Genomic DNA, 57153 nt, shown 5'->3' on the forward strand with positions numbered 1-57153 from the left:
GGCTGGCCGCGTTTGCGGCTGACAAGTCCTTCAGCACCAGAAACTCGGTAACGATTGATAAGTCGTTGCGCCTGACGTTCTGAAATGCCAAGCTGTGATGCTGCATCACGACGGCGTAGACGCTTTTCACAAACTGCCTGTATCACCGGTAGGCGGTGGATCTCTTTATCTGACATGGTCACCAACATGCGTTGAGCCCCTTAGAATTGCATTCAGTTTAGCTTACTCTAAGGTGACGTTTCTATCTGGATAAAAAGTGACATTACTAAATGGTTCTAACAACTTAAGTGCGCATAATCAGGATTATGTAAGATCAGCGTTAAGTAGTCGATTTATTTGAAAGTGACGTCGTCTTTAAGTTAAAATCACCTATAATCAATACCTACTGGAGCAGCTCATGGCTGACACCTACCTCCCCCCGGGCTTTAAAAAATGCAAATCATGTCAGCAAGTTAAACCCTTTGAACAGTTTGGAAAAGAGCTCAAGGGCAAGTTTGGCCTCAAGAGTAAATGCCGAGCGTGTATTAGCGAGAAAAACAAAACGTACGCAGCAGGCCCAGGGGCCGAAGTAAAGACGCAAAATAATAGGACCTACCAGGCAGAAAACAAGACTGAGCTCGCGGAGAAAATGCGCGTTAAGCGTGCGAAAGAAAAATTTGGTGATCGCTATAATTCCTACCTCGCTTCTTTAGAGTCCATGAAAAAACTCAAATAATGTAATCGCCAACGGAGGAATAATGAATGTACATCTGAAATATGATACGATAAAGCACTATCACTTTGATTGGCTAACGCCTGCTGGCGACTATCCTAATTCAGCGGTTATGCTCGTAGGTTTCCGTGATGGGCGCTGGATTATTGTTCAAGAGTTCGGAAATGATTATAGCTGCTTCGAGGGCGTTCTGAAGAATGGTGATGATCTTAATACGGAGCCTAAATTCTATTCCGACTTAGAAAGCGTAGCGGTTGCTGCTTTTGGCATGATGAAGCAGATATATCCCCAGTACCAAGATAGCACGTTAGAAGAATTCCTCGCTGGATAAAATATTCTAGAAACCAAACTCGCCTTATTCGAAGGAAACTGACTATGTATAGAAAGGTTTTAGCTCTTTCAGCCTTACTGATTTCTGCTTGTTCCACCGATAATCCTCATAAACAAAGTATGCACCACAATGATTTTGAGCTTTCGGACTCAGCTGTAAAAATTCAAATCAAGTCTGGAAATAAGACAATCTCCGGCTCAGGTACTTGGATCGATGAACAACATATTCTTACAGCTTCACATTTATGGCTTGATGCAAGCAAGGATTATAGTCTAAGTATAATAACAAGGAATGGGAGCCAACCAGCAACAGTTATCAATATTGATGATCCTAAGAACCGGGACCTCGCTCTTTTAAAAGTAGAAAAAAATACTATTGTCAAAGCCCCACCTAATTGGAAGCTTCCAGTATGTGATAATGTTCTAGCTCCAGGTGAGTCTGTTTGGGTTCTATCGGGAATGTATAATACGCTTTCAAATACGTATGCTTCCCCCGACTCAACCTACTATTATAAAGGAATAGTTGGTTCTGATGGTTTGACTGCTTTTTATCAAAATGGAGTTAGTGGAAGCGCTGTGTTAAACCAATCTAAGAGTTGCTTATATGGTGTTGTGAGTCAACAAGACATTAAAAAGATCAATGTCTATCAGATATATATTACGAAGATTACTACAAATGAAATTATACGCGGATTCATAGGTTATAAAAATAATTAAATGAGCGTAATCTTACAACAGGCAATTCCGACGTTATCTGCGTTGGTCTACCTATCTGAACCTTTAAAAGGAACGTCTATCATGTATAAACTTTTACCCGCAATACTAGTCTTTCTTTCGGTGTTCCTTGGACTAATCGCTCTACTCAGTGCTATCAAAAATGGTTCTGATGAATTGGCGGTATTCCTCATTACACTTTCGGCGTGGTTCGCTGCTTTAAGTAAGTTTTATTCACTTAAACTGTATAAAAATAGTTAGCCTGTGAATCCAAATACAGTTGACAAGTATCCAGCACTGCCCCCGTGATTTATTCAGGTTAGAAGCATTCCCGGAGTGCAGGCTGGGATTAGAAAAGTTACTTTTCTTACGATGTACCAACCAATAGGGCACGACTTATCGTAATGCCTAATTACATATTACCTGTTTAAGTCGATCTAATAATTTCATTGGAGCAGACATGTCCCCGGAATTGGTATCAGGCATTGCACGAGTGGCGCATGAAAAGCTACTTTCAGTTTTGACGGAGTGCGGCACAAAGAAGACGAAAGGCACATGCCTTTTTGCAAGCTATCTTGTATGTTATTTAGCAAAAACTAAAGGTCTAGATGCTGTTGTTCGTGGGGGTAACGGTGCAGATGATGGCGGTATATTTACAGAGAGTGGTGGCTTTGGCCATTATTGGTGTGAATTGAACTTCGAAGAAGTGCAATATTATATTGACATCACTTCCGAGCAGTTTGGGTTTCATCCATACATAGTGAAACGCGTCAACGATATAACAGGATGGCCACGATATATTCCTGGTGATCAGGAAACGGTCGATAGTCATTTAGAACAATTATTACGCGACGGCTATACAGAATAGGCTGCGTATACACTATCGCAGCCTTTCAGGCTCTTAACCCTTGTGACCAGTTAACGGAACCACTCAGGATGACGCTGCCGATCAACGTTGATAACCTGCGAATTAAATTCAACGACATCCGCTGGAGTAAGCATTAATTCATCAGGATTTACAATAAATGGTCTTAAAACCACTTCGCCACCGTCTTCTTTTGCACCGTAGATATTAATAAGAAAGTGCAGTCGTTGATTTCCGTCAGCATTGCGTTGCCATTCTCTAAAAGTCAAAGTCTGTTTAATATAGTTTGTTAAAAGAAATGCGAATTCAGATTCTTCCGTTTGTGAGATACCGTTTTTGTTAGACATTTTTTTTAGTATCTTTCCGAGCATGGATACACAGGCATCTAGGGAAGGTGCGAATAAGCAGGTCATTTCTTCCCAAGCTGACTCGCTGATTAAAATTTCGCGGATCTGGGCCGATTTTTTTCCCGCAAACACATCGAATCAGCCTATTTAGGCTATTTTTTCCACCATTTCTGGCGTTATTTCCGGTTTTTACTGAGATCTCTCCCACTGACGTATCATTTGGTCCACCCGAAACAGGTTGGCCAGGGTGAATAACATTGCCAGTTGGTTATCGTTTTTCAGCAGCCCCTTGTATCTGGCTTTCACGAAGCCGAACTGCCGCTTGATGATGCGAAACGGGTGCTCCACCCTGGCACGGATGCTGGCTTTCATGTATTCGATGTTGATGGCCGTTTTGTTCTTGCGCGGATGCTGCTTCAAGGTTTTTACCCTGCCGGGACGCTCGGCGATCAGCCAGTCCACATCCACCTCGGCCAGCTCCTCGCGCTGTGGCGCTCCTTGGTAGCCGGCATCGGCTGAGACAAATTGCTCCTCTCCATGAAGCAGATTACCCAGCTGATTGAGGTCATGCTCGTTGGCCGCGGTGGTGACCAGGCTGTGGGTCAGGCCACTCTTGGCATCGACACCAATGTGGGCCTTCATGCCAAAGTGCCACTGATTGCCTTTCTTGGTCTGATGCATCTCCGGATCGCGTTGCTGCTCTTTGTTCTTGGTAGAGCTGGGTGCCTCAATGATGGTGGCATCCACCAAAGTGCCTTGGGTCATCATGACGCCTGCTTCGGCCAGCCAGCGATTGATGGTCTTGAACAATTGACGGGCCAGTTGATGCTGCTCGAGCAGGTGGCGGAAATTCATGATGGTGGTGCGATCCGGCAGGGCGCTATCCAGGGATAATCGGGCAAACAGGCGCATGGAGGCGATTTCGTACAGGGCATCTTCCATGGCACCGTCGCTCAGGTTGTACCAATGCTGCATGCAGTGAATACGCAGCATGGTCTCCAGCGGATAGGGCCGTCGGCCATTGCCCGCCTTGGGATAAAACGGCTCGATGACAGCGGTCATATTCTGCCATGGCAGAATCTGCTCCATGCGGGAGAGGAAAATCTCTTTTCGGGTCTGACGGCGCTTAGTGCTGAATTCACTATCGGCGAAGGTGAGTTAATGGCTCATGATGTCCCTCTGGGATGCGCTCCGGATGAATATGATGATCTCATATCAGGAACTTGTTCGCACCTTCCCTAGACTTAACGATGTTAAAATTTTGGTTGTATTAAAATCCTCCTGCGAAAGTGAAATCATCCATGTATTATCTTTATGATAGTCGGTGATATAAATAAAATGAGATGTAAAAGGCGTTGAGTGATTGAACTCTCCTAAGTTCCATCCATACTGTCTCACTGTATTTGAGCTAAGTTCTTTGTCGGTAATGTTCATAATTCATACCTTTCGATAAAGTCTGTAATGATAATTAGCTATCTCAAAGGCCCAGAACAACTCTTGAAATAACCTCACTCGAAGAATTTATCATATTGAACACCCCTACCTAATAACCTTGCCGACTTAATAAATCACAATAGCCCTCCCCTGTCATTTTAAAACGCTACTTGAATTTTTGATAGCTTATAGTTGTTTTACGTTCTTTGTGATACTCATATGTCATCTTCTCTTTCCAGTACCAATCTTGTAAATCCTGCAAGTCTAGCCCATTTTTCTCACGTATGCTTTCGTGTAATTCGCTAAGCGCGAGTTTATCATTAGGTTTATAAATGGCTAATTTTTCTTCAAATAAATCCAGCCAACGTTTCCCCATCTTTCGACGCAAAACAAACACCATCGTGATAATTGTACTGAAATGCACAGCAATTAGTTCCAACTTATGCGATTGCTGACCAGATAAAATTACTATTGTAACAACAGGGATGGCCGTATATAAAGCAATCAAAGCGACCATAAGTTGATATGGTTTTTCCCGTATTACCATGTCCATGGGTAAACCAGAGGACGCTACTGCTTGCCAAAATCTTAAATACCTTCCGATGGACTTAAACCTTTTCCCGTTTTTATGCATAAACCTGTTTTTATTTACTATCATGTTAGACCTCTATTTTTCTGTAATTCTAGAAGAATGTTACCTTAACCCTTAACAGGGATAACACCGCATGTATTATCTCCATAATCAAAGCGCAGGGCCGGTAATAAAAAGTACCATACCATCGATGTGTAGTTCGTTCAGTGCATCCCTGTCCGTGGATAGCTTTCTAATGTTGTCAGGAGTTGCATCAATCGGGTATAAATCTTGCGTCAGTTTGACGAGATTCTTCTCAGTGCAGGTAAGACCGCCTTCAGCGAGAGTGCGCAGGTAATCACTAAACACGACTTCTTTTTCATCAGAGGTAAGTCGCTCGAAGTACCCCATATGTTCGGACGTGAAATTCTCATCTGCAATACTTCTCACTACTGAGATGATATCCGACCTTATGACCAACTCCCGCACCGCAGCATAAAAAATCCTGCCGTAATGTCCTGACACGTTTTCCTTTGCGAGCCACCAGCGCTCATCCGTGGTAACGGGTACTGTGGTCGGGGATGCCAGTAGCAGAACGGGGCTTAAACCGGATCGCGATAACCCTTCAGCAAAAGCTTCTTCAGGAAGACTGCTAACAGGCTTGCCTTGATAACGTGCTTCTACCATCTATGCTTCTCCTTTCTGATGTAGGCATGACTGCCTTCTATTTAAGCAATCAGTAAACCGGATTGAGCTGAGCAACGTTATCCTTCTCCCATCATTGCTTGCCACTTTTACCATAAGCGCCAAACAATTAGCCCCATTATTCCGGTTGTAAACTGAACCTTAACACTAACCAGTATGAATCGGTCATCTGGGGCAAAGTGTCCACCGGGTTGAAGTAGCCAGGTTGTTAGCGGCGGATGGAAAGCCAGTACGAATCCGTAAACTATAAAAGCCAAGCTCAGTAAAAGAAGGAGCATGCGCCCAATACGTTTGAGTTGATAAGATAAACTCGCGCTAGTTTTTCGTGGGGGTACGATATGGTCTTTCAACACTGTCTCCTTGCCAGCAAATGCCGAAGCGCTGGCATAAAGATTAAACAATTTTTATGCCAGTTACTCCGGCGAGATGGGTGATAATCCTCGTTGCCATCATAAAGCCTTATCTCTTTCAAATTTGAGCGATAAGGGGTCTTTGAGCCTGTAATGGCTTTTTGTTTGATGTTTTGATGGCACCTGCCCCCGCGTTTTACCATGACCGAAGTACATAGCGGCTCACACCTTCTGCTGGCTGTTGCCACTCGCTATTCTCCGTTGACGGTCTGAGGCGCGTCGAGCCCCGGGAGATGTTTTTCATCGCCTGCTCAAGAGTGTCCATCCTGTAGGTTTTGATGTTCACCCCTTCTTCAGAAATAGGCCCCAGCAGTTCCGTAACCTCACGCTCACCCTGATAAATATCGACCCACTGTGTAATATTCACCTTATCACCATTCGCATCAATGCCACGTCGGTTAAAGTGGTCAATTTCAAACTCACACACGGTTACCGGTACCAGCCCCTCCGGGCGCGGATACCCGAGTATTTCATCAAAACCAGGTTCCCCTTCATCAGTGACCAGATCAGGCGTCAAATAGAGTTTTCCGTTACGGGAAAAATGCGCAACATGGCAGGACCACTGGTCATTTAACATCGTTGGCATGCTTGTGAACATTCCTGAATACCACCGTCTGGCATTATCAACTGATTTGGTGACGAGGATTTCATCTGGTACTTCCCCGTTGTCCATGGTGTAAAAACTGAGAGACAGAGCGGTATTTCTGCGTGAAAGTAGCTTTTCTTTATTGACCTCTTTATTTTCAAATTTGGACAGGTATTCCTCAAGGAACAGCGCCTGCAACTCGGGTGTCGGCGCTTTCTGATAAAACCAGTCGGCCAGGTCTTTAGTGCCAATATAGATGAGGCTGGCTTTACCTTTTTCGCTCTTGACCGCAACAGGAGCCATTAGGCTTACTTGCTGTACGTACTCACTGGTTTCATTGATACTTTCATAGGCCTCAATCCACTGGCCAAGCAGATTGGTGTAAATCACCGGATCGTTCAGCTTTAAAAACTGCTTAAGAGCCTGAGCGCCACGGGAGCATGTATCAAAATAACGCTGCTTCTCTTCGAAGCTTTTGAAAGCAGTCTTTTTGCCCGACCATGTGGCCACCAGCTGTTCATCTTCGAACAGGGTGTTTTCAGCTGGTAAGAAGTGTTTCATTTTCGCAAAACGTTGATGAGTGACGTTTAAGACATTTCGGGATGTAGCAAGTACCATTCGATGAACCCAGGCATGCCCTTCCATCCGGTTGTCGCATTCAAAATTTGCTGGTGCGGCATATGCAACAAGTTTCCCTGAAGCATTTACCGATAACCTGACCAGCTCATAGCCTTTGCTGCTAATAAAATTACGAACCCCGGGAAGATGTTTGAGCCCCACATCAGCGAGCATATAGAGCTGGTTCAGGAGCTCTTTGGAGCCCTTCTCTGTACTCATGGCAGCTTCCAGCGTCGCCCCCCTGTTATCAGCTCGCCAGGCTACAATGCATCGATCTATCAACTCTGATCTCAGATTAGGCTGGCCAATATTTCCATCGGCCAGAGCCTGGCTCAGCATCTGCCGGTAAGGTTCTTCTGCCTCACGCTCGGCACGAATATAATTTAAAGCCATCTTGAAGAAGCGAATGTAAAACAGGTGATTAGACCTGAATTTACGTCTGTGAATGTACCATTCGAGCTCCTCCGCTTTAATGGTATCCATGCACAGGAAACCCAGTTCAGCATCATTCCTGCTGGACTCCTTAAATAAAGACAAATTCACCTTACAATTGAAATCTCGATCCGTTGAGTATCTGTTTACTGTTGCGTTGACACAGATATCGTCTCCCTGACGGAATGCAATAACCGGCTCATAGTTTTTATGGGTTCTCCCAAGCCATTTATAGCCAGAGTAGCTGTTGTCTTCCTGAACTGCTCCTGGTGCTGTCACTGGGTTCATCAACGAATCCCAGTTGCACATTACCCGGGATCCGGACTGAAGGCATGAGTTTGCCTGTTCAAGATAACTTTGCAGAGACGGCCGTGTCTCAGCCATACCCAAAAGGCCAGAACCGTCTTTGTCGTGCAGAAATTGGAAGTACCGTTCCTGGAACTCAAGGCTCAGAAAACTGTAAGGGGTATTGGTATCATAGAAATCACCAAATAGTTTGAGCCGGTGATCGAGGCCGCAGATAAGGATCAGGAAACGACGGTAGTGAAGTGCCATAAGATCATGCTGCTTCAGTCGGTCGGTATAACTGACGTCCTCAAACTTTATGGTGCTGCCATCAATCCCCTGGAAATGTGCTTCCTGTTCGCTGGCGGAAGGGAATAGCTGCGAAGCCCCAAGATGGCTTTCTACCGAAGAGTAAACCTGATGAATATTTTGACCGTCCCGGACCAGAAGGAATACAACCCGGTTCCTGTCATTGCGGACATGATTTTCCCAGGGATCGCGGTAATCGATATAACGTCGTGTTGTGGCCATACATACGATGGAACGTTCGGACGGAAAAATCTGCTCCACCAGCCCGGGGCTGGTTCGTAAAGTTTCATGAAATTTTTCCATATCAGAGAAGTCGAACCAGCTATCGAGATCGCACCATACGGCCAGCTCTTCATCCACCATCAGCTTTGCCTGAACGACCTGGAGCGGGAGGTGTGATGGAGCGGATTCACCCTTCACGATATTCACTACCTCAACGTCTTTGCCGGTATACAGTTCCAGACTGCCAACGCCATCGTGGATTTTCTTCACATATTCCATGGCTTCTTCTGTAGTGGCCAGACTTGCCGCTGCAACTTCCTCGAAATAGGGCAGCATTCTTTTGCTGGCATTAGCGATTGCCTGCGTTCGTTGTGTGATGATTTTGCTGATGGCTGTGCTGATCTGCCCTTCTTTTAAGGCCGCTTCTCTGATTTGTTCAATGCGGGTATCTGAAATACCAGAGGACAGAGCATTTTGAACTGATCCAATCGCCAGTGAGGTTACCGCCTGCTGCTCTTGTGGGGGCACTAACGCAACGCTAAGGCCCGTCACAGGGTTTTCACGGTCATCTGTACCTAATTGCTCAATCGCAAGGTCACGGAGCCCCTGAGCATCGCTCACGAGGGCTGTAAGCGATGCCTGTAGGCTATTCACTTCTTCCTGAGCTTGTCTGAGTTCAGCATCCCGGATTACCTTATGGTCGGGTTCAAATACAAAACTGGACAGAAAATCCTTAACCAGGAAGCGATGCTCTCGCATTTCTTTGCCACGTTCCCTACGGTTGCCGCTGCTGTCTTCAGTGACAATAGCTACAGTCTGACCGTAAACGCGGGGATGGGCGCGTAGAATCACTGTGTGCAGCTTATCTTCAACGTAACGCAAAGACGTAATGAGCAGCGTATCCCCTGCCACAATACCCTCTTCAGGGATGCTGTCAGTGGACGTCCAGTACTGACCCGCCAGCAAAGAATGAAATCGCTCTAAACGGTCAATGTTATTTTTGCTGACCAGGTCACCCATATACCTTTCCTTCCAGATTCGTATGTTAGGTGAATCATACCAGATTGCACTTACCGTCTAATAACTCAAAAAACACCAACTTCGGCATTCACTAGAAATGAATCCGTCCACTATTATTCATTAATTAAATAGATTCTTAGATATGAATAGCGCATTGCTTTTAAAGCAGGTTTCGCAAAGGGTTAAAAAAGGCTTCTTAAGTGAAGCCTTTAATAATAAATGCTACTTATCTTCAGAGGGATACATTTCCCAGTATTTATTACGTACATTAACAAGGCAATGGTCTGCTGTTTCTGAAGCGCCTTTGTCGCGGTTTACAAAGGCTTCTGCAACTTCATCCAACTTATCCGGTACCGTATTTAATGGTAATGCCTGCTTCAGGTTGGTGGTTACCAGTTCCTTTGCTTTATCATGATTAAGTTCAGTTCGGATGCTTGCATCTTTACAAATATCATCAACCTTACCATCAAGAATAATGTTTGGGATAGGTTCGTTTTCAACTTTATGTGTAGTATTAGCAGAGGAGCCAAAAGCGACTGACATCATCGCACACAGCAGAATATTTTTTAATTTCATAGTTCACTCCATTATGACTATTGATATCTACTTATGAAGTATTAGTTATATCATGTTTGCCGTCAAAACATAGAACCCACTGTTTTGACTTTAAACATATCATGCTACAACGTTTTTTTGCACGTGACTTTAGTAGGCATGATTTATGAGGTTTCAGCAGGACGTCAGATTGTTGTCGATCCAGTATTGATGCAAGCCTACCGTCCATTTCTTCGATAAGGCCGAAAGTAAAAGCGCTAAACCACAGCAGTTACCAGGAGTAAAAATTCGTATGGGATCTGGAGAACCGACTTTAACACTCATAATGAACTCCAGAATGTTGCCATGGCATAGACTATTTCTAAGCCTGACGATATCTGCTTCAGGTTTTTTACCAGCGTCTATCTTTGCCAACATATTCTTCTCGGCTGGAAATGACAGTAATTCTATCGGCATCCCTTCCTGCTTAGCCTTTCGCATTAAAGCGTTACTCATTACTGACGTACCATCTAAGTCCACCAGTACAGGAACTGACTGCTGAACGTTAACAGTTGATTTCAACTTCAGCGTAACCCTGAGTGATGTTTCGATCCCATTCAGAAAGCTCGTACAGGCCGGTAACCATAGACCATGATGCAGCGCCTCGGTTGCTTGTTTAAAAAACCAGTCAATCACGGGGACAGTGCAATGCTCATAATAGTGATTTACCTCGCTGAACCTTGCCATATAAGCATCGTACTCAGCCTGGTCTTCAGGAGATAAAAAATTTGGTGGGAGGAGCATCAGAATCCTTTCATCCTAGCTTGTATACCTTCTTCGTAGGCCAGCTCGCCATTATCGGTAAAAGATGGTTTTTGATGTTTATGATAAAGCTTAATTTTTCGTCAGGCTTGATAGCGTTACCGGAGAGATTTGATCTTTTCTCTTCAACTCGCAATACTGTTTATACATACAGTACAAGAATTCGAGTGTAGCTATGTCTGTTATCCTTGAGCACATTAGCAACAAGCCTTACGAAATGGCACCTTTTTTCAGTGATTTACTAAGCTGTGGAGTGATGAGTCCGTGCGCCGGGCATGAAGATAATGAATTAAATTTGCATGAATATGTAGTCCGCAACCGCCCCTCAACCTTCTTTGTCAGGGCGGCGGGCCTCAGTATGATCAATGCCGGTATCAATGATGGAGCAATACTGGTTGTGGATCGGTCTTTAACAGCACGACACGGCTCTATCGTCGTTGCGCTGGTGGATGGAGAGTTTACGGTAAAGATCTTACACACGTATCCTGAGCTGCTTTTGATGCCTTCTAATCCAGCCTATAAGCCGATACGTGTAAATCCTGAATCCCTTGAGATATGGGGCGTCGTCACCTTTGCACTGAATCAGTTCAGCCATGTACATGCACGTTGATATTAACGGAGCCTATGCGGCATTTGAGTGTGCGATGGATCCCAAGCTGTCAAAAAAGCCGCTCATCATAGCCAGCAATAACGATTCGTCCGTCATTGCAATGAATAAACTGGCTAAAAGCGTTGGTATTAAGCGTGGGACCCCAATTTTTAAGTGCAGGGATTTGATTCAGCAACACCGGATCGAAGTCCGGAGCTCTAACTTTACTTTGTATGAAGACTACTCAAATCGCTTCCATGAAACGCTGGAAAGCTTCGCGCCTCAATCGAGTCGATATAGCATAGATGAAAATTTCATGTTATTGAAAAACATGAACAAGATAATAGATTATGAAGATTACGGCCGGTTGATCAGAAGTACACTTCTTCATAATCTGTCCCTTACCTGTGGTGTGGGTTGTTCAAGCACCAAAACCCTCGCTAAATTATGCACCTATGCGAGCAAACGATGGGCAGCTACAGGCGGGGTTGTAGTTTTGACTGATCAGGCCAGGATCAGGAAGCTCCTGAGCCTGATCAGTACCAGAGAAATATGGGGTATTGGTCGAAAGATTAGTGAACGCCTGTCGGCTTTCGGGATCATCACTGCCGGTGATTTTTATAATAGCGACGTTCGCTTTTTACGTAAAAGCTTTGGCGTTGAAATCGAGCGTACCTGGCGGGAACTGCATGGCGAACCATGTTTCCGGCTGCACGAGTCTCCTCCTGTCAGGCAACAGATTATCGTTTCCAGAAGTTTTGGTCAGCGCCTTAATGAGATAGGCAAGCTACATGAGGCAGTTTCATTTTTTACCGCCCGGGCGGCAGAGCAGCTGCGCAAGGATGGCTCGTGGACCCGTCAAATCACAGTCTTCATTCAGAGTAGCAATTATGCGCAAGGTGAAAACCGCTACAGCAATTGTGGTATCGAGCCGCTTACCGCTACACAGGACACCCGCGATCTGGTTGATGCAGCCATGACCATCCTGAACCGCATTTACAGACCCGGGATAGCGTATGCGAAAGCAGGGGTAATGCTCTCCGCTATGACTGACGGCACAGAGCAACTCAGCCTGTTTGATACTCGCCCGGCCAGGCCTGGCAGTCAGGCACTGATGAAAGTTATGGACCGGTTCAATAAAGAAAAGCGCGGAGCTCTGTTTTTACTGGGGGAAGGCATTCAACAGGATTTTCGTATGAAGCAGGCCATGCTATCACCGAGATATACGACCCGCTGGGATGAATTACTCGTTGTAAAAGCGTAGCGGCCATGACCGGCATGGCCGTACTCATCAAATGTGAAAGTAACTTTAGGCCCCGCGAGCTTTTTCGATTGCGCCCTGCAAAGTTGCTGCGTCCATAGCCCCGGGGATAAATGTGGTAGTCGCCGCATTCGGCTTTTTCATATTCATAATGATGAAACCGGGTGTGCCGGTGATCCCGAGCGCTTCGCCCAGCTGCATATTGCCGGAGATCACGTTTTCATACCGGTTTTTTTCCCTGTCAGAAAACGTGCTGTTAAACCCTGACTTTTCCACCACAGTATTAAAGTCAGTGAGTTCGAATTTGCGTTGAGAGGTCATGAAGGTATGAGCCACAGCCATCAGGTTGTTGTGGTACTTACGATAGGCTTCAGCACCGAAATTCTGATAGACGTGCAGACCCGTAGCGGCCCCCATGGCAGATACAGGTTTTGAACCGGCAAAAATCGGGAATTCTTTAAAGAAGAATTTTACATCTTTGCTCTGATTCATTACCGATTCAACAACAGGTGTAACCCGCATGCAGTAAATACACTGATAGTCGAAGAACTCGATTACCGCGACGTCGGCGTCATCAGGGCCGATGTTTGGCGTCTCCTTGGTATCCAGCAGAGCTGGCGCATATGGAATTATTCGTTCCACTGAGGCACTCACGTTCTGATTTTCCAGCGCCTTACCTGCTTCCACTAAATAATGGGGATTTTTTACCAGGTAAGTAGCGGCAATTTTGCCAATTTCTTCCTCACTGAGCACCTTCGGTTTAAAATAAGTTGCCGTGATTAACGCCGAGGCAGCGGTAGCAATAACCGCAGAAATTAAAATCGTGGCCATCGGTTTTAAATAAAATTCTTTAGACATAGCTACCTTTATGCTTTTCAGCCTGTTAGTTATTAACCTGCGATGGATTATACTGGCCCGGTAAATCGGAATTATTCGTGAAACAATGCTTTTTGGAGATTAAAGGATGATTAGGCAGGGCTTTATACTCACAACCGCAATGCTTTTGAGTGGATGCGGATATCATTTCGCAAACCAGGTAGATGCGTACGATCTAATGCCTCGTCCTGTTACAAATAAAAGGTTTCAGATAGTCCCTCCGGACGAAAGTATTCAGTCCAGAATGTTTTCAGGCCGTTTTGCTGATGGATTAGCAAAAAAAGGAGTCATTATTTCCACTCACCAGCCAGATTATGTGCTCAGGTTCCGAATCAGCAGCTCACAGGAGAACATGCAGTATAGCGAGCAGCTTCTTACTGGGGTGACAGGCTACGTTGTAGATAAAAAGACAACGAGAACTGACAAGCATGGCGAATTGCATACTGACTATGACTACAAGCCAGTCGATGGGGTAATAGGCACTGAGACGATGTCGCAGATGCACTATATGCGACAGCTGGATGTCGAGGTATACCCGTCAGCGAAAGGAGCAAAGCAGGTTCTGAAAGTGAGTATGCAAAGCAATGCACCTGTGCCGTCAGACAGCATTGCTTATTCAGCAATGATCGACGCCTTTACTGATAAATTTGATGCGCCGCTGCGTTCCGGAAATTATGTTGCAGTGATCCCCTGGAACTGAAAGCAGACGGCGGGAAGAGAATGTTCAAAAGTGACTTTTGGACACGCACATTAACGTGGCTATCGCCCTCCCCCATTAAAATCATAAAGTCGGTAAAGATCGCCCATCGTGATGGAATTGGGCTTATTAATGAACAGATACTGTAACTGTTCTTTATGTTGAGTACTGGCAGCTGCATTCATAAGCACTTCCAGGTAGAACTTGTAGCCTATGCTTCGCTCTGAATACATATACTGGAACTGCATCAGTAAAATGCCTGACATAACATACAACAGCAGCAGACTGAGTAATACAGTGCTATCAGGCTGTTCCAGTGCCATACTGACATACCCTGAACCCAGAATGCACAGAAGCCACCCCGTCATTAGAGCAGGCACCCTACGACTCAGACGTTTATAACAACGTTTTATTACGGGATCCCGGAGATACTTTTTGTCAGGTATCCCCGTTGCTCTGATGACGAAGCTACTGAGTATCGACATCTTTTTTCCTTCTGGACGCTCTCAGTCAATAAATCAGGCCAGGCGCTCATTGAAAGCTACCACGAGCTGCGAATCGGGATTTTTTACCAGTTCGGGCCGGATAACTTTTAGTTGCCTCGTTGGGGCGAGCTCATCTGTAGGCCTGATGGTGGTATTACCCGGCCCCTTGCGGGTACTGTCGGTGTTTACCTTGAGCTTTTTATTTCCCAGGTAGCTTTCCATCTTTTTAGAGATGGTGTCACCTGTGGTCGCAACACCAGAGAGTTCCTTTAGATGTTCACCTTTATCCATTTGTACCGATGACATCAGAAATCCGATTCCGGGATCGTTTTCCGTTCCACAGGCTCCGTACTGACATTGTGCAGCGAAAACGGGCTGTACACCTACAGCAACCAGCATTAACGTACTCAGTAAAGTAGATTTCATACACACCTCTTACAGTCGGAAAAGTTACTTTTGCGCAGCGCCCATTTGGGTCACCAGGTTTTCCGGGCTCAGCCACCCCGTAAATAACTGCGGTTTGCCGCTTAGTGTCACCATGGTAGGAGTACCTTGCAGCGGGATTGTTGAGGCCACCTGGAAATGCGATTTGATAATGTTTAAGCAAGCCTCATCAGGACGTCCTTCCGGGATAGTTGAAACCGGATTCATCGCTGCATCCAGAGCTTCGTTTGGCTTTGCTGAACACCAGATTTTGGCCATGTTCCCGGCTACTACCGAGTTCAGTCCTGCACGTGGGAATGCAAGAAACTTAATCGAAATACCGGCATCAAGATAAGACTTCAGATCATGATGCAGTTTTTGGCAGTATCCACAGGTTATATCGGTAAAGATAGCAAGCCGGTATTTTTCGTTTGGTGATTTGTAGTCGATGGATTTTGTTTTGGATGCGAATTCCCGGACGCCCATTAAAATGGCCTGCTCAGTGGTGTTTACCACATCTTTACCTTTCACGTGGAATAAGCTTCCGGTAAAAATGTAATCTCCGTCTTTGCTCACGTAACTTACCCCCTCCCTGGAAATCACCGTAAAAATATCTTTTACTGGCGAGGGTTCGACGTGCTCGATTGAAAGCCCAATGGCTTTGAGCTTATCCCGGGCTGCATCTGGCAGTACCATTGTATTAACCGGCTCGGCATTCATCGTGAAGGCGGTACTTAATGAAAGAAGTAATACCGATGCCTTAATAATTTTTTTCATTTCCGCTCCTTAAATCGAGCACTAATATTATCACGCCCCAAAATTCCAGAATTTTGCTTAAACGCTTAAATCAACGGGTAAAGCCGAAAGAAAGTCGATAGATATATGGGAGAATAGATAAAACGTAGATTCAGTGGAGAAATCGTTGTGTTTACACCACCAGCAGATGATGTGAAACCTATTCCCGTTCCTGATGAGATTTACACTCAGTGCATTACGGATGCCGCCCGCTACTTCGGAATTGATGCTGAACTGGTTTTTACGTTGTTTGACAATGAAGGCGGTAAGGTTGGTACTTTCAGCAGGAATACTAACGGCACTTATGATATTGGCCCAATGCAGATCAACTCATCCAATCTACCTGAAATAAAAAAGCATTTCCCGACGGTAACGTGGCGGGTTCTGGCTTACGATGCTTGCGCAAGTTTCTGGGTTGGAACATGGTGGCTCTATAGAAAAATTGTTGATCGCAAGGGCAATGTGTTTGAAGGGATTGCAGATTACAACAGCAAAACCCCAAAGGTACGTGCAAAGTACATATTTAACTTCATGGTAAAGTACAATCGCCGGATCCAGCAGCGTAACGGGATGGGTGAGCTTTATCAATGGACCCAGCAACCTCCTCGATACAATGGCCATATAGCTAAAAATGTCCCGGAGCAAAACCCGACTCCTGTTGTTAAATAAATACAACCCGATATTACAGAAGATCATCGAGTGGCTTGGGTAAACCACCACAAATATTTCACACTGACTCAGGAGTAATATATTGTCTTCTTCTGCAAGAAATTTATTTAAGATTCTCTCTTCTTTCTTGATCCAGAAAAACCCTCATCATGAAGAAGTATGTGTTCATGAAGAAACAACAGCTGGTTTATGGGCCCCTCTCCCTGATTCGCATGTCGTGCTTTTCTTAGATTTCGATGGGGTTTGCCACAGGTGTAAAAATGAAACCTTTGAGCGAATGCCACTGTTAGAGAAATTGCTGGATAACTGCCCTGCCATGGTGATTGTTATCTCCAGCTCATGGCGTGAGTGCGCTAATACAAGTTATCTGAAATCTCTGTTCCGGGTGCCTTATAGAGACAAAATCATAGGTGCAACCGGTTCGGTATATTTAAAACACGGACAGACTGGTGTGCGGGCTGCCGAGTGTGAGGACTTTGTCTTTTCACATCGAGTTAAAGCATTTATCTGCCTTGATGACGACGAATCATTATTTCCGGCCGGTTATCCGCATTTGCACAAAACCGATTATTACACGGGCCTCACCGAATCTGACCTTGCAGCTCTTAACGCAAGGTACCATCAGCTCATGGGACGCTGATGAACAAAGTAACTTTCCTTTTACCCTGTCACTGCTGATCTCGTACGCCCATCCACTTTAGGATTGATTGTTTTATACCATACGCAATAATGTCTCATATGAATTCGACAAGAAAGGGACATTATGCTGCATCACTGTCAGGCTAAGTCACTGGATGACATATACCTTGAGGATATTCCCCACATCATACATCCGGCCACGGCGGTACATGACCTCGAAGATACCGCCCTGCCAAACCGGATTATTCAGGAATGGAATTTACCGCAGGGATATACACAGTTTGTCAGCCGGTATCACCAGTTCCACCATCAACGCCCCTGGCTCGCTTACCGCGATACGCTTGACGACATCAGATACGGTAAGATCGTTCTGCTTAGAAAAGACATAACCGGCAATGCCGGGCCGGGGGTTATATCAAATGGCAACCTACGCAATGACCTGCCCCTGTCCCTCTTTACCCGTCTGCGCGATATCATCTCTCGTCAGTTGAAACGCCCGGGGTATTACGTTCGATCAACGACACCAGCACAGCACGCCCAATCAACAAAAACCATTAATTCCAAAGCGGCTGGTCGTCTTCTCGCAGCTGGCGGGCTTTATAATGGAAATGTGGAGGGATTTCGACATACGGCTGAACAACTTGGCGGCGAAGCTGTTGAAGGCTATGACCAGGTATTGAACGAAACAACTTCAGGTATGCTGGTTGCAGCGGCTTCACTTCTGGTTATCCGAAATCCAAGGTCTGCGGATGAATTGACAAGTTATCTCGGCAAGTACAAAAAAGCACACGTTTTGCTCGATGATATGAATGTTAGCGAATTGAACTACATGCGCCGAGACAGAGCTGAATATTTAGCTCTCCGTGGACAATTCAACAATACTGTACGCCCTAACTTCCTTAAATCACTTTCAGACCACCCAGATGCCCTGGCTACGTTTGAACCTAACGATTTGATGAAACTTGCAACAGGCAAGGTCCCCTCTGGGTGGCAGGTTCACCACAAGATCCCTCTTGATGATGGTGGCACAAACGCTATAGACAACCTGGTACTTATTCAGAATTCACCATACCATTCAGCACTGTCGAAAGCACAATCCATCATTACGAAGGATCTACCGTATAATTCAAGCACCAAAGTTCTATGGCCATCGCCGAACGGTGTTATCTACCCGGTAGGAAAGTAAGAGGCGCTCATGAAAGATTTAACTCAACTACTCAGCAGCTTAAAGAGGTTGATGGTTGCAGATCACTACCCTTTAGCCAGCCCGGTAGCCCCGGAAGTCTTGAAAGACTTAATCTGCAATCCGCCTCCAGTGGAGTGGGCAGATCACAAAAAGAGCGCCTATATAGATATACAGAAACTCATTAAAACCAGGCTTGATTATGCCCAAGTGTTTAATGCTATGGATGGTTTTGAGTACAACGGACTTACGTTTTATAACCTTGTTCAGGCAGAGAACGAAAATCTATTGTGGTCAAATATTTACATACGCAACTTTGAAGCACGAGACAATGAAATCTACGTTGACCCAAATCTCACTGATAAGGTGTTAATCGGAGAAGATGGCATGTCACTTTTCGCTTATAGTTTTGCAGACGACTGCTTTCAGATAAGAGACAAAGCATCTACTGATTATGTTATTGAATCTCATACAGAGTTTGATAGATTTTTGTCTTCACTGATTCAAACCGTCAGTTGAATGTTCCGCAAGAGCGGTACTTCTGAAAAAAAGGCCGCAAACACATACTTTGCGGCCTTAATTGTTTAGCAGTAATTTACAATCTATTGATAGTCATTTCAGGAGGTTATATTCAACCTCCCTTATTTTTTATTTTCATTAAGCCACTGATCCGCTTTATCGACACGTGACTGGTAAGGCTCATTTGTGTTGCTCAGCTCTGACTTCATGTACTGAATGAATTCATCTGCTTTCTGAGGCCCAAAGCGTGGGTCATCCGTCAATTGCTGCCGGATAGCCCTTTCAGAGTTCTGCGCTGCATTCGCATAAGTCGAAACGCCGTCGCTGCTAATACTCTGATACCGGTCACTTACAGCTGCGACGCCATCAGACATCTGCATGTGATTAAGGACTTTACCCTGGAGAGAATCAGGCATATTTGCAGGGTTAGAGGCATCATTTGCTATCGATGTCTGGGTTTGAAGGATGCCCGCTCCCGTAAGCATCTCATTTACCGGTTTCGCCCCAACGCTGGTTAGCGTATCCGAAACAAATTGCTGGCCCCCGAGTAGCGCACCAGAAATCGCGCCCCGCTCAGTGTTGGCCTCTATCTTTTCCCCAACCAAGCGATCTGTGACGGTCTGAGTGCGGTTACCAACGAGACCACCGCCCGACCCACCTTCTCCCAGGTTTGCCCGTACGACTGACTCAAGTGAACCATCAGCTCTGTTATGAGTGTTGAAACTGCTATGGATGCTCTTAACGTCATTCATACTCCAGTTAACGTTATAGTTACCCAGTTCATTAAGGATCTTCTGGGTATCCGCTTTGAGCTGCTCTCTTTCGGCACCGGTAGCCATGGTGCTGGCACCATAGGTAAAGACAGCTTGCTGTGCCAATTCAGCTCGCTTATCGTCCCGGCTTAAGTTCGGGTTGTTGGCAACACGACTAAAGTAGTTATCAGTGTTATTAGATAAGCCACGAACTTGCCCGCTCTGATACATACTGTTCAAAGCAGTGGCTCGTTGATCCATTCCATCACCAACCACCCGACCTCCAACCTTTTCCAGATCGTTAAATGTGCCTTCTGCATTTCTGACATCCTGACCCGAATTGACGACTTTCTCTACACCCTGATTATTCAGTACAGGTCCATTCTTTTCGAGAGAATTAAGCACATTCCTTTCTTCATCAGAATAAGTGCGGCCCACGTTGTTGTTATGTATTCCCTGAATATCGCCTTTGCCCGCGTTATCAAGGTTATACGGAGTAAAGCCAGCTTCACTTTTTCCAGGGACATGCTGTGTCGCGTCCTGAGCGTTGGAGGAAAGACCGAGTTTAGCCTGCGAATCTACACTTCCACCCAGTTCCCCTACGCGTGACGCACTCATCACGCCAGACGTATTTACGCTGTCAGGAGTTCTATCCTGTGCCTGAGTGATAGTATTAATTCCTGACCCGTCACCTGAAATTCTGTCGAGCTGATTGGTGATAGGTAGCAGCTGCTGTGCATTACCACCGAAGTCGGAAACCAGACTTTTAAGCAGGCTGGAGGTTTCACGGAGATCCTGTTTATTACTTTCGGCCGTCTCTCCCCGGGCGGTATCAATCGCAATTTTTTGCTCACTGAAATCTCGGGTTGCAGCCACAAGCGCGTCAGTACGTTGAAGCTGCGATCCAAGCTGATTACTGGCCTTGAAGGTATCGTTATAGGAGTTGAATTTCTCCATAAACGCATTCTCATCCAGCCCATTCTTACGAGCAAAATTCCTTACATCATCATCACTGAAGTTTTTGTTGCGAATAGAATCGGAGAACCTGTCCAGGTTAATGCTTTGTTTAGAATCAAGGCTCATTCCACTATTGGAGCTTGCGTTAGTCGAAACCGATGTAGAAATATTTTGCGCCATCGTCTGTGTCGCCTGGTTCATTTTCGACGATGCTTCTTTAAACGCATTAGTATTGGATATCTGATCGCTGCTTACCTGAGACGCCGCTTTACTGAACTGGTCAGTTAACGCAGAATCCTGGCTAAGCTGATTCGTGATTGCTTTTGAAAGGTCATTTGAAAGCGAGTCACTGCCTGTATTGGTCTTAGATGCACCGCTACTCAATTGCCCTGCTACAGCCGCTTTCAGCCCGGCTCCATTGCCAGTTCCAACACCTCCATTAAGCCCAGCGTTGAGAATAACATTTGAAGCAATGCTGGCCATCTGAGACGCACTCACCCCATGTTTCGTTGCAATACCTTCTGCTACAGAGGCACCAATCTTATCCGAGATCTGCTTCATTGTTTGCAGGTTGGTTGAGAACTGCTGGCTCGACTGTCCTGACCTTCCAATTTCGCTCATCTGACTGTAACCAGCCTGGAATGAATTACTTGCCGCACTCATAACTGATGAGGTTACAGCTGATCCTTGTCCCTGGCTGTTAGCGATACTTGAACCAGCATTCCACATTCCAAGACGGAAATTACTTGAATCAACTGCGCCGCCATCGCTGTATCCCTGACCGGTACTGGTTAAGGCGGTTCGTGTCACGTCACCAAATGAAGATTTACCGCTGTTAGGGCCATCCCATACTTTGGGCGTTACATGACCAGTATCCACCGGCGCATCGGGGGTCACTCCCTTAACCGCATTCATCATCGGGTGAATCGACTGTGTCATCAGGAATAATGTGAGTACCGGAATCAGAGCATAGAGGGCGGAAGCAACAGACAGGTATGAACTGTATGTTTCCGCAAGCCCTGGGAGTCCCATCCACGTGACGGCATTATTCTGGCTGTTGAGGGTGCTCCAGGTATCCAAGTCGGCCGTCGCGACTTTCTTCACATACGCGTTGACCATTACTGCCGTAAGCGGCCACATATTCACGAAGAGGATAAGTTGCAAATATTTCGCCGCAGCGGCAACACCATTACCACCTAACGCCAGCAGCATAAGCAAAGCAAATGGAGCAACCATATAAGCAAACATTTCAAGGAATGCGATTGCTGCTCCCGACAGTTGTAACCACAACTGGCCCTGTGAAGCCATTGTGTTGGTTCGCTTCAGAGAAGCCTCAAACAACTGCATATCGGAAGCCAGACCGAGTGGGGTCTTATATTTGCTTGCGCCATTTCTGAGCTCATTCATAATGAACAGGTTCAGGGTGGCGTCATACGAACCAATAGCCTTACCGTACATACCATTTGCTGACGCCATAACATCAGTAAAGCTTGCGCCGGTAGGTGCACCATTTGCTTCGTCTGGAGTAAGGATGCCGTTTGTCTGTCCTATAAGGGAAATAGTCTGGCGAGCTTCAGCTGTACTGGTAACCTGTTTCACAGTTGACCAGACCTCATCACACGTACCAGATTTTGAACCGTTAGCGCCAACAATACTGGCAGAGGCATTCTTCAGTGCGCCTTTCATCGCCTGATTAATCCGGTCCATGCTATCTGCCAGATTAGCTGAGAAAATATCGTTAAAAATAGTTTCTTTACCGGCAATATTTGCGCTTGAGTTTTGGGTAGCCTTCAGGCAGTTGTATGCAAGAGACTGAACGGTAGCACATACGTTCATTGGCCCTAGCCCGCTGGCCGGTTCAGGAAATGCGGAACAGTAGCCCTGGCTATCGCCGCCCCATTGCAAAAACTTCACGAATCGGATCATCGGACCGAGGGTGATGTCATCGTCCAGAGTTGTTGCAGACAGGTCCACCGGAGAAAGCGGATCAAACGCTGTTTTATAATCCTTCAGCAAACCCTGGCTTAAGTTAGTGGTGACGGTTGCCATCGCAGCAATAAAAATTGGAATTCCGTCGACGTTTCTGACCTCTCCCGACTTTACAGATTCAATAGTTACATCCACTCGAACCATTGCCATCATGAAAAGGATCAACCCCAAAAACCAGGAGAAAAACGGTAATTCATTTTTGGTCGGAGCCTGAAGCCATAGCCACGTTTTATAGAATAGGCTCACACCTGCTACAACGGCGGCCGTGGTCAGGAACTCTTTTACACCAGTATATTGAGAAAAGATCAGGGCAATACCGGTAAAAGCCGACCAGACAAAATCAATATCACCCAGGGTATATATGTTGTAATCCATGTCAGACCTCAGTTACGTGTGCCACGAATACTTTCAGTGAAAGCCTTCCGTTGCAGGCGACGGTTATCCCAGGTTGAAATGACGTCCGAGCTGGTACCGACCTGGCTGTGCGATAGCTCATAGGCGGCTTTAACCTGTTTTGAGAGATTGTCTGTTAATCGGTTGAGATCATCCCTTTTACCCGACAGCGACTCACTCGGTATGCTCATGGTTGAAATTTTGGCCTCAACCTGGCGCAACATGTTGATTACGAGGCTCGTCGCAGCAATAGTGCTGATGTCCTGAATGTATGCGTACCCTTCCGGTGCTTCGAATGTTTGCAAAGAGTCGATAATGGTCGGGATGCCGATATAGGAGATAATGCGTAATTCATCATCTGAAACACGAACGTCGTTGATGATTTTTTTCTGTACGTTTAAAAGAAGATCAGAAATGGTATCCTTCAATCCCTTAAAACCACCGTCATTAACTTCTGACATGACAAGGCACTGAGCCTTTCGTGGGGATGATGGATCTGGTGCCGGAGAACACTTGAGCATTTTAATTGATCCGCCAGCTGGTGGCCCCATGATGTAATCCGTGACAGTCATGGTAGACGGGCGGACTTCCATTCCCGCTTTTTCGCCTTTGCTATCCCAGTTGATAATGACAGTACCTACGAGAGACATAAGTTGTTCTGCCAGTTTATAACCGGATAACTCCGTTACCCCTCCGATGTTCATCGTTCCCTTATCAATATCCATGAACGACATATAGAAGAGGTTACCACTGAATTTTTCAGCGAACTCTTCGGGATCCTTTGCTTTAACCTGAGAAGTGACAGCTTCAGGTGACTTTGTCATCGATGAGCCAAAATCAGGAATAAGACCATTAATCGATCCCAGAATTGAGGCTGGTCCAGAGCTAACTGAGTTAGCGAACTGGCTTGGCGTACCCACGTTTTCAGAAAGGAAAGAGTAAGTTGCATTGCATGAATCTTTCGCAAATTTATTTAGCGCTTGCAGTTTGTTTTGGATGTCATTAATCGTTGCAGCACAGTCAGCACAAATAGCTGAAACAGCAACGTTAAAAGCATAGATAGCCGCACCCTGGGCAATACCACGGGCCACCTGCACAAGCTGGTCCCCGTTGATCATGCTGAAGGACCCAAGAAAAACGTCAATACCGTTACAACCGACAGAAGCTTTTGGAAACGACATGGAAACAAGGTTGGTATTAACGTTTGTTGTTCGGTAAGACATTGACCCGCCAACTATGCCTGTACGGGTTGCTGTGGAAAAGGTGGCCGGGCTGGTAGACGTCATCATGCCATTGAAAATGTTACGCATTGCGTTGTCTGCATTTGCAGTCGGGGCTAAAATTGCAGCACAAACAGAAAGAGACAAAAGTAACTTTTTGAAGTTGAAAACGGCATTACTGCGCATAAGTGCCTCCAAAACTGCCGCCAGCATTGAGATAATTGACCGGATCGGCCGTAGGCATGTCATAGCCTTCGAGTTTTTGGTCCATTATTTTTTGAAGTAGGAATGGGTCTGATTCCATTTCGGATTTATTAACGGTAATAACGCCATCATCGCCGATGGTATATTGCCTTTTAATATCTAGAGTTGACTGGAACGAAGCGTCATCGATCAGATTCATGCCCTTCGCGGCAAGTATAATAGTGTTCTTTAATTCATCAGCGGAGATCATGCCTTCACTAATGCGCTGAGCTGATGTCCCATCCTTTGAAACCAGGAAAATTGTAGGTACCTCTCGAATTTTAAATTGATCAATAATTTGTGCGTTGGGGATGTTAAAATCCTGAAAAAGGCCATTATGCAATGGCCTTCCATCCATACTGATTGGAAGAATATCTACCGAATAATAGTTCTGCATAAATTGAAGTATTTGGCTTTCTTCGTGGCAAAACTGGCAAGTACTCTGGAAAAAGAAAAATAAACCTGACTTAGTAAAGATATCTTTCATTACCGTTTGCTGATTTTTTTCAACAACAGTGCGGTGAGCATCCAGTGCCACCTTTTCCACTGGTTGCCTGCGTTTTTCAGACATCATCGGGTTTTTAAGAAAATAATCTTTTGATTTGTCAGAAAAACGCGTACTGATATCCAGCATTAACCTTTGCGCCGTGTAATAACGTGATAGATTTTCTGCGGTAGGGTTATCCATTGCCTGCGTTAACAGTCGAGGCATATTCTCTTTTAGCCATTTTGAATTTAAATCTACCATTTCCTCTTTTGAAGGCGAGCTAGCAGCACCGGTTGGTGGCAAAACCTCTTCTTCTTCAGCTTCGCTTTTTTTAGCAGGATCGTCATACCAGAAGAAACCCTTCTTATAAGCCTGGCCAGATACAAAGGGCGTATCTTTTATTAGGGGTTGCTCAGGGCTGGCGTGGGCACCAGTAATTACCAAAGACATAAGCAAAACCATCTTTGAAGGCGCTAATGCAATACGAGTCATAGACCGTTCTCCTTTTCTGATGCGGTTATGATGGCATACAAAAAAAAGGTTAGAGCTCGTATAGCATGGTCGTTTTTATGTTGAAAAGGACGGAAAAGGAGTGCTGACTAAGAAGATAGTCTCGGTGATGGAAAGATCATCCATCTTGCACGTTGTCAAAAATCCGGTGTAACAAAAACATGGTTTTATCGAATATCTAAAAGCAAATATTGCTTTGAAAACAGGTGTATTTAGAGCTGAAAAAAATCATCACAAGTAATGCTGTTTCTATATTTCAAAAAAGGAATAGCTAAGGATCAAAGAAGCGAACTTAGACAAGAATATAAAATATATTAATTGAAAGCGATTAAGAAGTCGTCATGCATAGAAGGTTTTGAGAACCTAAGTAGTTTTACGTTTTCAACAGAAAAAAAGGTGCACATTTTTGGAACGAAGAAAAACTGAATAAAGAAAAATCAAATTATATCTTTACTTGTCAAGAGTTGATATTTAAGTTGTAACTAATATTTGATTGTAAAGCAAACAACAGAATTTGACTTAAGTCAATATTTAGATTCAGACAAGGCAAGTTTCGCGATATCTTTTTTAAATTTAATCTAATTCTTCTTGAGAATACCTCTCTATGGCTGAAGCAGTTGAAGATAATCTGCAACGTGGACAATGAGCATCATTTGTCACTGGCACAATGTATGGGCGTTTACATTTTTCGCAGGCACCTAGTTCTTCAATTTCTTTCATAGAAGTAAGGATTTCTATTATTTTATTAACTTCCGGTGCGCATACAAAGTATCCCAGATTATGAAGGACACTCATTATTCGGTTGAAGTCAATTTGCCGAAAACTCGCTTCCGGATTTATTGGATCAAAACCAAAATAGTTAACTGCGACATCAATAACAGCAGAAAAGGCTCGGCGGTTATCTGTGCGTTTGCTCCAGCCCCGGATACCTTTTTTGAGTTTTGTTTTTGCACCAGGCTCAAAATCGATATTTTCAGCAACATGATTACCGTACAAAATTCGTATTGTATTTTTATTTGCCCCAAGCGACATAGTTCTTGCTGCTCGCAATAGAGCATTAGCTTTTGTTTGATCGACCTTTGCCATATCAATAATCCTTTAACATAACTTTATTTGTTAAAGTGTTGAACACATCCTGACGGTGACTGGTGAACATAGTGTCATAACGTAATAGTTCCATCAAATCATCACTAACTTTTCCTAACCGGATGTCAGCAGACAATTCATAAGCCCAGGCAAAAACTTTCGTTTTAAGTGAAACACTCTCTTCAATATGCCCTTGTGAGAAAGCAATTGTACGTGGGAAAAGAACGACATCGTTAATTGTTTTTAACGATGAATAACCAATGTCTTTAATAGCATCAGCTGTAGTTGGTTTTAAACCAAAGAAAATACTTACAAACTCTGGTGCGAGCATTGAGATAAAGAACACCTGCATAAAGTAGTCATTCTGTATATCAACACATTTAGAACGCAACTCATGAATCTTCTTGGGATTATAGATATCCACTGTACCATTCAGAAAAGTCACTTTTTCACCGGCATCGTAAATACCATAGTCAATATCATTTGTATCATATTCACGAATTACATTGGAATCACCGTCCAAGACCGCAGAAAAAAACCTCTCCCATGTAATTTCCTTTCCGAGTGTACGCGGAACCAAAAAACTACCTGGACGTGTTTCCACTTCAAAAGCTAAATCAGCGGCTGTACTAAATCCTTTCCCAAATAGGCGACGCTGGAGAAGAGGAGTCCCAGTTTGATATGCAGAAGATCCATGCACAGGCAATAACATTAAAAATGCACGGTAACTACGAATAAGCGAAATCTCAGTGCGGAAAAGTTTACCGAGTAAGCTACGAGTTAAATTATCAGATTCTGACATGTGCTGATTGTCCTTGCGCCATTACAATTGTTCAAATCTTCAACATGGATTTTTTGTTAGGTGTTCGGTAGGGTGAAAAGTAACTTTTAGTATTTTCTTAAGGCTTGAATAAGCCTTAAATCTATCCCTTCAACCACACCGCTTACTTGTAACACTTTTTAACCAAACTAACCAGAATTTTATCAAAAATTCCTGCGCATGCTAACGAAATGTGAAGCGATTAAAAAAAAACCTAAATCCAGCCCCTCCCAACGTTGGATTAGAATAACGACGTCTTTCACTGACCGTCATAAACTGACATTTTTACTTTTCATCAACCTCATGCTTACATAGGATCACTAAACAAAGAAAAGTGACCCTATGAATGCCTCACATAGGGTCACTTATGTTTGAAAAGTGACCCTATGTAATGTCGTCATAGGGTCACTTTTTATAAAAGTGTCACTATGGACAAAGTTCCATAGGGTCATTTTTTTTGGAAAAGTGGCACTAGATATATGTATAACTTTAATAGAGCAATGCACATTATCAAAAGCAATAATCCACAATGGTCATTCTGTCAAAAGTAACTTTAGGGGGTAGCGATGGAAGTGAGGCTAAACTCGCTGTTACTGTTTCTGAAGGCCCCTCCCGAATGGGGGAAACAGCGAGTGCATTACATCTGTTCAATTCCCTCATCAAAGAGCATTCAAAAATCTTCTGTTCGTGAAAAAAAACGGAAATTTCCTCCGGTATAGTAATTTCACATCAGGAGGCGTCATGAGTAATTCAAATCTTATAAGTTCTATAGAGCTAACACGTAAAAATTTACGTGCTCAGATTGAAGGTTTGCGTGTTGAGGCTGAAGATCTCATTACAAAATACTGGATCAAGTGGAAGGAACGAAACCACCAAGAGATTAACCTTACCCGACATAGCAAAGTTCCAAAGAGGGAGTACCTGGGTTCTTACGCACCAAAAGTTGAGCTAATTGGTAATGCCAGAAAAGTAACGATCACTTGGCATCAGTTCAGCCCTTATAAAACAAGAGCGCCTAGCCACATGTCAAAACGGGTGCAACCAATGAAAAGTGGAAAATATTCTAAGAACTGTTTTGTAAACCATGCCAGCTGGGAATACGAAATGATTTCTGAAACGGAAGCATTGCTGGAGCCTTACAGAGAAATGCTTGAGCTCTATCATTCAGCATATATCGAACTTGGACGAAAAATCCGTCAATACTCAAAAACTAAGGTGGCACAATGAACGACGCAATTATCACGGACAATGAGCGTATTAACATTGAACCAAAAGATGTAATGGTAAAAGGTTCAAATAAAAAGCAAGGCGTAAACGCTCAAACTTCTACTCAACGTAGACCAGAGCACCAGGGTATGGCCAAAGTTATTATTAACCCCGGCACCCCAGACTTTAACCGGTTTTTAACTGCCAGAAATGGAGCAGTCATCAGAGGTTTTGATGATGTGAGTATCGCTATTTCCTCTCTCTTTAAAACGGTTGATGCAGTTAAACATCCTGACCTTGTTCAGGCTATTCAGGATTGGTTCAACGAGCTGCATGAAGAAAACAATAAGATGAAAGAAAATCTTGTTGCTTATATTAAGTCAATTGAGTTCGACAAGAATGACTCATTCATGTCATCAACTCAGTTTGTACCTTTCAGTTTTGAACCAGTACAACTCAACTTCAATAACCACAACACCATGAGGTTTTACAAGTACATCTTCGAGATGAACCAGCTCATGAACACAATGTATGAGTACAACTCATTGGGTTTACTGGCTGTAAGCGACTATCCGGTTATGTCTCACAACATTATAAAGAGTATTAATTTATATGTTGAGAATGTGAAAAAGACTCTGAATGTTTCTCGCCGTAAGGATGGGCCATACAGTCCAGCAGAGTTCATCACCAAAGTAATGCAATATAAAAGTGTGCAGGCATACATTGCAGCCGAACTGTCAGGCAAACGTCGATAAGGTATGATGATGAATTTCAGGGCGCTGTATTTATGTATTAAACGGATTTTGGGGATATTCTCATCTCAGGAGAATGATGCAACCTCTGTAATGATTGAGGATATATCAAGCCTCTCTCCTTTTGCGCAGATTCTAGGAGATCAGAAGTACACTGTTCCTGATCATCCAAATCCAGAAGTCCTGAAATTCATCGAGTATCCAACTCGTCCGACGGGCATACAGACATTTAATGAACAGTCAATCCTGTCTCTGTATCGGGAAAAGCTGCACTCAATTTCAATGATGTTAGCTATCAGCGATAGCGACATCAGGGACGATGCATATACATTTACTAATTTAGTTTTAAAGCCCTTGGTTGAATATGTTCGCTGGATACATCTTTTGCCAGCTTCCGAAAATCATCATCATAATGGTATTGGTGGGTTACTTTCTCACAGCCTGGAAGTGGCCATACTCTCTTTAAAAAATGCGCATCACTCAGAACTGAGACCAATCGGATATCAAGATGAAGAAGTAGTCCGTAGAAAAGTATATCTCTATGCTGCGTTTATCTGTGGTTTAGTCCATGATGCCGGAAAGGTTTACGATCTCGACATTGTAAGCCTGAATTTAGCTAGTCCGATCATTTGGACGCCAAGCTCACAAAGTCTTCTTGACTGGGCACGTGAAAATGACGTGGTTGAATACGAAATCCACTGGCGAAAGCGTATTCATAATCAACATAATATCTGGTCCAGCGTTTTCCTTGAGCGAATCCTAAACCCGGTATGTCTTGCATTTTTGGATCGGGTAAATAAAGAACGTGTTTATTCAAAAATGATCACCGCCCTAAACGTTTATACTGATGGGAATGACTTTTTGTCTAAATGCGTGAGGACCGCTGATTTCTATTCTACTGGTACAGACCTTAATGTTTTACGTGACCCTATCATGGGTCTGCGTTCTAATGATGCAGCAGCAAGGGCCATTAGTACCATCAAGCACAACTTTACCAGTATCAATATCAACAATTACAATGCTAAGCCTATGCACATCATTATCGTAAATGGTGAGGTATACCTTAACGAGAACGCATTCCTTGATTTTGTTCTCAATGATTTCGAATTACATAAATATAACTTCCCTCAGGGAGAGGCTGGTAAGACCGTATTGGTAGAATCCCTAGTTCAACGTGGTTACGTCGAGCCCTATGATGATGAGCGTGTCGTTCACTACTTCATTCCGGGTATCTATTCGGAAAACGAAATATCAAACATCTTTAGAAATGGGATAGGGAAACTAGAATTCTATAACCTTCTTAAGCTAAGGTGGATTGGTTTAATCTTTGATTCTTATAAAATCCCTGACTCAGTGCCGGGTCTTTTTAGCGTTAATGCCAATAAAGACTTTATTTACATTGACGAGCAAAAAACAGTTACTGAATACAGAAGACCAGTGCCCGGTCGGGACGTTATAACTAAAATTACTGATACTGTTGAGACGGCTGTTCTTAAGGTTAATGATTTAGGCCGCTCCTCTGCCTCTATTGATGTTGATATACATTCTAAGAAAAATGAAGGCTCATCCGACGATTTTGAGAAGAAAGCCGAAAGTGATAATGAAATTGATAATGACACGCAGATAGTTAAATCTGAGGGTGAGGAAGCAGCTGATCCTGTCATTCCTGATATAGAAGAAAGTGAAGATGAATCGGCAAAGGACACGGAATCCCATGTCCTGGTCAACCAACTTCATGAACTCCTTTTAAGCGCTCCACTTTCCAATGACTATATAGTGTGTGTTGATGCTGTCCCCTACCTCAACATAGATACCACTATGGCATTGCTGCCGGGATTAGATGAAAAAGCATTCAGTGAAGAGCCCTATTTCCAACTGACATTCAGAGAAGGCTCTCTCGATGGAATGTGGATAGTAAGGGACATTGACGATCTGCGTTTAGTCCAGCTCGGCGATAACTGCGCCGGGTTCCAGCTCACCTATCATGAGCCAAGAAGGCCAACAACTTTAAAGTCACTTTTCAATACTTCTATGTATCAGGCATTAGTGATTAATGATGAGTCTTCTGTTGAAAACTCTGCCCCACGTCCAAAGCAAACGCTTGAGCTGCCTCCCCCACGTGTAAATGCAGTCGAAGAACATTCTGGCGACGTGGAATATCATGGAACCGATAGTGCATCCGCGACTGGTCCGCTGAAAACTGAGGCTGTGGAATATGAACATTATCAACATCTTTTTGAGAAAGAAGATGAAGAGCATGAGATCATTGATTATACCGATTTCTCACAGCTTAGTGTTTCTCGGCCAGAAGTCGGTAGTTGTGCAACAAGCTCTTCGGTCCATAATGAAAAGCTTCTCTCCGAGCCGTCAGAATTACCAGAACTTAACCGAGAACAGAACGCTGATCCCCAGGGTACGAATGAACGCTCTATGGATGTTTCTGTAGGACAAGAAAACTCAGAACCAGATACTGAGGGTAACTGCCCACCACCAGCTGAAGTTGTGTATTCCCAGACCGAAGCAGCCGCAACCAGTGTGATGGCAAGTGAAGAGCCCGCCTTACCTCCTGTACTTGAAGAATCAAATGGAGAGCATGCGCCCACAGACGCTAAGGGGCATCATCTTTCGCCAGCACTGGCCAGACTGTTCGCCCCAACAGCACCGGTAGAAAAACAAAATCCCAAGCGCAACCGGAATAAATCATCGGACAAAGCAGAAGTACAAAAACCAGCATCACCTGTTTCTGGTCACAATCTGAACAGTAAAGTCTTTGCATCTACTGAATCAGACCAAAATGGTGAATTCTCGCTTATAAGCGAAGGTGACGTTACAGAGCTTGAATTTGTAGAAATTGCGTTAGTACTGCATCAAATTCTGTCCAAAATGGAGGTGGCGTTTAAAAGAAAGCGCAAAAACAGATTTATGGTAAGTACTCCTAATACTCTCTATCTGACCCAATCTTGCGTGGAAAAATTTGGGTCGCAGTTAGAGGCTCAAGATCTTTTCAATAAGCTTCCTCAGTACCTCGTTAATTCTGGTGCTGTGATCAATACAAAATGCCATGCATTTAACATGCCTACTTTGCTGGCCGCATCAGACCGGGCGAAAGTGGACATTGAACGAATTATCAATAACCTGAAAGAGGCTGGGAACCTATAATGTCAGATTCGAAGAGGACTAACCTCCATGCACAAGAGAATTTTTATCGGCCTATTCTTGAGTATCGTAGTGCCTCAATACTTTTGATTTGTTCGGTTTCTATGCTTTATATGGGACTTTCTTCAGACGGACTGGACATCGCCCCAATAGTTCTGTTCACCTCAATATTGCTTTTTTTGCTGTGCCTTTATCGTTGCAAAACAGCAGCGCCATTTTTGATGGCTCATTGGCGTGTATTCAAGCGACATTTCATGTTCGTTAGTCTTGATTCACTGCGTGTAATTAACAAAAGTAACTTTTTCTCCAATGAGCGAAAGTATCGTCAACTGGTTCAGGATTATCAAAATAAAAATAAGGATATACCCGAGCGAAAGTCCTATTTTTGTGATGGGTTTGAGTGGGGTCCGGAACATGCGGATCGGGCATATCAAATAGCTAACCTCTCCAGTGATAAACGTGAGATCGAGTTGCCATTCGTCTTCAACCCAATTAAGAGACATTTTGACGCAATGGCTCGTAAGATGGGCGGCAGCAATGCAATTTTTGCTGTGGAACGTAGGGAACCCATATTTGTAACTGAAGACAATTGGTTTGGTCATACTCTGATAACCGGAAACGTGGGTACCGGGAAAACGGTGCTACAGCGTTTACTAAGCATTAGCATGCTTCATCTTGGTCATGTTGTTGTTGTCATAGATCCAAAGAACGATGCAGAGTGGCGAGAATCTCTAATGGAAGAGGCTAAGACCCTCGGTCTTCCTTTCTATAAATTTCATCCTGGCCAGCCAGCATCTTCGGTCTGTATTGATGTCTGCAACACCTATACTAATGTTTCTGACCTAACATCTCGTCTTTTGAGCTTGGTGACAGTTCCCGGTGAGGTTAACCCATTCGTTCAGTATGCCAAGGCTCTCGTTTCCAATGTGATTTCCGGGCTTTCTTACATAGAGAAAAAGCCTTCTATTTATCTGATTCACAAGAACATGAAAAGCCACATGTCTATTGTGAATCTTACAGTCAAGGTAATGGAGTCATGTTACGCGAGATATTATGGTTACGATGTCTGGACCGAAAAAGTTAAGTACGTCGCTAACGATACCTTGCCGGTACGTTTCAAGCGTCTCGCTGAATGGTTTACGGCTCATTTCATGAATTACGAGGGGTCCGAACAAATAGACTGGTTAGATACTGTTTCCCAGCTTATTGATTACTCAATGTCCGACCCAGAGCATATGGCTAAAATGACCGCAGGTATTATGCCTGTTTTCGATATGCTCATTGAAAAACCTTTAAATGAGCTTTTATCTCCTAACCCGAACTCAGTATCATCAAGAGAAATTGTAACAAGCGAAGGGATGTTCAGCACTGGCGGGGTGCTATACATTTCGCTTGATGGCCTTTCAAACCCCGATACAGCAGCTGCTATTTCTCAATTAATAATGTCAGATCTGACCTCCTGTGCCGGTAGTCGCTACAACGCTCAAGATGGTGATATGTCAGCTAATTCCAGGATAAGTATTTTTGTTGATGAGGCACACTCAGCCATTAACAACCCTATGATTAACCTTCTGGCGCAGGGTCGTGCAGCGAAAATTGCACTGTTTATTTGCACCCAAACCATCTCCGACTTTATTGCTGCGGCAAGTGTTGAAACTGCCAATCGAATTACGGGGCTCTGCAACAATTATATAAGCTTGCGAGTCAACGATACTCCTACTCAGACGCTTGTTGTAGAGAACTTTGGTAAGAGTGCGATAAGCACAAATATGGTCACTTATACGACCGGTTCAGAAACATCTTTGCCGCATAATAACTTCTCAGGTTCAATCTCAGAAAGAAAGCAGACAACTTTAGAAGAGAGTATTCCAAAGGATCTCTTGGGTCAGGTCCCTATGTTTCACATAGTTGCCAGGCTTCAAGATGGCAGGAAGGTTGTAGGCCAAATCCCTATTGCTGTTGCTGAGAAACAAATGAAGCCAAACACAACTCTGTCGGAAATGCTTTTCAAGAAGGCCGGAAAAGTTACTTTGCGTCAAAATCTCGATATCAAAAATCTTAATAAATTTCTAAGGAAGTTGCATTGATGGATGAAAAAATTGTCCTGACGCGCCAGCAAATTTTAAGCTCTGCACTAAAAGTCAGCAAATGTCGCTCGCTCGTAAAAAGGCGCTTTCAGTCTTTGGGTTTAAAGTACGCAGATTCTCAGGAAGTTCGAGATCGGCTAACTATGATAGAAAAAAACGCGTTTCATCATTTGGGAAAATTTTGTCAGAGCAACGATATCGATTCCCTATTCTCCATGGCAAATACCCTGTCTGAGCTTTTCCTTTTAAAGGGAGAGTTGATCACGACTGATCCCTTTGGGGACCGTGAAACCAGCTACTGGTCGGTACCACAAGGATCATGCCATGAATGGATTCAATCACTGACCACCAGCGAAGGTCCTGAACGTAAATTCGTTAGTTTCCGTATTTCTTTCGATAACAATGACGTACGGTGTGATCTTGTAAAAAAGAATGCCCGTATGCTTGGTTGTTATCTTTTGCCTTATTTCGTCGATTTAACACGCACGGTGGGCGCATTCATTAATTTGCCAGGTAGTGTCTCTTTTAAACAAGTACAGCGCATCAAACCCCAGATTCATCCAGAAACAACACATAGTCATATAGTTACTATTGAGGACTCTCCCTTTCTTTCTCGGTTAAAATTTAAAATCATTACTGCCATAGATCAGCTTCCTGACCCTAATGGCCTTTATACAAACACCTTTAACAGCATTATTGACCGTGCACTGCTGACTCATCTCAAAACCGAACAGGAAAAAATAGATAGTCCAAGAGTCTGCAAAAATGTGATTTCGGCTTTTGCCGACTCAACTCTTTCTCTGCCGGTGTTTAACATCGGCCTAAACGAGCAGTACAGATACTGGACGCCGTGGGGCATCAACTTTATAGAATTTTCCCGCCAGGCCGCAAAAGCAAGGACCGCTGTATTTGTTCCTGATGTGGGACAGATCGAGTGGAAAAGCGCAGAGCATAAAGAACTGGCGGAGTTAAGCCTCATCGACCAAATCATACCTAAACAGTACCACTGGCTCCTGGGTATCCCGACGATGTGGCGTAACAACTATTGCAATCACGATCAGAGGCTAGCTCTTTTTCGTGAATGGAGGGAAAGCAATGGCTGCGGATAATACAAGCAGGGCAGCAGTGCTCAGAACAATGCTTTTTTTTGGCATGGTCATTTATTTTGGTTACAGCTTGGCTTTCCAGAATACTGAGGAGCTCAAATATCAGATTACTCAGGAGGTTAATGCAAGCCGGTCCATCATATCAAATGACCGTTGGAAGTCTGTCATTGCAAATAGTGAAGCGACTTTAAATTGGTTGGTACATGACTATAAGTTAATTGACTATCTGAATACTATTCTGATCCCTGACACCAAAAAACCAGCCAGAGGTATTAACATTGTTGCTGAAAAATTTACCTCTATTAATTACACTATGGCCAAAAACATACCCCTCTTACTTTATCAGTCCATTTTCCGGTGGAACTTAATCCTGGGGTGGCTAATCGTTTTTCTGCCCTATCTATTTGCCATGCTAGCAGATGGAATGTACCAGTGGAAATTGAAGAGGTACGTATTTGGTAAGGTTACAGTTCAGTTTTATCGTATTTGGTTTCGAGCATTTTGGGTGATCAGTGCTTTAACGATGGTCTACCTGGTCATGCCAAATATGTCACTATTTAACAATATCGCTCAACTTTTCCCACCAGTCGCTTTATTGATACTGGGAATTGCATTGAATCGCTTGTGGTCTAACTTTCAAAAACTCATGTAAAGGTGGTCAGATGTTAAGCAGTAAAAAAAGGAAGTCCCCTACAAATATCAAAGAATCGCTCAATGATAACGCTGACCGTTTTTATAAGATGTTTCGCATTCATACCACGGCAAAAGTTGCTATGTCGCTAATTGCCATGACCGCTGTAGGGTTTTCTTTCTACAATCTTTACGAACAATGGCAGGACGCTGAAGGGAAGAAAGACCATATAGCTGTAATACGGATTTCTGGCGAGATGGGTACCGGCTCGGAAACGGGCGATGGAACAGTGATCGCAACAGCTCTTGCCAAAGCTTACAATAATCCCCATGCCAAAGCAGTTATTATCGAGGCAGAGTCAGGTGGTGGTGGTCCCTCTGACGCCATCATTATTTACCGCCAGATAAACGCGCTTAAAAACCACCAGCCACAGATTGAACGCGTATCAGATGCCGGTGGCTCTCTTTCATCTGTAGCCGCTGACAAGAGTAACAAAACCGGGAGCACAGAACGTGGCGATGAAGCACGGTCGAAGCAAAACTCCCTCGAAGTACTCTCCAGCGGTACCGGTCGTTTTTTCTCTGATATCGCAGACTCATATAAACCAATCATCGTTAGTGTGAAAGGCATATGCGCATCCGCATGCTATTACGCGGTATCGCCCGCTGATGCAATTTATGCCGACAGTAATGCCCTGATCGGTTCTATCGGTGTGCGTATGGACCACTGGAATCTGTCAGAGATCATGAGCACAGTAGGCGTCAAGAATGAGCCCCTTACGGCCGGTGAGTTCAAAGATGCTCTTGACCCCTTCCACCCATTGTCCGATTCAACGAGGGAGTTCATGCAGAAGGAGATCCTGAACACGATGCATGAAAAATTTATAACTGATGTTGAACTTGGACGGGGTAAAAAGCTTCTCTCGCGTCATGATGCCGATGCTGTTTCTCTCTATTCAGGCCGTGTATGGCCAACACCTCAGGCAGTTAAGTACGGCCTGGTGGATGGAGATCTTACGTCAGTAGAGATCCGTACACGTCTTTCAAAAATGTACTCCACTGACACGTTCAAAAACTACAATGAGCCTCATCGTAATCTCCGTTCTGCACTCGGCATGCTGATGAGCCTGTCTTCAAATATTGAGAGCCTTACCGGTACCACTACCCGCTTAGTAGAATCTGTTAATGCCACCAGCTACCCCTCTGTGAGGTAACATGGATGCTTTCAATCTGCTGTGGAGCATTACGGGGGTAGCTTTCATTATCCTTATTTTCGTCGTGTTGCTGTGTCTGTTGGGATTTATGACCTCTGCCATAGCGGAACGGCGGACTGCAAAGGCAATTGAATCTGGGCTTCCTGAAGAAGCTCAGGGGCTACTTAGTGATCTCACCTTTCAGTTGTCGGCTCATAGCACTACGCAGGTTGATCACATTCTCGTAGCCCCACATGGTATATACGTCATAGAGCAGAAAAACTACGTAGGCAAGCTCTACGGTACTCTGGAGGAAAGCCACTGGCGGAAATGGACTCAGTCCCGAACCCTCAAGTTGCAGAACCCGTTTAAGCAAAACCAGGGGCACATCAGGGCTATTCAGTCTGCTCTTAAGGCTAGAGAACTGGAATGTATCAATGTCGTCATCATAAACGGACGTTGTAAGTTTGATGGCATCAAGCCGGAATGGTTATGTATGGGGATGGACGATTTTATCCATAAAGTCAAACAACGACGAGGGCTACGGTTGTTCACACCGGAGTCTGTTCAGCACATCTGTTCGGTGTTGAAGTCAACAAGGAAGTCGCCAGGGCTCTATACGGACCTTACTCATATTCATAACATAACGACAAAGTACAAAGCCCCGATGAAATTCGAGCAACGAGTAACATACATTCTGCTCAACTTTATCCATTATCTGTGGGCAAGTCTGTTCACTAAGCAGAAGCCTTAGCGCTCTATCATTGGTAAGGCTGTAAAATGTCTGCAAAAGGCCCCATCGGTAAATTGTTGGGGCTTTTTCTTTGCGTAGTTCTGATACGGTTTATCCTGTGGAGCATTATGGCCACCAGCCAGCTGGTGACTGGCCAACGCTTTGTATGACGTAGCCTACTCAGGGCAGGCTATTTTAGAGGGACCGATTTTTATCCGGGCTAATTTAGAAAGAGATAATTTGAACTTAGGCGGGCTGACCACCAGCAGAGAGGTAAATCACTAGCCGGTGATATTGACAGAAGTCGTCAGGGGTTTAACGCCGGAATATTTTGCCAGGCCTCCTGCAAGGTCTGCAAGACTTCTACAAGTGATAGTGACGGCCACAGGACTGTTTCCGTCATTATCACTCCAGGTGGCTCGCACTCTACTGGTACCAGAATTAAAACAACACGAGTTCCTTTTACCTGGTAGGCAAGGTTTACTGCCGGTTGGCGGTAGGAGGCCAGTACACCCTCACCATATTGAGCAGGGTTACTTGCCCAGTTCCGCACCATTGCATACACCTGAGGCATATACCGACTATCCAGATCCCCTTTGGGCCGTCTGAACGGCACGATTTCTTCTGAGCGGTAGGTGGTCGTTGTTGTATTGGTTGTCATCTTTGTCACCTCCCCTGTTCGTCCATTTAGAGTTTTAAGCTGCTTTACACATCACACTCAACTGATTATTTAAGCTGGTCATCGTCTCTGGCCAGCATAGCCCAACCATTCGCCTGGTTTTCGCGGGAGTAAGGATTCATTTCAAAATAACTATCTACCGCGTCGCTGTCCGCAACAGAACTGTTGTTAGCTCTCTTTGAACCCTGAACCACTACAGCATCAACCTCTGCGGCTTTCCCGTTGCGCTGTACCAGGATTTTAACCGTATTGGGCTTACGTCTTGCGAGCAGTTTGTTGGCGATAAAAAGCACAACAATCCAGGCCAAAAGCACGTATAAAAATGTATTCATAATGCCCTCCTTTGTATGTGATTATTATACCTGCTTCCATTGCAGGCCAAACAGGTTCGGTGCATGAAAAATAGACTTCTCTCCGGCGTATAGCAATCTACTTACTGATCTGTTTTCGTATCAAACTGTATGGCATAACCGAGGGGCGTACGTGGTGAGTCAGAAAGTTACTTTTCCGTAATAGTTAATTTCAGATCCTTCTTCCAGTTACGCTTCAGTATAAAACCGATACCCTCTAATTCAGCATCCTTCACGTTTAATACGCTTCACTTTAAGGCAGGGCTTTTCGGTTGAAATGAATTCTTTTTCCGGTTGCTGGACATGGGTTTCATCCTGATAGTTAAAGTTGCAGGCTATCAGTCACCACCACCACCTCCGTCACCTCCTCCACCGCCACCATCACAACCACCAGCTATGCTATTTTCACCATTACAATCACCTCCGAGGGGGTTCAAATGGCTGCTCCCCTGTAGATGGTGTCCTTGCCAGATCGAACCCGAACCAGCGCCTCCTGAGCGTCTTTGCTTGCCCTGAGGCAATTGTGCAGGCTCACCAGCACCGGCGGTACCAAAAATGTCCCGGGCAATTTTATAAAGAAGGTAAAAAGGTACGCCCAGCATCATAAAAAAGATTACTGAAAATATTACACGTTCCATTGATGATCTCCTGTCTTGTGAGAGACCAGTTATATCAGGGTGATTCAGTATTTCCGTTTAGAAAAGAGTACTAATTTGGCCCTGTTCGCTCTTAATTTGCCATCCGGGAAAAAGTCATAGGGATAGGCCTGCCAGAGTCAATAACTTCCAGTGATCTGGAGGAGACCCCGGCTCTCTGAGCCCTCATGGATGGTACGGCTTTACCCCTTGTAAACAGATTCACGTTCCGCAGGACAAACATCGACTACTGACGTCTCATATTTGCTGACGCTAATCCGACGTCTCATTGCCGTCTGCTTGTTTTCTTTAAAGGGTGTATTAGACGAATATCAAATCGGAATGGTAGGGGATGTGTGGGCACCATGCCCGGCCCTCTTTGAGCATCTGAGAGATTGGAGACCTAGCCGGGTAAGATAGCTACTTTCTTACGGGTTACCCTTCAAATCCAAAGACGAAACGGACGCTGCCGTTCTCCACGTGGAGACGCTTTACTTCTTCGACAAATTCCTGGATCACCTCTCCGGCGTTATCGGGTGGTATGGCTGACAAAATTTCTTCCGAAGTCAGCCATGAGTATGAATGTTCACCGAATAAATCATCATCTTCGGACGGTATATCATCAGGTAATCCGCGTAATGCGTGGATAAAAACTGCTGATGTGCTCGCCCTTTCACGATCTACATCAAATCCGAGCCAGGCAAAGTGGAGATATGATCGGTCCCCTTTATAATTGCTTGATAAATTAATCCATTTACCAGGCTTTTCTTCCCTTTGAAATCGCCAGCAGATATCAACGCCCATTAAGAAACTCCATTACTATCGTTCGTATGAGATAACTATCATTTCAGAATACTATGACTTCTTCCCGTATAGAACTAATCGCTCACGCCATTTAGCTACTTACTTTTTTTACGTACGCTTGCAGCGCAGTACCTTGAGAGAAGTAAGTAAGACTGGGCGAAGCCAACCGGTTCCGCCACCTCGCTCACCGGCTTTTAGGCGTAAGCACTGAAGTCAGCCTCCATGCTAACTGGCGAGCCTGCGAAAGTCAGACTCGTTGTTATAAAGCGGCATATCGTAAGCAGTGTCTGAAATGAACATTCGGATCTGCTCAAGCGTCATGCCACAATGAAAACGGGTTACGCTCACATTGGCCCGGGGGAAGTCAGCACAAAATGCATTCAAAACATTCTCATGGACAATACCAATGTTGATTAACGCAGCTGGCCCGTTGTCACGGAAAGATACGACACGGAATCCCCCATACCAGCCTGACTGGGAGAAAAATGAAAATGCACTCGTTGCCAGACCATTAGACAGGTCATAGCGCAATTTCCCGCTCAGAGACTGGCTGTCTCTGCTGTACACGCGATTAATGAAAATGCCGGGACCAACTTCTACCGGCTGCTTGTTGCTTGCTAAACACGGAAAGCCCACCAGCGAAACCTCCCTTTCTCCTAACCAGTTTACCTGATACCCGGCAGTGAGAAAGTCAGTCAGTTCTACGCCAGAAAGAGCATTAATGGCCGCAATATCGGTATCCAAAATATTTACGTTTTTCATATTCATCTCATCTATATTCTAAAGTGCGTTTTTTGTCTATCAGCCCGAGGATTGAAAATTTGAATATTTAATGTGACAGAAAAATACCTGTCACCTTTTCAAAAACTGCCTGCAATTGAATATCGAGAGAGTCCATTTTAAAATCCACCAGCTCAGCTTTATTATCGCAAACCGAATAAAAATAGGAGTCAAATGCGTCTGTATCTTCATCTTTAAAAATACGGAAGGAATTAATTTTATTATGCCCTTCAAATTCGGCATGAATACCATAGCGAACCGAGCCGTCATCGAACTGAACAACCCGTCGTACAGAATTAATCCGGACGTACTGTTTTAAGGCCCTCGCGAAATCGGCATTTAACGCCAACGCTCGTAAGATTGAATCAGCGGTTTCATTCTGCTTTTTACGATCATATTCAAACATCCCACAGCCGGTGTTACGAAAGACCGGCTGAAGAGCATTAACCAGGTTGAAGGAATCCACGTTTCTGTCGTTTCTGTACATGAGATATCTCCTGCCCCTCCGCTATACGAAGGGGCTTGATAGGGTTACTGCCAGGCTGCGATCACTTCTTCGCACTGGAAATGAGATAAGCACTGCTGGAGTAAAAGGGCCAGCACCGCTGTGTTAGGGACGCGATTGTTACACCACGCGTTGAATAGCAGCTGCCATGGACCGGCATAATACCCGGCCAGTTTCTTTTTTTGTTTATCTGTGCAGCAGCTGGAAATGGCCTGCTGATAAAGGCTTTCATTCTCGGCACCAGAGCGTTGTTGCAGTGCCTGATAAATATAGGAGTAGACAGAATCGGAGCAATTAGATGCATAGGCCAGATTGGTTTTCATAATACCTCCTGTGTTTTTGGGTATTATATAAAACTCCGACCTACTGGCTAATAACCCACACTGTAATTTCTTTTAAAAACACAATAAATTTTCAAAATTGGACCAGTGTGGATTTAAGCGAGCAGTTTAAATCTTTATGAACTAGCTTTCAAAGAGGTTGGTTTTTCGGGAAGTTTTTTGCCAGACCAGCATGTTGGTTTTTTTTCTGTAGTGCAGATTAGCTGGTACCTGCCCCTTCTTACCTCTTTGAGCAATGACTGTTTGAAATATGGTAAGCCCAGTTCAAAAACCCAGTAACGACCGTCTGCAAAAACGACTGAATTTTCAACGCCATCCGAAGCCACCAAGGATGCATCATTAAGTAGACGTTCTTCATAATGAAATGGTAATGAAAATGTCAGATATAACGCACAAAGTACAAAGATTCCTGTGAGACTAACTGCCAGTGAACCACAATAACCAGAATAAACATTTAAATTTCTTTTGATAAATTTCTCATGCAAGATTACAAGCAGACAGAATACACAAGCTACCAGCCCAAATCCTACATGCAGATAAAACTGTCTTATTTCATCATTCCAGACGATGTTGTCCCATTTCGTGCTTAAGATTGAACCCAACAAGGAGATAATAAAAGCGGCAATTTGAGAACTGATAAAGTAGGAGAAAGCTGACTTTGAAGTTATTTTTTTCATAGAAACAGGAACCTCTTTACCTCGTTCCTGATCAGAGAAAAGACACAAAACGCACCATGCGCAAAAAACTGCAAGTCCAGATGCAATAATCTCGCGTAAAAACATATTAAACGTTTCCGATAATGAATAAGTAATTACCATATCCTCTCCGTAAGTCTACATATAATTCAGACGTGACAAATAATTAAAGGCATTGCTATTCTATCATTATGCATTGCGTTTAAAATCATTTCTAATTCAGCAGAGTAGCGATACAGGCATTTCGCTATCCTAAAATCTGGTAGCTTTCCATTTCCTTGCTGAGATAAATCAAAATAATTCTATTTATTGCCTATTCGGATGCTGCAAAACCTTATAAATCCGGATGTATATCACTTAACAGTGAACCATTCGGTGACTTGCTCTCCGTGAGGTCCACCGGGTTTATCCAGTAGGGAACATTCTGCTTTTACCGTTTACTGCATACGCGAGCAGGAATTCTGTTGCAGTTCTGCATTTGCCTGCTTTTCCAGTGCTGTCATAACCCGGCGGAGCATCGCCAGAGCCTGAACAGGCGAGCTCCCAAACTGCACTTTCACTTCATCCGTATCATGATCCTGAATCAGGTCGAGGATGTTCACTTCGATCCCTGCCCCGTTTTCATCTTTTGCCGTGCACTGAATACTTACCCGGGTCACCGAATCCGTCAGGACTGGCAGTGGGTTAGTCTTGTCTACGTTGATAAAAGCCTTCTTCATTGCCCTGTTTCCCCTTGTCCTGAAAAAGTTACCGACCCGTCCGGATGGAGGGGTCGGTCAGAAAATCATGCCTGTCCCTTATTCATCTTCTCAGCATGCTTACGCAGGTACTCTTTCAGGTCAGCATGAGCATTGATGATATCGTTCATTTCATCATTGGTCAGAACAAGCGTGTAAGTATCAGTGCTGACAGATTCACCTTCTTTAAGCTTGGCTTCTTCAGCAATACGTTCAAAAATCGGGATCGCGGTGTCGGCAATGACGGTCACGGTCTTTTTGTTCAGAACGCTGGACATGGATGGTGCTTTACCTGCCGGGTTCTGTTTAGGAGCGCTGTCCTTTGGAGCCGGAGCTGGTTCCTGTACCGGTGGCGTAACCAGCGTCTCTGTATTGCTTTCATCATTCAGTTGATCCGGTACCGGGGTGTTAACGGTAGCATTACCTGCCGGTTGCTCATCACCGGAGTTTTCCGGAGTCTGCGGATCTGCCATGCGCTCTTCTACCTTGGCAGCTTTGACGAATTTCAGCGTGTTTTTCGTCGCTTTACCATAGATGGAGATCGCCTTGTTGATGTTATCTACCGCATCCTCACCGCTGTACATATACTCGTCCAGCGCAACGTACATGCTCACCTGATCGCTCACAAGCATGGTCTGTAGTTCAGAAGGCAGGTCCAGTACGCGAACCATCTGGCGAAGATGCTGCTCTGATTTACCACGTTTTTTTGCCAGTTCCGCAAAGGTCTTAGGCTCTTCTTTATCTTCAACAAGACGCTTAATTGAAAGCGCTTCAGCTACGACAGACAGCGCCAGGTTGGAGTTGCCGGTCAGGGTGAAGAGTTCTGCTTTTGAAGCGCTACCGCGAAACTCTTCGCAGCGAATACGAGTAATGCGTTCACGCCCTTCTGCTTCCAGCTGGCGGTTTGCAATAGCGATGGAACGGATACGGCAAGCCCCCTGACGCAGTACAGGTACGCCATTAACCATCTGAACAACGATAGGCGTCACGCTGAACGGGTCTTCCATGTAGGCATCGGCCAGGCTGTTCAGGTGTTCCACAACGTGAGGCATTGAATAGTAGAGCTCGCCCATACCGGCCGTGCGGGTGTTAAAGCCTTCCTGCTCTACAACAACCGAAGGGTCAATGATAAGGCCGTTACCTTTACGGGCACCGTTACCAGTGCGTTCCAGGTAACCACGAAGGCTGATTTCGTTGCTGTTGTTTTTTACTTCAGTTTCGATTGCGGACATTTTTGTTCTCTCTTTTGGTTGGTTGTTTAACTGCGCTACAACACAACAATACCAGGTTCGACATTTTTTCTAATAGGTTGCACAGAAGAAAAAGTAACTTTTCTTAAAAAAAATTCCTGAGACAATACTACTCGATCCGTCCGTTTTAAATCTTCACAACAGTGGGCCGTTTTTACGTTTAAGCAAAATAGCTGGTTCAGAAGGTGAGTCGGAGAGAAAAGTTACTTTTCCGGTTGTCTGGGCCAGTGATGAGAGAGTGGCAGGACAGGAATGGCTAAACCGGTGCGGGTCTCTTGTAAGTCGCAGGGGATTGAGGAGATATAGAGGTAAACCGGTACGTTCAGTTTTTGGATTGAGCCGGGCTTTTGGCCCGGGCTTAAGGAAGCGGAAATTTGAACGAACTGGCAGGTAATGATTTATGCCGCCGACAGCTGGCCGTCAGTGCTTTGCTGTTCTGGTTTGACAGTTGGGGGATAACCGGCAGTTAGCCGCTGGCATTCCGCATCACAGAAAGCCCTGAGGTTGCTGAAGACGGACTCCATGAAATCAGCATGAGCATACGAGTCTACAGGACGTGTCTTGTTATCTTTCATCTTGTTCTCCTCAATCATTATTAAAACCAGCGGATTTAGTTCCTGGCGCTCCATCTGCTGACCGGCTTTCCCAGAGAGCAGCGATGTGTCGGGTTCTGTTTCTCATTTTATCGTTTTCATCGGGCCCATCCGGCCGTATAAGAGACCGATTTGGCATGTTTAAGAAACGTACTGGCGACATTAAAAGCTGAGGTTGGCTTTGGAATAAAAGGATACTTTTCCCGTTTGTCAGGTCTTTCGCTACCGCTGCACGATGATTCTGTCAGGCATTCTGCGCCCTCCTTGGCTGTACATCTTGAAACAAGCGGTGGGATGTTCCCTTCCCCCTGCTCACCGCAGAATAATTGGCAAGTCCCGACGGTCGTTCCGTACGAGCCGGGTCCAAATAATGAATAAATACAACGCCACTTCAATTGTATTGACAATAGAAGTTAGGAGGATCATAGTGTCATTCATGGTGCGGCTTTCGCACCACCGCCCCGGCGGTACCGGGCAGAACTGGAGTACCTCATGAAACTTTCCCGTCAGACGACTTCTGATACTTCTGTTGATGGCCGTTCACGCGCATATGCCTGGGGCCGTGTCCATTATTTCATTATCGAACATGCACCAATGGCTGAGCTGGTCGCTATTGACGAGCTGCTGGAAAAAGCTGGCTGGAGCAATGACGGCTGTCCGAACTATGAGAAAGATGACGAGTTTGGTAATGCTGGTTACAGCTGTGGTTACTGGATCGATATTGACAGCGTGGGAAGCTTCAAGGCTGACTACAAACGTCTTAAGGGTGAGATTAGTGCGCATATCGCCTCAAAGGCGGCAGAGGTGGAGATCCGCGTACTGGACTCGATGTCCGACAAAGAATGTAAAGATGTTGCCTCGGTGGCATGTACTGTTCGCCGTGACTTACGTACGCAGTCCGAATCGCTTCATTCACTGCGTACTATCGTAACGGTTGATCATTACAATCCCTATGTGATCACCAGCCGCCCGCTGAGCATTTCCGCCTGGACACTTATCCACGACTGTCTGAAAACCGGCACCATCAATGACGTCTGTTCACGGTTGAGTTCATTAATCCTGCACTCTGAAGCCGCGATTGCCCGTTGTAAGGGAAGCTCCGACTACTCTTCGGAACACGCTCAGCTATCGTTTTTTGCTGGTAACGACTATGTCACCAGACGCACCCTTGTTGATGCAGCTCACGAAGAGGCTCTGCGAATGAACCGCCGCTTTGATGAACGTATTGCAATGAACGCGGGTTCTGATGCCAGAAGGCTCCAGTGCGAATTCAACCTGAGCAACCATGTCGTACAGCGTCGGACCGTTGAATCTGCTCATATCCAGGCAATCAACGAAGACGTCACCCGTTCACAGGCGGAACCACGCTGCCCTGGAAAGCTTCTTCTGAAAATGACCAGTCATGAGGAAGTGCGGGACTCACTGAGCACCTGTTAGTCCAGCGACACCCCCTGCGGCTCTACTACCGGGCCGCAGTCTGCTCCGGCCAGATGGTGCCAGTGGCGTAATGAATTTGTTTAATAAGGCTGAGTATGATGAATAAAGAACAACTAATCGACAAACTGGAACGCGTGGTATGTGGTCAGTACTCCTACGAAATGCAGGAGCTTGCGTATTCGGCCCTCTGCTGCATTAAAGGCACCCCGGACGACTGCGCTAAGTTCCCTGTTACGCGTCCGCTGCCTGACACCTTAGTGGACGTATGGGACGAGATCGGGCAATACCTTGGCACAGGCAAAGCCATTGAAACTCGCAGTTGCGGCGTTTCGCTTCTGCTTCATGGACACTGCTACGATTCAAATCATGTGCTGTACTGGCGCAATGCTGGCGCACTTCCAGCAGCTTGCGATACGCCACTGGCTGGTGGGTCTCGCAAACTGTTCACCTGCTCAGCCTGTGGAGTGGACGGTCTGGATGAACCACCTGAAACCAGTTGCCACTGCTGCACAGAGGGGGCCCACTGGATTGAGAGCAGGCTCTTCACCTCCGGGCAGGCAGACCCTGAAGAATTTAGACCCGTGGCGGTCGTGAAAGAGTGTGCAGGCTCAACGCCGGATGATCGGCTCATCTGGAGCGTGATTGAACAGCTCAACGGCGAACTGGCGGAAGGCGATAAACTATTTAAGCGACGCTGACAGATCACGTCAGCATTTATATCAGACGAACTCCAGAATAATTTAAAGCAACCATGAACATGAAAAAGCCCAAAGCTGCATTACAGAATGCCATGAAAGAAGATGTGCCAGCTGTGACACAGATTCAGATGCGATCTACGGTTTCCAGAAAGGTTCGCTATGTAAAACAGGCAAATCGAGAGGGTCTGAAATTATCTGAGTGGATGTCGCGGCATCTCGACGCTGTCTGTGATACCGCAGATGAGATTCATAAAGGCAAACGCTCAACTCCGGTTGCGCCTGGGAAGATTCCCCCTGAGGTATACCAGGTGATATACGATCAGTGCGGCGGGTTCGTGGAGTGTGATGCTAATGCCCAGGTAATCTGGGAAGCCTGCCGTGATGCCATTCTTAACGGAGACAAAGGGTAAACGGCAGGTATCGCCTGTCATTTTTACCCTTGTGAGGAAAATCCTGATGAACCATGAGAGCCGAACTGTATACCTGAACACGGCCATTGAGGCCCTGTTGAAAGCTGAGGCGGCTCTGAACGAGCTGGCATTAGCCTATGTACTCAAACCAGGTGAAAAGGCAAGCGCATGCCATCCCCGAACCGGTACGCTTTCCACAGCTTCCCAGGTAAGAAAACTTCGCCGTGTTCTAGAAAAAAACAAGTTATGACGGCCCTTATACGCTGGCATAATGTACCGTGCTTCGCTCATCCCAGCAGTATGGGTTTTAAACTCTTCCATTTTTAAGAGTACGGGAAGAGCCTTATTATTGTCGCATACCCTACGGATGCATTGCAGTTCAAACCGCTGTTCGGTGCAATTATTGCTGTATCCGGCGGATTTGAAAATGACAGAAATAGTGATGTAAAGCTCCGCCATTAAAGAAATGCCCCGTAGTTTGGCGAATCAACTTTCTGAATTATCTCGATGAACACCATTTAAGGAAATCGAATGTGTGATTTTTGCAGGGCTGACGAAAATTACTTTCATATGGCAGAATGCGTGTATGACCAACTGGTTAAAGAGTATCCCGTAATGTGGCTGCGGGATTCAACCCGGATCGGGGCCTGCTACCTCTGTCGAGAACTGCTGTCGCCGGAGGGGATGGTCCTGGCGATGCAGAGCGCTTTCCCTGCGAAGGGATGGCGGCTGCGTATTTGGTACAATGAAACCATTGACGAAGAGATAGAACCGCAGCGTGGAGACTGTATTGAGCTGTCCTCCAGGGCGGACGCTCTGCTGTCCTTCATGTCGTTCCAGGAAAAGGTTTAGCGCTGCGGCCCCCCTCACAAAAAGGCGCTTTCCGCGACAAATCTGGTACGACCGGACAACGTTGAGTCAATTCTTGCTTCCCCGCAGAAGAATCCCTATGAAGTAAAGTAGAGGTAGGCATTACGCCCACCAGCAAACCTGATAACTGTTCTTTGCGTAACATCCTCAAACTTCTGGTGCCTTCGTAGACTGCGATGCGAATGCCCATGAGCTGAATTCACCGTATCATTTGACCGGATGCAGCGAGAACAGAAATGACAATGTTTGAACGATTTGCCAGACGGCCATAAAACTCTACTGGGTACAGAATAAGGACTGACCGCAATGGCTACGTTCTATGAGCTACCGACCAGTGAGAAGTCCATTGTTTCCGGTACGTGCCCGGACGAGCACCGGTGAAATTTTTCCCGACTGGATTACGCTAAGGCTTTTGAACGGTTTGCGTGAAGTGGGACTCTTTGGGTCTGGTTCTTGATTTATACAAAAGGCTATATGCCACAAGACGGGAGGAAAAAAGGGTTTCCCCGACTGGAGAAACCCTTTCAAAAGGTGCCGATGGCATACTAATCCACACCCCGAAAAGAGGGGGTTGCCCCCCTCTTTGTCAGCTACTTACCGGATTCGTAGGCCAGGATAGCAGATACCTCCCTTGTTCCGTCTTTCATCCGCAACTCGCAAAGCGAGTTTCGTGTGAGCCAGGTGAATATCAACAGCGTTAAACAAACTATTAATATGCACAAAACAATGGGTTGGTTCGGCATTTTCATGGCCTTCTTCTCCTGTCAACGCAAAGCAGAAGTGTCACCATCGGTGCGAAACAGAGATGTCATGCTTTGGTTCAGAGAATGCGTTTGACCGCCTCGCTATATACTTCCGAGCGTTCTCTTTTCCCAACAGAAATCACGAAAACGACAACTTTCTCGTCTATAACCTGGTATACAAGGCGATAGCCTGAAGACCGGAGCTTAATCTTGTAACAATCAGGCATACCACGGAGCTTGTTTGCTTCAATCCGGGGTGACTCAAGTACTTCAACCAGCTTCTTTTTCAACTGTTCACGTACCGTCGAGCCCAGCTTTCGCCATTCCTTTAGTGCCCGCTCGTCAAAATCCAGAAAATACGCCATCAGAGTTCATCCAGCGTCACACGTACTGGCTTAGGATTACGAAGTCGTTCTTTCACTATCTCCACAAGTTCAGCATCTTCATCACTCAGGAGTGTCTGTTTGAACGGCAAGCGTTCATTGTCAGCGATATACTCGAGCATGAGACGAAGCGCTTCAGAAGGAGTTACGCCCATTTTTTCAAGCGCGGCGTAAGAACGCGCTTTAAGTTCATCGTCAATACGTAGGTTAATGCTACCCATGTCTTACACCCCTTGTAATTACAAATGTCATTACAAGTATCGCACTACAACATGCTTAGGGCAAGTCACGAAGTAAGTCAGAAAGTAGTCGTAAGAACGGTGATCACTGTCCGCTTTGTGCCAGAAGCGGACTTTTTAAAAATATTGCGTGCCCAACAATTGGGCGCAGGTCACATCAAGTACCCTCAGAATTATAGAGAATACCTGAAATTTTTGTAGAGCGAGGTTTGTTACCCTGCCCGACCAGCGACATGTGGTTAGTTTAGTGATCAGAAATGTCGAGCGTTTGGTCGTTCATTGACGCGGGATCTTCCAACGGTTCCACATGAGTGGTGATATGGATAAAAGGCAGTGCGGTGCGGATATCATTCTCTATACGCTCGGCCCAGTCGTGCCCATATTGAACAGTCCATCGCCCAGGAACTAGGATGTGCATTGTCATAAACGCCCGCCCGCCAGCCTGGCGTGTACGTAGTGCATGGAAATCAAGCCCCTGTTCACGATATCCTGCCAGCAGTGACTCGATTTTTTTGAGTTCTTCCGTGGGTAGCGATACGTCCATCAGACCTGCAGCTGAACGACTCATAAGCTGATAACCAGTCCAAACGATGTTGGCTGCGACCAGCAATGCAACGATCGGATCGACCCAAAACCAGCCGGTCAGATAAACCAGTCCGACACCAAAAATGACACCGACCGACGTCCAGACATCGGTCAGCAGGTGATGAGCATCTGCCTCAAGAGTGATAGAGTTGTGCTGCCTGCCAGCCCTTAACAAAATGCGAGCCGTCACAAAATTAAGGATTGATGCGACTGTTGAAACCAGTAATCCGAGACCAATCTCCTCAAGCGGCTGTGGAGTTAACATCCGCTCAACTGCGGTATAGGCGATACTGGCTGCCGCCAATAGGATCAGAAATCCTTCGAAAGCACTCGAGAAATATTCGGCTTTGCCGTGCCCATATGCATGGTTCTCATCGGCCGGAAGCGCAGCCAAGGTCAGCATCCAGAGCGCCATTAGGGCTCCTGCGAGGTTAACTACGGATTCGATGGCATCAGATAGCAGACCGACCGAACCGGTCATTTTCCACGCCACACCTTTGAGTCCGATAGTGGCAATAGCCGTGGCAATGGAAAGCCAAGCGTAGTGCGTCAGCGGACGAGGTAACCCTTTTGTTTTAGTCATTATTAACTTCCTAAAATAGGACGACTAACTCACATTTCTATCCATGATAGATAATTAAACAATCATTTCGCCATGAATATTTTTTCGTTTTTATTAAATTTAATTAAAAAGTCTCTGCAAGTGCTGTTTCATCTTCTAGTAAACTAAATTTTATTTTTAGGGTTTTCTTCAACTTGAAGTAATATTATCTCACAACAGATTAGTCACTTAGGTTAACTGAGCGGCTTTTATATTTTTCAATTAAAATATGCAAAACTCCCATTGCACCATGTGCATAAAAATAGACCTCAATGAAAGTAGTAAAGAACTTATGCCAGTGGATTACTGTTTCAGCCAGATTTGACTGCATGGTATTCAACAAGAACCATAGGCCACCTGAAAGTGCTACAATTAGCAATGCTAGAACTCCAAATCCTTGGATTGTACTGGCAATACCTCCCGAATGTGCATCGGGCAGTCGGAAACTAGTCAACGTTTTTATATCTTGCTTAATACCACTAAAGTCAAGCCCTACCCATGAAAAATAATAAGTAAAACCTCTTTGAGTAAGCATCCAACTTAACATAATAAAACCACAAATAATCAGTCCTAACCCTGAAATAATGTGCATCCAGGTTATAACTCCTTCAAGACTATGTTCACCAATTGCTTCGGTCTCTGTCAGATTAGAGTTAATAATTTGTGATAATATTAGAAATGCCACAATGATGTGAAGAATACGAAAAAAAGGAGCGTAATCATGGGGTAATAGATTCCAGAGTCGCAATTTCATTAATGAGTCCTTAGTAAATTTATCGATGATCTTAATCATACAAAAGAATTATTAGGATAACCTTAATTCTTAAAATTGCAGCAGGCATTAGTTCACCTCTGATATGGCCACTTGCGAAATGGGAATGGTAACTGTTATTACTATGTGTTTACTTGCTGTTCTTGTTACGCAGCCCCTTAAACACATTACTTTCAAATATGATTTCCTGCTGGGTTTAAATATGTGTCTTTCTATAGTGCGGCAACCTATTTTTACACCAACTCATGAATTAAATAAGAATCATAAATTAAATGAGAGGTTTAATTCTCTTGCTTAACGCGATGATATTAAATGGAAATTTTAATTTTTGTAATTTATTAAACAGTTAGAATGAGACATGGTAAATACGATCTTCCTTTAGATAATTCTGATAGCACTTTTTCTACTGGGCAGTCTGCAATGTCCGCTTCACGCCCTGAGACATTCGACAAGCTTTTTATGGCTTCAGTAAGGGCGAGTGTCTCGCTTCGAGAGCCAGCAAATATTTCGCTTCGTCATAACAGGTTCTGGCCTTCCAGCAGCGGTAAATGATCCTTATCCATTTGAACGCCAGTGCCCGGATCGCAGACTGATGAGATTTGCCCTTTTCTCTAAGGCCCTGATAATACAGTTTGGCCCAGTATGATGAATTAACCGTCTTGGCAGCCCATTCAACAAAGGTCTGCCTGACGAACTTGGCACATTGCCATCGCCAGTGAACCCATGATTTTTGGCCGCTTCGTTCGGTCACCGGTGCTATACCTGCGTAGTTTTGAATTTCTTCAGCGCTGTTAAACCGGTCACGATTATCATCAAGTGCAGCAAGCATCCGTGGGCCCATGCACGGTCCCATGCCCGGAAGTGATTTGAACAGCCCCGCATCTGGCAATGTGTCAAACAGCGTTTCGATTCGTTCGTCATAGGTTTTGATGATTTCACTCACGACTTTAATTTGTGTCGCCAGTGCTGCTGCCATCAAAGCATTAGCCTCTATAACACTCGGGTCTGTAGTCAATGGGATCGCATTATCAATACTCGCAACACGTTGCTCGGTAAGGGCCATAGCGCGACCACCTTTGGCATTCAGAAAGTTGCGGATCGTGTCGCGTCTGGCTCGTTTCAGTTGTTGCAGACTGGGCCACCGGATAATCAGCTCACACAACAGTAAGCTACCCCGATGTGAGAACCACTCCAGTGGCTGAGGATAATACTGTTTAAGCGTGTTGATTATCCGGTTCACAAAGCGTCGTTTATCTTCAACCAACTGACGACGTTGCTCAACCAGTTGCTGAAGTAAGCGAATATCCGCATTGTCGGGTTCAATAGCTTTTATCTTCTGGGGGTAACGCAGCATTAACTCTAATGCCAGCTCGGCATCCTGCGGATCATCTTTAGCGCCGCTGGGCGAGAAGGCTTGCCGATAACGAGCCAGGGACAATGCGTGGACGGGGAAAACGGTGATAAAGGGGTATTTTTGAAGAGCATATACCACGGGGCCCTTCTTCAGTTCGAGAGCTATTGCGATTCTACCTTTTACTTTCTGGTGTAACTCAGTAAGCCAGGCATCAAGCGCTTCTGCTGTATGTTCAATCACATCGAATACGCGTTCACCGTTTTTAAACTGAACACAGACATCGTGTTTTTTATCAGCCCAGTCCAGACCAACGTGCGCAGCAAATTGATTAGTCACAGTCATCACCAACTCCTTTTTATCGGGGATTGGTATGCATTCCACGCTCTTCGAAAGAAATATAGCCAGCAGTTTATCTGCATGCCCTGAGTATTCGTTAGCGAACGTGGAGCACCTACTGGCTCGAAAGAAAAGCGGCGATCATCACATGATTCTCGCTCAATATTCGTAACCAGTAAGCGCATACCCTGAATCACTTCAAAGTGTAATTCTCAGGGTACGAATGACTATATCTCGCTCTTAGCGGACATTAGCATAGGCTATTTACCATAACGCCGCATTACGCGTACCGCTCAGACGGCCTGAGCGCGTTTCTGACGTGTCCCCGTTAAAAACAGTAACAAACCACCCGAAAATGCACGCCAGAAACGCTACGTAAGAATCTATCCTATGACTGGATATGCACTCAACTGAATAACGCCTGGTTTCAGTCCATTTTATCGGGATCAGCCTTCTTTCTGGGTAATTTAGGGGGCTTCACTTGCTGATTACTTTGCGTGCGGCGCGTGAGCCAAGGATGGTCAGCTTTAGGTTTTACGTAGAATTTTGAGCGTAAATCAAAACGGGCATTATCCACACGTTCATGGACACTTTTTTCATCATCCAGTGGTATAGGCTCCGGGCCATCAACATATTTTTCCCATCCCAACGCTTTCCCATCATACAGAACCTTAATTTCACCGTTAAAGCTTTCGCATACCGTGACAACCGAATGCCGAAGTCGATATCCCCGGCCTTCACTGCGAATCTGAAACGCACTGCTTTTGTACTGGAAAGTGAGATTTTTGGAGAGAACGCGCTTCGCCTGGAGGCTGAAGATATAACCCAGTTCCTCTTCAGAATGGTGTACATCAAGATGGGCGTTATCAGCAATACGAGGCGGCGTAGCAAACCGGTTGTTATAGGCTTCAATAAAGGTCGGCAACCATGCGTTTGCTGTTTCAATATCACTGATACCCTGAAGCCGCATTTCTTTGACCAGCCTGTCCTGCAGTGTCTGATTGGCACGCTCTACCCGCCCTTTTGCCTGCGGGCTGTTGGCATGGATTGGCTCGATGCCCAGTGTCTTTATCGCACGTGTGAACTGAGTCAACTCTCCTTCCCGCTCCGGGTTATTTACTCTGAATATACTGTGTCTGTCAGAATAGAGAGCCAGTGGTACGCCATGATCATTAAGGTAACCCCGGAGGGTTTCCATGTAAGCCCGGGTTGTTTCTGCAGGAGCGAATCGTAGCGCCATCAGAGCGCTGGTAGCATCATCGATAAAGACTATCAGTGTGCATTTGGGGCCCCGACCTTCAAACCAGTCATGAGGCGAGCCATCAATCTGGATGAGTTCACCGTAGGATGGGCGCCGCATCCGGCGCTGATAAATTCGGGCAAACTTACGACGACGTTCGCGCCATATGCCCTCCTCTACCATCCACTTCCTGAGAGTTTCAATGGATAAACACAAGCCGTGTATCTCGCGCAATTTTTCGCACGCAAGCGTAGGTCCAAAATCAGCGTAGCGGCCTTTGAGGAGTGAAATTACTGTTGCTCTGAATTCGGTAGAAAAGGAATTATTGGGACGCTTTCCACGTCGGCGGGAAACTAGACCAGAAGGCCCTTCATTTCTATACCGTTGCACCAGACGTTTAACCTGCCGAATAGAAATGCCAATGCGTGCCGCAGCTTGTTCCTGAGTAATATGGCGATTAAGTGACTCCTGAATAATGTGAAGTCGGTCGAGTTCCTTATGACTCATCGTAACAGTCTCTTTGATCATGAAAAATCCCCCAGAGAATTGTCTGGGGACATTTTAGAATGGTTCAAAGGGGACATTACAGCTTGGTGTTAACAATGGCCTTCTTCTCCTTGCATTTAAGCAGGCAAGAGGCTACTCTGAATGTGACTAGCATACAGGGGCCTCGGGTTGTACTGACCCCAAAAAGTTGGACAGTTAAACACGAGGCACATAGGTCTGGGTTCGATATTCAATTGGACTCAGACCTTTTAATTTCAGGCTAATTCTTCTGCTGTTGTAGTAGTCAATATATTCCGTAACAGCATCCTTCAGTTCGCTTATATTACTGAACTCGTCAAGATAAAAACACTCCGACTTTAAGGTTCCAAAGAAACATTCCACGACTGCATTATCCAGACAATTGCCTTTTCTGGACATGCTCTGTGTAATGCCTTGTTCTTTAAGGATGTTTTGATACCTTCTCATACGATACTGCCATCCCTGGTCAGAGTGCAGAATAGGATGCTCGTGAGGCTTAAGCTTTTTGAATGCCTGATCGAGCATATTCTCGACCATGTTCATCACAGGTCTTTCCGACAGGCTGTAAGAAATAACTTCGTTGTTGAAGAGATCTATTACTGGAGACAAATACAGCTTTCGCCCATTGACTGCAAATTCAGTAACGTCGGTAACCCACTTCTCGTTTGGCCGTGTAGCCTTGAAATCCCTTTGGAGAACATTGGGGGCGGTTTGCCCTACCTCTCCTCTGTAGGAGCTGTATCGTTTGACCTTAATCGCTGCCTTAAGCGAGAGGGTTCCCATCAGGCGCTGAACGGCTTTATGGTTAATCCGTTCCCCGTCTCGATGGAGAGACAACGTTACCCTACGGTATCCGTAACGACCTTTATTCTCGTGATAAATCTCACCAATACGCTTTTTAACATCCGCATACTTATCAGGCTTGCTGAGAGCCTTTAGATGGTAATAAAACGTACTGCGCGGTATCTCCGCTGCCTTGAGAAGCTCATCAAGAGGGTAAAACTGCCTTAGCTCGTTGAGTACTTTCACTTTTTCGCGGGATGAGCTAAGGCTTTCAGCTTTTTTAGATACGTAAGCCGCATTTCAAGGAATCGAACTTGTCTTTCAAGATCCTCAATACGTCGGTCTTTCGACAGCTCCAATGCTAACGCCGCTTTTTCTGGATCAACTGACATTGTAATGTTTCTTTTGGTGCCGATCTTGAGTGCGCGTAAACCAG

At 45.1% G+C, this 57153-nt stretch carries 61 protein-coding genes and 1 pseudogene (2 of these 62 cut by a window edge); 25 read left to right on the forward strand and 37 right to left on the reverse strand.

Going from position 1 to position 57153, the window contains the following annotated elements:
- Positions 1-176, reverse strand: the start of a protein-coding gene (locus L2Y28_RS23465; protein ID WP_076611902.1) for an ISNCY-like element ISLad2 family transposase. It extends 1171 nt beyond the left edge of the window; only the first 176 of its 1347 coding nucleotides appear in the window; its start codon is at positions 174-176; its stop codon lies off the left edge, out of view.
- A 221-nt stretch (positions 177-397) separates the two neighbouring features.
- On the opposite strand from L2Y28_RS23465, the gene L2Y28_RS23470 reads away from it, so the two are divergent.
- The 4 genes from L2Y28_RS23470 (at position 398) to L2Y28_RS23485 (ending at position 2624) form a co-directional block, all read left to right on the forward strand.
- Positions 398-715, forward strand: coding sequence for a hypothetical protein (locus L2Y28_RS23470; RefSeq protein WP_000785965.1), 318 nt, complete (start codon positions 398-400; stop codon positions 713-715).
- A gap of 22 nt (positions 716-737) precedes the next feature.
- Complete coding sequence (locus L2Y28_RS23475; protein ID WP_001100610.1) at positions 738-1043, forward strand: hypothetical protein; 306 nt, start codon at positions 738-740, stop codon at positions 1041-1043.
- Between the two features lie 44 nt (positions 1044-1087).
- A complete protein-coding gene (locus L2Y28_RS23480; protein WP_000285959.1) occupies positions 1088-1759 on the forward strand; it encodes a serine protease in 672 nt (223 codons plus the stop codon).
- Positions 1760-2216: 457 nt separating this feature from the next.
- Entirely contained in the window at positions 2217-2624 is a 408-nt protein-coding gene (locus L2Y28_RS23485; protein WP_001371904.1) for a hypothetical protein, read from the forward strand.
- Positions 2625-2674: 50 nt separating this feature from the next.
- Here the strand turns inward: L2Y28_RS23485 and L2Y28_RS23490 are convergent, their stop codons facing one another.
- The 8 genes from L2Y28_RS23490 to L2Y28_RS23520 form a co-directional block, all read right to left on the reverse strand.
- On the reverse strand, positions 2675-3064 hold the full coding sequence (locus L2Y28_RS23490) for a hypothetical protein (RefSeq protein WP_236689843.1): 390 nt from the start codon (positions 3062-3064) through the stop codon (positions 2675-2677).
- Positions 2961-3176, reverse strand: a complete 216-nt coding sequence (locus tag L2Y28_RS25605) for a hypothetical protein (RefSeq protein WP_122966916.1) — start codon at positions 3174-3176, stop codon at positions 2961-2963. Before L2Y28_RS25605 ends, L2Y28_RS23490 begins: the two co-directional genes overlap by 104 nt.
- A complete protein-coding gene (locus L2Y28_RS23495; RefSeq protein WP_119505882.1) occupies positions 3158-4072 on the reverse strand; it encodes an IS5 family transposase in 915 nt (304 codons plus the stop codon). The genes L2Y28_RS25605 and L2Y28_RS23495 overlap by 19 nt, the downstream gene beginning before the upstream one ends.
- Positions 4073-4568: 496 nt before the next feature.
- On the reverse strand, positions 4569-5060 hold the full coding sequence (locus tag L2Y28_RS23500) for a hypothetical protein (RefSeq protein WP_000636790.1): 492 nt from the start codon (positions 5058-5060) through the stop codon (positions 4569-4571).
- A gap of 84 nt (positions 5061-5144) precedes the next feature.
- Complete coding sequence (locus L2Y28_RS23505; RefSeq protein ID WP_000228894.1) at positions 5145-5660, reverse strand: hypothetical protein; 516 nt, start codon at positions 5658-5660, stop codon at positions 5145-5147.
- Positions 5661-6224: 564 nt separating this feature from the next.
- Positions 6225-9560: a hypothetical protein gene (locus L2Y28_RS23510; protein WP_000502666.1), complete on the reverse strand. Its 3336-nt coding sequence runs from the start codon at positions 9558-9560 to the stop codon at positions 6225-6227.
- Between the two features lie 222 nt (positions 9561-9782).
- Positions 9783-10136 (reverse strand): hypothetical protein, encoded by a 354-nt coding sequence (locus tag L2Y28_RS23515; RefSeq protein WP_000769182.1) that lies wholly within the window; start codon positions 10134-10136, stop codon positions 9783-9785.
- Between the two features lie 153 nt (positions 10137-10289).
- A complete protein-coding gene (locus L2Y28_RS23520) occupies positions 10290-10898 on the reverse strand; it encodes a hypothetical protein (RefSeq protein ID WP_000926374.1) in 609 nt (202 codons plus the stop codon).
- A gap of 193 nt (positions 10899-11091) precedes the next feature.
- On the opposite strand from L2Y28_RS23520, the gene umuD reads away from it, so the two are divergent.
- Both umuD and umuC read left to right on the forward strand, forming a co-directional pair.
- Entirely contained in the window at positions 11092-11526 is a 435-nt protein-coding gene (umuD, locus tag L2Y28_RS23525) for a translesion error-prone DNA polymerase V autoproteolytic subunit (RefSeq protein WP_000111290.1), read from the forward strand.
- Positions 11516-12769 (forward strand): translesion error-prone DNA polymerase V subunit UmuC, encoded by a 1254-nt coding sequence (gene umuC, locus L2Y28_RS23530; protein ID WP_001371894.1) that lies wholly within the window; start codon positions 11516-11518, stop codon positions 12767-12769. The genes umuD and umuC overlap by 11 nt, the downstream gene beginning before the upstream one ends.
- Before the next feature lie 45 nt (positions 12770-12814).
- Here umuC and L2Y28_RS23535 read toward each other — a convergent pair whose 3' ends face one another.
- Complete coding sequence (locus L2Y28_RS23535; protein WP_000031378.1) at positions 12815-13624, reverse strand: DsbA family protein; 810 nt, start codon at positions 13622-13624, stop codon at positions 12815-12817.
- A gap of 370 nt (positions 13625-13994) precedes the next feature.
- Between L2Y28_RS23535 and L2Y28_RS23540 the strand changes: the two genes are divergently transcribed.
- Positions 13995-14342: a hypothetical protein gene (locus L2Y28_RS23540; RefSeq protein WP_121343843.1), complete on the forward strand. Its 348-nt coding sequence runs from the start codon at positions 13995-13997 to the stop codon at positions 14340-14342.
- 59 nt (positions 14343-14401) lie between these two features.
- On the opposite strand, the gene L2Y28_RS23545 is transcribed toward L2Y28_RS23540, so the two are convergent.
- The 3 genes from L2Y28_RS23545 to L2Y28_RS23555 form a co-directional block, all read right to left on the reverse strand.
- On the reverse strand, positions 14402-14662 hold the full coding sequence (locus L2Y28_RS23545) for a hypothetical protein (RefSeq protein WP_001439466.1): 261 nt from the start codon (positions 14660-14662) through the stop codon (positions 14402-14404).
- A gap of 195 nt (positions 14663-14857) precedes the next feature.
- Positions 14858-15250 carry a hypothetical protein gene (locus L2Y28_RS23550; protein WP_000843243.1) on the reverse strand — a complete coding sequence of 131 codons (393 nt, stop codon included), beginning with the start codon at positions 15248-15250 and terminating at the stop codon, positions 14858-14860.
- A 24-nt stretch (positions 15251-15274) separates the two neighbouring features.
- The gene (locus tag L2Y28_RS23555; protein WP_000720274.1) at positions 15275-16024 is read right to left on the reverse strand and encodes a thioredoxin fold domain-containing protein; all 750 of its coding nucleotides are present in this window, start codon (positions 16022-16024) and stop codon (positions 15275-15277) included.
- Positions 16025-16171: 147 nt separating this feature from the next.
- Here L2Y28_RS23555 and L2Y28_RS23560 point away from each other — a divergent pair, with 147 nt between their 5' ends.
- The 4 genes from L2Y28_RS23560 to L2Y28_RS23575 all read left to right on the forward strand — a co-directional run bounded on the left by L2Y28_RS23560 (position 16172) and on the right by L2Y28_RS23575 (position 19052).
- A complete protein-coding gene (locus L2Y28_RS23560) occupies positions 16172-16711 on the forward strand; it encodes a lytic transglycosylase domain-containing protein (protein WP_000494968.1) in 540 nt (179 codons plus the stop codon).
- Positions 16712-16793: 82 nt separating this feature from the next.
- Entirely contained in the window at positions 16794-17351 is a 558-nt protein-coding gene (locus tag L2Y28_RS23565) for an HAD domain-containing protein (RefSeq protein WP_001371950.1), read from the forward strand.
- A gap of 123 nt (positions 17352-17474) precedes the next feature.
- Positions 17475-18536, forward strand: coding sequence for an HNH endonuclease signature motif containing protein (locus tag L2Y28_RS23570; RefSeq protein ID WP_000902297.1), 1062 nt, complete (start codon positions 17475-17477; stop codon positions 18534-18536).
- Between the two features lie 9 nt (positions 18537-18545).
- Positions 18546-19052, forward strand: a complete 507-nt coding sequence (locus L2Y28_RS23575; RefSeq protein ID WP_000654195.1) for a YrhA family protein — start codon at positions 18546-18548, stop codon at positions 19050-19052.
- A 122-nt stretch (positions 19053-19174) separates the two neighbouring features.
- On the opposite strand, the gene L2Y28_RS23580 is transcribed toward L2Y28_RS23575, so the two are convergent.
- From L2Y28_RS23580 to L2Y28_RS23600, 5 genes are all read right to left on the reverse strand, one after another.
- The gene (locus L2Y28_RS23580) at positions 19175-23125 is read right to left on the reverse strand and encodes a conjugal transfer protein TraG N-terminal domain-containing protein (protein WP_000386160.1); all 3951 of its coding nucleotides are present in this window, start codon (positions 23123-23125) and stop codon (positions 19175-19177) included.
- 8 nt (positions 23126-23133) lie between these two features.
- Complete coding sequence (gene trhH / locus L2Y28_RS23585; RefSeq protein ID WP_001257292.1) at positions 23134-24549, reverse strand: IncHI-type conjugal transfer protein TrhH; 1416 nt, start codon at positions 24547-24549, stop codon at positions 23134-23136.
- Positions 24539-25585, reverse strand: a complete 1047-nt coding sequence (locus L2Y28_RS23590; protein ID WP_000196727.1) for a thioredoxin family protein — start codon at positions 25583-25585, stop codon at positions 24539-24541. The genes trhH and L2Y28_RS23590 overlap by 11 nt, the downstream gene beginning before the upstream one ends.
- Positions 25586-26176: 591 nt before the next feature.
- Positions 26177-26689 (reverse strand): hypothetical protein, encoded by a 513-nt coding sequence (locus L2Y28_RS23595; RefSeq protein WP_001140952.1) that lies wholly within the window; start codon positions 26687-26689, stop codon positions 26177-26179.
- A 1-nt stretch (position 26690) separates the two neighbouring features.
- Positions 26691-27491 carry a hypothetical protein gene (locus L2Y28_RS23600; protein WP_000004208.1) on the reverse strand — a complete coding sequence of 267 codons (801 nt, stop codon included), beginning with the start codon at positions 27489-27491 and terminating at the stop codon, positions 26691-26693.
- A gap of 759 nt (positions 27492-28250) precedes the next feature.
- Here L2Y28_RS23600 and mobI point away from each other — a divergent pair.
- From mobI to L2Y28_RS23640, 8 genes are read left to right on the forward strand one after another with little or no spacing between them, the layout of a single operon-like run.
- Positions 28251-28736 carry a conjugative transfer protein MobI(A/C) gene (gene mobI, locus L2Y28_RS23605; RefSeq protein WP_000071885.1) on the forward strand — a complete coding sequence of 162 codons (486 nt, stop codon included), beginning with the start codon at positions 28251-28253 and terminating at the stop codon, positions 28734-28736.
- Complete coding sequence (locus L2Y28_RS23610; RefSeq protein WP_000995978.1) at positions 28733-29470, forward strand: hypothetical protein; 738 nt, start codon at positions 28733-28735, stop codon at positions 29468-29470. Before mobI ends, L2Y28_RS23610 begins: the two co-directional genes overlap by 4 nt.
- Before the next feature lie 9 nt (positions 29471-29479).
- Entirely contained in the window at positions 29480-32626 is a 3147-nt protein-coding gene (mobH, locus tag L2Y28_RS23615) for a MobH family relaxase (protein ID WP_001011152.1), read from the forward strand.
- Positions 32626-34710, forward strand: coding sequence for a conjugative transfer system coupling protein TraD (gene traD / locus L2Y28_RS23620; protein ID WP_001284073.1), 2085 nt, complete (start codon positions 32626-32628; stop codon positions 34708-34710). Before mobH ends, traD begins: the two co-directional genes overlap by 1 nt.
- On the forward strand, positions 34710-35819 hold the full coding sequence (locus L2Y28_RS23625) for a hypothetical protein (protein WP_000343600.1): 1110 nt from the start codon (positions 34710-34712) through the stop codon (positions 35817-35819). Before traD ends, L2Y28_RS23625 begins: the two co-directional genes overlap by 1 nt.
- Positions 35806-36468: a DUF4400 domain-containing protein gene (locus L2Y28_RS23630; RefSeq protein ID WP_000718549.1), complete on the forward strand. Its 663-nt coding sequence runs from the start codon at positions 35806-35808 to the stop codon at positions 36466-36468. Before L2Y28_RS23625 ends, L2Y28_RS23630 begins: the two co-directional genes overlap by 14 nt.
- Positions 36469-36478: 10 nt before the next feature.
- The gene (locus L2Y28_RS23635) at positions 36479-37660 is read left to right on the forward strand and encodes a S49 family peptidase (RefSeq protein ID WP_000952985.1); all 1182 of its coding nucleotides are present in this window, start codon (positions 36479-36481) and stop codon (positions 37658-37660) included.
- 1 nt (position 37661) lies between these two features.
- Positions 37662-38393, forward strand: coding sequence for a nuclease-related domain-containing protein (locus L2Y28_RS23640; protein WP_000338612.1), 732 nt, complete (start codon positions 37662-37664; stop codon positions 38391-38393).
- 286 nt (positions 38394-38679) lie between these two features.
- On the opposite strand, the gene L2Y28_RS23645 is transcribed toward L2Y28_RS23640, so the two are convergent.
- The 11 genes from L2Y28_RS23645 to L2Y28_RS23695 form a co-directional block, all read right to left on the reverse strand.
- On the reverse strand, positions 38680-39033 hold the full coding sequence (locus L2Y28_RS23645; protein WP_000210769.1) for a hypothetical protein: 354 nt from the start codon (positions 39031-39033) through the stop codon (positions 38680-38682).
- Positions 39034-39098: 65 nt separating this feature from the next.
- Positions 39099-39383, reverse strand: coding sequence for a hypothetical protein (locus tag L2Y28_RS23650; protein ID WP_001091367.1), 285 nt, complete (start codon positions 39381-39383; stop codon positions 39099-39101).
- Between the two features lie 356 nt (positions 39384-39739).
- Positions 39740-40039 carry a hypothetical protein gene (locus L2Y28_RS23655; RefSeq protein WP_000442693.1) on the reverse strand — a complete coding sequence of 100 codons (300 nt, stop codon included), beginning with the start codon at positions 40037-40039 and terminating at the stop codon, positions 39740-39742.
- 432 nt (positions 40040-40471) lie between these two features.
- Entirely contained in the window at positions 40472-40840 is a 369-nt protein-coding gene (locus L2Y28_RS23660; protein WP_000537761.1) for a hypothetical protein, read from the reverse strand.
- Positions 40841-41065: 225 nt separating this feature from the next.
- Positions 41066-41602: a hypothetical protein gene (locus L2Y28_RS23665; RefSeq protein ID WP_000800251.1), complete on the reverse strand. Its 537-nt coding sequence runs from the start codon at positions 41600-41602 to the stop codon at positions 41066-41068.
- A 67-nt stretch (positions 41603-41669) separates the two neighbouring features.
- A complete protein-coding gene (locus L2Y28_RS23670) occupies positions 41670-42107 on the reverse strand; it encodes a hypothetical protein (RefSeq protein ID WP_000286108.1) in 438 nt (145 codons plus the stop codon).
- A 44-nt stretch (positions 42108-42151) separates the two neighbouring features.
- A complete protein-coding gene (locus tag L2Y28_RS23675) occupies positions 42152-42448 on the reverse strand; it encodes a hypothetical protein (RefSeq protein WP_000856246.1) in 297 nt (98 codons plus the stop codon).
- A 134-nt stretch (positions 42449-42582) separates the two neighbouring features.
- A complete protein-coding gene (locus tag L2Y28_RS23680; protein WP_000237191.1) occupies positions 42583-43284 on the reverse strand; it encodes a hypothetical protein in 702 nt (233 codons plus the stop codon).
- Positions 43285-43598: 314 nt separating this feature from the next.
- Entirely contained in the window at positions 43599-43880 is a 282-nt protein-coding gene (locus L2Y28_RS23685; protein WP_000708863.1) for a hypothetical protein, read from the reverse strand.
- A 65-nt stretch (positions 43881-43945) separates the two neighbouring features.
- Positions 43946-45130, reverse strand: coding sequence for a hypothetical protein (locus L2Y28_RS23690; RefSeq protein ID WP_001272971.1), 1185 nt, complete (start codon positions 45128-45130; stop codon positions 43946-43948).
- A 416-nt stretch (positions 45131-45546) separates the two neighbouring features.
- Positions 45547-45723 (reverse strand): hypothetical protein, encoded by a 177-nt coding sequence (locus L2Y28_RS23695; protein WP_001371930.1) that lies wholly within the window; start codon positions 45721-45723, stop codon positions 45547-45549.
- Between the two features lie 510 nt (positions 45724-46233).
- Here L2Y28_RS23695 and L2Y28_RS23700 point away from each other — a divergent pair.
- The 5 genes from L2Y28_RS23700 to L2Y28_RS23720 all read left to right on the forward strand — a co-directional run bounded on the left by L2Y28_RS23700 (position 46234) and on the right by L2Y28_RS23720 (position 49138).
- A complete protein-coding gene (locus tag L2Y28_RS23700) occupies positions 46234-47178 on the forward strand; it encodes a DUF5417 domain-containing protein (protein WP_236919602.1) in 945 nt (314 codons plus the stop codon).
- A 95-nt stretch (positions 47179-47273) separates the two neighbouring features.
- A complete protein-coding gene (locus L2Y28_RS23705) occupies positions 47274-47876 on the forward strand; it encodes a hypothetical protein (protein ID WP_001371889.1) in 603 nt (200 codons plus the stop codon).
- Positions 47877-47935: 59 nt separating this feature from the next.
- A complete protein-coding gene (locus tag L2Y28_RS23710; RefSeq protein ID WP_000743059.1) occupies positions 47936-48286 on the forward strand; it encodes a hypothetical protein in 351 nt (116 codons plus the stop codon).
- A gap of 46 nt (positions 48287-48332) precedes the next feature.
- Positions 48333-48536, forward strand: a complete 204-nt coding sequence (locus tag L2Y28_RS23715; RefSeq protein WP_001015183.1) for a hypothetical protein — start codon at positions 48333-48335, stop codon at positions 48534-48536.
- Positions 48537-48817: 281 nt separating this feature from the next.
- Positions 48818-49138, forward strand: coding sequence for a hypothetical protein (locus tag L2Y28_RS23720; protein ID WP_000332796.1), 321 nt, complete (start codon positions 48818-48820; stop codon positions 49136-49138).
- Between the two features lie 608 nt (positions 49139-49746).
- On the opposite strand, the gene L2Y28_RS23725 is transcribed toward L2Y28_RS23720, so the two are convergent.
- From L2Y28_RS23725 to relB, 3 genes are all read right to left on the reverse strand, one after another.
- Entirely contained in the window at positions 49747-49905 is a 159-nt protein-coding gene (locus L2Y28_RS23725; RefSeq protein ID WP_001447866.1) for a type I toxin-antitoxin system Hok family toxin, read from the reverse strand.
- 71 nt (positions 49906-49976) lie between these two features.
- Positions 49977-50264, reverse strand: a complete 288-nt coding sequence (gene relE, locus L2Y28_RS23730; RefSeq protein WP_000323025.1) for a type II toxin-antitoxin system mRNA interferase RelE — start codon at positions 50262-50264, stop codon at positions 49977-49979.
- The gene (gene relB, locus L2Y28_RS23735) at positions 50264-50503 is read right to left on the reverse strand and encodes a type II toxin-antitoxin system antitoxin RelB (protein WP_000534858.1); all 240 of its coding nucleotides are present in this window, start codon (positions 50501-50503) and stop codon (positions 50264-50266) included. The genes relE and relB overlap by 1 nt, the downstream gene beginning before the upstream one ends.
- Positions 50504-50527: 24 nt before the next feature.
- Between relB and L2Y28_RS23740 the strand changes: the two are divergent.
- A pseudogene (locus L2Y28_RS23740) lies at positions 50528-50644 on the forward strand (hypothetical protein); the annotation flags it as partial.
- A gap of 121 nt (positions 50645-50765) precedes the next feature.
- Here L2Y28_RS23740 and L2Y28_RS23745 read toward each other — a convergent pair.
- The 5 genes from L2Y28_RS23745 to L2Y28_RS23765 all read right to left on the reverse strand — a co-directional run.
- Complete coding sequence (locus tag L2Y28_RS23745) at positions 50766-51689, reverse strand: cation diffusion facilitator family transporter (RefSeq protein WP_000167917.1); 924 nt, start codon at positions 51687-51689, stop codon at positions 50766-50768.
- 199 nt (positions 51690-51888) lie between these two features.
- Entirely contained in the window at positions 51889-52461 is a 573-nt protein-coding gene (locus L2Y28_RS23750) for a cytochrome b/b6 domain-containing protein (protein ID WP_001515348.1), read from the reverse strand.
- Positions 52462-52936: 475 nt separating this feature from the next.
- Complete coding sequence (locus L2Y28_RS23755) at positions 52937-54175, reverse strand: IS110-like element ISEsa2 family transposase (protein ID WP_236919603.1); 1239 nt, start codon at positions 54173-54175, stop codon at positions 52937-52939.
- A gap of 421 nt (positions 54176-54596) precedes the next feature.
- Positions 54597-55937 carry an ISNCY family transposase gene (locus L2Y28_RS23760; RefSeq protein ID WP_000589001.1) on the reverse strand — a complete coding sequence of 447 codons (1341 nt, stop codon included), beginning with the start codon at positions 55935-55937 and terminating at the stop codon, positions 54597-54599.
- 174 nt (positions 55938-56111) lie between these two features.
- A protein-coding gene (locus L2Y28_RS23765; protein ID WP_085949440.1) for an IS3-like element ISKpn8 family transposase occupies positions 56112-57153 on the reverse strand; the annotation gives its coding sequence in 2 pieces (ribosomal slippage) (positions 56112-57001 and positions 57001-57153; 1371 coding nt in all); it runs 328 nt beyond the window's last position.

It is taken from the genome of Enterobacter sp. JH25 (assembly GCF_021725435.1).
Lineage (GTDB): Bacteria > Pseudomonadota > Gammaproteobacteria > Enterobacterales > Enterobacteriaceae > Enterobacter > Enterobacter intestinihominis.

Excerpts from the sequence above, each read along its gene's own strand:
- L2Y28_RS23470 (WP_000785965.1), top strand. The coding sequence starts at position 398 with ATGGCTGACACCTACCTCCCCCCGGGCTTTAAAAAATGCAAATCATGT.
- L2Y28_RS23475 (WP_001100610.1), top strand. The coding sequence starts at position 738 with ATGAATGTACATCTGAAATATGATACGATAAAGCACTATCACTTTGAT.
- L2Y28_RS23480 (WP_000285959.1), top strand. The coding sequence starts at position 1,088 with ATGTATAGAAAGGTTTTAGCTCTTTCAGCCTTACTGATTTCTGCTTGT.
- L2Y28_RS23485 (WP_001371904.1), top strand. The coding sequence starts at position 2,217 with ATGTCCCCGGAATTGGTATCAGGCATTGCACGAGTGGCGCATGAAAAG.
- L2Y28_RS23500 (WP_000636790.1), bottom strand. The coding sequence starts at position 5,060 with ATGATAGTAAATAAAAACAGGTTTATGCATAAAAACGGGAAAAGGTTT.
- L2Y28_RS23505 (WP_000228894.1), bottom strand. The coding sequence starts at position 5,660 with ATGGTAGAAGCACGTTATCAAGGCAAGCCTGTTAGCAGTCTTCCTGAA.
- L2Y28_RS23510 (WP_000502666.1), bottom strand. The coding sequence starts at position 9,560 with ATGGGTGACCTGGTCAGCAAAAATAACATTGACCGTTTAGAGCGATTT.
- L2Y28_RS23515 (WP_000769182.1), bottom strand. The coding sequence starts at position 10,136 with ATGAAATTAAAAAATATTCTGCTGTGTGCGATGATGTCAGTCGCTTTT.
- L2Y28_RS23520 (WP_000926374.1), bottom strand. The coding sequence starts at position 10,898 with ATGCTCCTCCCACCAAATTTTTTATCTCCTGAAGACCAGGCTGAGTAC.
- umuD (WP_000111290.1), top strand. The coding sequence starts at position 11,092 with ATGTCTGTTATCCTTGAGCACATTAGCAACAAGCCTTACGAAATGGCA.
- umuC (WP_001371894.1), top strand. The coding sequence starts at position 11,516 with ATGCACGTTGATATTAACGGAGCCTATGCGGCATTTGAGTGTGCGATG.
- L2Y28_RS23535 (WP_000031378.1), bottom strand. The coding sequence starts at position 13,624 with ATGTCTAAAGAATTTTATTTAAAACCGATGGCCACGATTTTAATTTCT.
- L2Y28_RS23540 (WP_121343843.1), top strand. The coding sequence starts at position 13,995 with ATGCAGTATAGCGAGCAGCTTCTTACTGGGGTGACAGGCTACGTTGTA.
- L2Y28_RS23545 (WP_001439466.1), bottom strand. The coding sequence starts at position 14,662 with ATGGCACTGGAACAGCCTGATAGCACTGTATTACTCAGTCTGCTGCTG.
- L2Y28_RS23550 (WP_000843243.1), bottom strand. The coding sequence starts at position 15,250 with ATGAAATCTACTTTACTGAGTACGTTAATGCTGGTTGCTGTAGGTGTA.
- L2Y28_RS23555 (WP_000720274.1), bottom strand. The coding sequence starts at position 16,024 with ATGAAAAAAATTATTAAGGCATCGGTATTACTTCTTTCATTAAGTACC.
- L2Y28_RS23570 (WP_000902297.1), top strand. The coding sequence starts at position 17,475 with ATGCTGCATCACTGTCAGGCTAAGTCACTGGATGACATATACCTTGAG.
- L2Y28_RS23575 (WP_000654195.1), top strand. The coding sequence starts at position 18,546 with ATGAAAGATTTAACTCAACTACTCAGCAGCTTAAAGAGGTTGATGGTT.
- L2Y28_RS23580 (WP_000386160.1), bottom strand. The coding sequence starts at position 23,125 with ATGGATTACAACATATATACCCTGGGTGATATTGATTTTGTCTGGTCG.
- trhH (WP_001257292.1), bottom strand. The coding sequence starts at position 24,549 with ATGCGCAGTAATGCCGTTTTCAACTTCAAAAAGTTACTTTTGTCTCTT.
- L2Y28_RS23590 (WP_000196727.1), bottom strand. The coding sequence starts at position 25,585 with ATGACTCGTATTGCATTAGCGCCTTCAAAGATGGTTTTGCTTATGTCT.
- L2Y28_RS23595 (WP_001140952.1), bottom strand. The coding sequence starts at position 26,689 with ATGGCAAAGGTCGATCAAACAAAAGCTAATGCTCTATTGCGAGCAGCA.
- L2Y28_RS23600 (WP_000004208.1), bottom strand. The coding sequence starts at position 27,491 with ATGTCAGAATCTGATAATTTAACTCGTAGCTTACTCGGTAAACTTTTC.
- mobI (WP_000071885.1), top strand. The coding sequence starts at position 28,251 with ATGAGTAATTCAAATCTTATAAGTTCTATAGAGCTAACACGTAAAAAT.
- L2Y28_RS23610 (WP_000995978.1), top strand. The coding sequence starts at position 28,733 with ATGAACGACGCAATTATCACGGACAATGAGCGTATTAACATTGAACCA.
- mobH (WP_001011152.1), top strand. The coding sequence starts at position 29,480 with ATGAATTTCAGGGCGCTGTATTTATGTATTAAACGGATTTTGGGGATA.
- traD (WP_001284073.1), top strand. The coding sequence starts at position 32,626 with ATGTCAGATTCGAAGAGGACTAACCTCCATGCACAAGAGAATTTTTAT.
- L2Y28_RS23625 (WP_000343600.1), top strand. The coding sequence starts at position 34,710 with ATGGATGAAAAAATTGTCCTGACGCGCCAGCAAATTTTAAGCTCTGCA.
- L2Y28_RS23630 (WP_000718549.1), top strand. The coding sequence starts at position 35,806 with ATGGCTGCGGATAATACAAGCAGGGCAGCAGTGCTCAGAACAATGCTT.
- L2Y28_RS23635 (WP_000952985.1), top strand. The coding sequence starts at position 36,479 with ATGTTAAGCAGTAAAAAAAGGAAGTCCCCTACAAATATCAAAGAATCG.
- L2Y28_RS23640 (WP_000338612.1), top strand. The coding sequence starts at position 37,662 with ATGGATGCTTTCAATCTGCTGTGGAGCATTACGGGGGTAGCTTTCATT.
- L2Y28_RS23645 (WP_000210769.1), bottom strand. The coding sequence starts at position 39,033 with ATGACAACCAATACAACAACGACCACCTACCGCTCAGAAGAAATCGTG.
- L2Y28_RS23650 (WP_001091367.1), bottom strand. The coding sequence starts at position 39,383 with ATGAATACATTTTTATACGTGCTTTTGGCCTGGATTGTTGTGCTTTTT.
- L2Y28_RS23655 (WP_000442693.1), bottom strand. The coding sequence starts at position 40,039 with ATGGAACGTGTAATATTTTCAGTAATCTTTTTTATGATGCTGGGCGTA.
- L2Y28_RS23660 (WP_000537761.1), bottom strand. The coding sequence starts at position 40,840 with ATGGGCGTTGATATCTGCTGGCGATTTCAAAGGGAAGAAAAGCCTGGT.
- L2Y28_RS23665 (WP_000800251.1), bottom strand. The coding sequence starts at position 41,602 with ATGAAAAACGTAAATATTTTGGATACCGATATTGCGGCCATTAATGCT.
- L2Y28_RS23670 (WP_000286108.1), bottom strand. The coding sequence starts at position 42,107 with ATGTACAGAAACGACAGAAACGTGGATTCCTTCAACCTGGTTAATGCT.
- L2Y28_RS23675 (WP_000856246.1), bottom strand. The coding sequence starts at position 42,448 with ATGAAAACCAATCTGGCCTATGCATCTAATTGCTCCGATTCTGTCTAC.
- L2Y28_RS23680 (WP_000237191.1), bottom strand. The coding sequence starts at position 43,284 with ATGGTAATTACTTATTCATTATCGGAAACGTTTAATATGTTTTTACGC.
- L2Y28_RS23685 (WP_000708863.1), bottom strand. The coding sequence starts at position 43,880 with ATGAAGAAGGCTTTTATCAACGTAGACAAGACTAACCCACTGCCAGTC.
- L2Y28_RS23690 (WP_001272971.1), bottom strand. The coding sequence starts at position 45,130 with ATGTCCGCAATCGAAACTGAAGTAAAAAACAACAGCAACGAAATCAGC.
- L2Y28_RS23695 (WP_001371930.1), bottom strand. The coding sequence starts at position 45,723 with ATGAAAGATAACAAGACACGTCCTGTAGACTCGTATGCTCATGCTGAT.
- L2Y28_RS23700 (WP_236919602.1), top strand. The coding sequence starts at position 46,234 with ATGAAACTTTCCCGTCAGACGACTTCTGATACTTCTGTTGATGGCCGT.
- L2Y28_RS23705 (WP_001371889.1), top strand. The coding sequence starts at position 47,274 with ATGATGAATAAAGAACAACTAATCGACAAACTGGAACGCGTGGTATGT.
- L2Y28_RS23710 (WP_000743059.1), top strand. The coding sequence starts at position 47,936 with ATGAAAAAGCCCAAAGCTGCATTACAGAATGCCATGAAAGAAGATGTG.
- L2Y28_RS23715 (WP_001015183.1), top strand. The coding sequence starts at position 48,333 with ATGAACCATGAGAGCCGAACTGTATACCTGAACACGGCCATTGAGGCC.
- L2Y28_RS23720 (WP_000332796.1), top strand. The coding sequence starts at position 48,818 with ATGTGTGATTTTTGCAGGGCTGACGAAAATTACTTTCATATGGCAGAA.
- L2Y28_RS23725 (WP_001447866.1), bottom strand. The coding sequence starts at position 49,905 with ATGAAAATGCCGAACCAACCCATTGTTTTGTGCATATTAATAGTTTGT.
- relE (WP_000323025.1), bottom strand. The coding sequence starts at position 50,264 with ATGGCGTATTTTCTGGATTTTGACGAGCGGGCACTAAAGGAATGGCGA.
- relB (WP_000534858.1), bottom strand. The coding sequence starts at position 50,503 with ATGGGTAGCATTAACCTACGTATTGACGATGAACTTAAAGCGCGTTCT.
- L2Y28_RS23745 (WP_000167917.1), bottom strand. The coding sequence starts at position 51,689 with ATGACTAAAACAAAAGGGTTACCTCGTCCGCTGACGCACTACGCTTGG.
- L2Y28_RS23750 (WP_001515348.1), bottom strand. The coding sequence starts at position 52,461 with ATGAAATTGCGACTCTGGAATCTATTACCCCATGATTACGCTCCTTTT.
- L2Y28_RS23755 (WP_236919603.1), bottom strand. The coding sequence starts at position 54,175 with ATGACTGTGACTAATCAATTTGCTGCGCACGTTGGTCTGGACTGGGCT.
- L2Y28_RS23760 (WP_000589001.1), bottom strand. The coding sequence starts at position 55,937 with ATGATCAAAGAGACTGTTACGATGAGTCATAAGGAACTCGACCGACTT.